This is a genomic window from Streptomyces sp. NEAU-174 (assembly GCF_052665095.1).
The window spans coordinates 57,672-115,342 of the sequence record NZ_JBQTCE010000005.1 but is presented as its reverse complement, the minus strand read 5'-3'; the positions used below and the strand labels follow the sequence as shown (position 1 = coordinate 115,342).

Annotated in this window: 47 protein-coding genes, 1 tRNA gene and 1 pseudogene (2 of these 49 cut by a window edge); 31 read left to right on the top strand and 18 right to left on the bottom strand. The window is 71.0% G+C overall.

Going from position 1 to position 57,671, the window contains the following annotated elements; genetic code table 11:
• From ACT2CW_RS16180 to ACT2CW_RS16105, 16 genes are all read left to right on the top strand, one after another.
• Positions 1 to 319: the end of a TIGR02234 family membrane protein gene (locus ACT2CW_RS16180; RefSeq protein ID WP_445517075.1), read on the top strand. Its footprint begins 371 nt before the window's first position; the window shows 319 of its 690 coding nt (coding positions 372-690); its start codon lies beyond the left edge, outside the window; it ends in the stop codon at positions 317 to 319.
• Positions 320 to 1,226: 907 nt separating this feature from the next.
• The gene (locus tag ACT2CW_RS16175) at positions 1,227 to 1,502 is read left to right on the top strand and encodes an HGxxPAAW family protein (RefSeq protein WP_445517074.1); all 276 of its coding nucleotides are present in this window, start codon (positions 1,227 to 1,229) and stop codon (positions 1,500 to 1,502) included.
• 176 nt (positions 1,503 to 1,678) lie between these two features.
• Positions 1,679 to 2,089, top strand: a complete 411-nt coding sequence (locus ACT2CW_RS16170; protein WP_445517073.1) for a DUF2752 domain-containing protein — start codon at positions 1,679 to 1,681, stop codon at positions 2,087 to 2,089.
• 157 nt (positions 2,090 to 2,246) lie between these two features.
• Positions 2,247 to 3,056: an indole-3-glycerol phosphate synthase TrpC gene (trpC, locus tag ACT2CW_RS16165; RefSeq protein WP_164434232.1), complete on the top strand. Its 810-nt coding sequence runs from the start codon at positions 2,247 to 2,249 to the stop codon at positions 3,054 to 3,056.
• 23 nt (positions 3,057 to 3,079) lie between these two features.
• On the top strand, positions 3,080 to 3,232 hold the full coding sequence (gene trpM, locus ACT2CW_RS16160; protein WP_369075658.1) for a tryptophan biosynthesis modulator TrpM: 153 nt from the start codon (positions 3,080 to 3,082) through the stop codon (positions 3,230 to 3,232).
• Positions 3,233 to 3,348: 116 nt separating this feature from the next.
• Positions 3,349 to 4,596 carry a tryptophan synthase subunit beta gene (gene trpB / locus ACT2CW_RS16155; protein WP_037948879.1) on the top strand — a complete coding sequence of 416 codons (1,248 nt, stop codon included), beginning with the start codon at positions 3,349 to 3,351 and terminating at the stop codon, positions 4,594 to 4,596.
• A complete protein-coding gene (trpA, locus tag ACT2CW_RS16150) occupies positions 4,596 to 5,414 on the top strand; it encodes a tryptophan synthase subunit alpha (protein WP_445517072.1) in 819 nt (272 codons plus the stop codon). The genes trpB and trpA overlap by 1 nt, the downstream gene beginning before the upstream one ends.
• Positions 5,415 to 5,847: 433 nt before the next feature.
• Positions 5,848 to 6,675, top strand: a complete 828-nt coding sequence (locus ACT2CW_RS16145; RefSeq protein ID WP_445517071.1) for a DsbA family protein — start codon at positions 5,848 to 5,850, stop codon at positions 6,673 to 6,675.
• 82 nt (positions 6,676 to 6,757) lie between these two features.
• Positions 6,758 to 7,750, top strand: a complete 993-nt coding sequence (lgt, locus tag ACT2CW_RS16140) for a prolipoprotein diacylglyceryl transferase (RefSeq protein ID WP_445517070.1) — start codon at positions 6,758 to 6,760, stop codon at positions 7,748 to 7,750.
• Between the two features lie 189 nt (positions 7,751 to 7,939).
• A complete protein-coding gene (locus ACT2CW_RS16135) occupies positions 7,940 to 8,671 on the top strand; it encodes a VIT1/CCC1 transporter family protein (protein WP_164434226.1) in 732 nt (243 codons plus the stop codon).
• Positions 8,672 to 8,972: 301 nt separating this feature from the next.
• Positions 8,973 to 13,523, top strand: a complete 4,551-nt coding sequence (gene gltB / locus ACT2CW_RS16130; protein ID WP_445517069.1) for a glutamate synthase large subunit — start codon at positions 8,973 to 8,975, stop codon at positions 13,521 to 13,523.
• Complete coding sequence (locus tag ACT2CW_RS16125; protein ID WP_445517068.1) at positions 13,516 to 14,976, top strand: glutamate synthase subunit beta; 1,461 nt, start codon at positions 13,516 to 13,518, stop codon at positions 14,974 to 14,976. The genes gltB and ACT2CW_RS16125 overlap by 8 nt, the downstream gene beginning before the upstream one ends.
• A gap of 227 nt (positions 14,977 to 15,203) precedes the next feature.
• Positions 15,204 to 15,626 carry a GntR family transcriptional regulator gene (locus ACT2CW_RS16120; RefSeq protein ID WP_164434220.1) on the top strand — a complete coding sequence of 141 codons (423 nt, stop codon included), beginning with the start codon at positions 15,204 to 15,206 and terminating at the stop codon, positions 15,624 to 15,626.
• Positions 15,623 to 16,555, top strand: coding sequence for an ABC transporter ATP-binding protein (locus tag ACT2CW_RS16115; protein WP_445517067.1), 933 nt, complete (start codon positions 15,623 to 15,625; stop codon positions 16,553 to 16,555). Before ACT2CW_RS16120 ends, ACT2CW_RS16115 begins: the two co-directional genes overlap by 4 nt.
• Positions 16,552 to 17,505, top strand: coding sequence for a translation initiation factor IF-2 (locus ACT2CW_RS16110; protein WP_445517066.1), 954 nt, complete (start codon positions 16,552 to 16,554; stop codon positions 17,503 to 17,505). The genes ACT2CW_RS16115 and ACT2CW_RS16110 overlap by 4 nt, the downstream gene beginning before the upstream one ends.
• Positions 17,506 to 17,582: 77 nt before the next feature.
• Positions 17,583 to 19,079, top strand: coding sequence for a glycosyltransferase family 39 protein (locus ACT2CW_RS16105; RefSeq protein ID WP_445517065.1), 1,497 nt, complete (start codon positions 17,583 to 17,585; stop codon positions 19,077 to 19,079).
• A gap of 16 nt (positions 19,080 to 19,095) precedes the next feature.
• Here the strand turns inward: ACT2CW_RS16105 and ACT2CW_RS16100 are convergent, their stop codons facing one another.
• Together ACT2CW_RS16100 and ACT2CW_RS16095 are read right to left on the bottom strand one after the other, a co-directional pair.
• Complete coding sequence (locus ACT2CW_RS16100; RefSeq protein WP_086883360.1) at positions 19,096 to 19,569, bottom strand: PPOX class F420-dependent oxidoreductase; 474 nt, start codon at positions 19,567 to 19,569, stop codon at positions 19,096 to 19,098.
• A gap of 61 nt (positions 19,570 to 19,630) precedes the next feature.
• The gene (locus ACT2CW_RS16095; RefSeq protein WP_414082552.1) at positions 19,631 to 20,518 is read right to left on the bottom strand and encodes a hypothetical protein; all 888 of its coding nucleotides are present in this window, start codon (positions 20,516 to 20,518) and stop codon (positions 19,631 to 19,633) included.
• A 242-nt stretch (positions 20,519 to 20,760) separates the two neighbouring features.
• Here ACT2CW_RS16095 and ACT2CW_RS16090 point away from each other — a divergent pair, with 242 nt between their 5' ends.
• Positions 20,761 to 21,558 carry a S1 family peptidase gene (locus tag ACT2CW_RS16090; RefSeq protein WP_138911147.1) on the top strand — a complete coding sequence of 266 codons (798 nt, stop codon included), beginning with the start codon at positions 20,761 to 20,763 and terminating at the stop codon, positions 21,556 to 21,558.
• Between the two features lie 62 nt (positions 21,559 to 21,620).
• Here ACT2CW_RS16090 and ACT2CW_RS16085 read toward each other — a convergent pair whose 3' ends face one another.
• Positions 21,621 to 22,007 carry a VOC family protein gene (locus ACT2CW_RS16085; RefSeq protein ID WP_445517064.1) on the bottom strand — a complete coding sequence of 129 codons (387 nt, stop codon included), beginning with the start codon at positions 22,005 to 22,007 and terminating at the stop codon, positions 21,621 to 21,623.
• Positions 22,008 to 22,794: 787 nt separating this feature from the next.
• Between ACT2CW_RS16085 and ACT2CW_RS16080 the strand changes: the two genes are divergently transcribed.
• The 5 genes from ACT2CW_RS16080 (at position 22,795) to ACT2CW_RS16060 (ending at position 29,357) form a co-directional block, all read left to right on the top strand.
• Positions 22,795 to 23,211: a chorismate mutase gene (locus tag ACT2CW_RS16080; RefSeq protein WP_445517063.1), complete on the top strand. Its 417-nt coding sequence runs from the start codon at positions 22,795 to 22,797 to the stop codon at positions 23,209 to 23,211.
• Positions 23,212 to 23,290: 79 nt separating this feature from the next.
• On the top strand, positions 23,291 to 25,912 hold the full coding sequence (pepN, locus tag ACT2CW_RS16075) for an aminopeptidase N (protein WP_445517062.1): 2,622 nt from the start codon (positions 23,291 to 23,293) through the stop codon (positions 25,910 to 25,912).
• A gap of 150 nt (positions 25,913 to 26,062) precedes the next feature.
• On the top strand, positions 26,063 to 26,296 hold the full coding sequence (locus tag ACT2CW_RS16070) for a hypothetical protein (RefSeq protein WP_445517061.1): 234 nt from the start codon (positions 26,063 to 26,065) through the stop codon (positions 26,294 to 26,296).
• A 176-nt stretch (positions 26,297 to 26,472) separates the two neighbouring features.
• Entirely contained in the window at positions 26,473 to 27,873 is a 1,401-nt protein-coding gene (locus ACT2CW_RS16065) for a pyridoxal phosphate-dependent decarboxylase family protein (RefSeq protein ID WP_445517060.1), read from the top strand.
• Positions 27,870 to 29,357 (top strand): lysine N(6)-hydroxylase/L-ornithine N(5)-oxygenase family protein, encoded by a 1,488-nt coding sequence (locus tag ACT2CW_RS16060; protein WP_445517059.1) that lies wholly within the window; start codon positions 27,870 to 27,872, stop codon positions 29,355 to 29,357. Before ACT2CW_RS16065 ends, ACT2CW_RS16060 begins: the two co-directional genes overlap by 4 nt.
• A 42-nt stretch (positions 29,358 to 29,399) precedes the next feature.
• On the opposite strand, the gene ACT2CW_RS16055 is transcribed toward ACT2CW_RS16060, so the two are convergent.
• Positions 29,400 to 29,966: a TetR family transcriptional regulator gene (locus tag ACT2CW_RS16055; protein ID WP_445517058.1), complete on the bottom strand. Its 567-nt coding sequence runs from the start codon at positions 29,964 to 29,966 to the stop codon at positions 29,400 to 29,402.
• Positions 29,967 to 30,085: 119 nt separating this feature from the next.
• Between ACT2CW_RS16055 and ACT2CW_RS16050 the strand changes: the two genes are divergently transcribed.
• The gene (locus ACT2CW_RS16050; protein ID WP_445517057.1) at positions 30,086 to 31,024 is read left to right on the top strand and encodes an NADP-dependent oxidoreductase; all 939 of its coding nucleotides are present in this window, start codon (positions 30,086 to 30,088) and stop codon (positions 31,022 to 31,024) included.
• Between the two features lie 131 nt (positions 31,025 to 31,155).
• Here ACT2CW_RS16050 and ACT2CW_RS16045 read toward each other — a convergent pair whose 3' ends face one another.
• The gene (locus ACT2CW_RS16045) at positions 31,156 to 32,955 is read right to left on the bottom strand and encodes a bifunctional metallophosphatase/5'-nucleotidase (RefSeq protein WP_445517056.1); all 1,800 of its coding nucleotides are present in this window, start codon (positions 32,953 to 32,955) and stop codon (positions 31,156 to 31,158) included.
• Positions 32,956 to 33,059: 104 nt separating this feature from the next.
• Between ACT2CW_RS16045 and ACT2CW_RS16040 the strand changes: the two genes are divergently transcribed.
• The gene (locus ACT2CW_RS16040) at positions 33,060 to 33,851 is read left to right on the top strand and encodes an SIMPL domain-containing protein (RefSeq protein WP_445517055.1); all 792 of its coding nucleotides are present in this window, start codon (positions 33,060 to 33,062) and stop codon (positions 33,849 to 33,851) included.
• Positions 33,852 to 34,008: 157 nt separating this feature from the next.
• Positions 34,009 to 35,439 (top strand): pyruvate kinase, encoded by a 1,431-nt coding sequence (gene pyk, locus ACT2CW_RS16035; protein ID WP_044577084.1) that lies wholly within the window; start codon positions 34,009 to 34,011, stop codon positions 35,437 to 35,439.
• 34 nt (positions 35,440 to 35,473) lie between these two features.
• Here the strand turns inward: pyk and ACT2CW_RS16030 are convergent, their stop codons facing one another.
• Entirely contained in the window at positions 35,474 to 36,253 is a 780-nt protein-coding gene (locus ACT2CW_RS16030; protein ID WP_445517054.1) for a helix-turn-helix domain-containing protein, read from the bottom strand.
• Between the two features lie 87 nt (positions 36,254 to 36,340).
• Positions 36,341 to 36,423: transfer RNA gene (locus tag ACT2CW_RS16025), tRNA-Leu, on the bottom strand.
• Positions 36,424 to 36,517: 94 nt separating this feature from the next.
• Between ACT2CW_RS16025 and ACT2CW_RS16020 the strand changes: the two genes are divergently transcribed.
• Positions 36,518 to 37,156: an ANTAR domain-containing response regulator gene (locus tag ACT2CW_RS16020; protein WP_198279539.1), complete on the top strand. Its 639-nt coding sequence runs from the start codon at positions 36,518 to 36,520 to the stop codon at positions 37,154 to 37,156.
• Here ACT2CW_RS16020 and ACT2CW_RS16015 read toward each other — a convergent pair.
• The 3 genes and pseudogenes from ACT2CW_RS16015 to ACT2CW_RS16005 all read right to left on the bottom strand — a co-directional run bounded on the left by ACT2CW_RS16015 (position 37,113) and on the right by ACT2CW_RS16005 (position 41,677).
• Positions 37,113 to 40,043: an AfsR/SARP family transcriptional regulator gene (locus tag ACT2CW_RS16015; RefSeq protein WP_445517363.1), complete on the bottom strand. Its 2,931-nt coding sequence runs from the start codon at positions 40,041 to 40,043 to the stop codon at positions 37,113 to 37,115. The genes ACT2CW_RS16020 and ACT2CW_RS16015 overlap by 44 nt on opposite strands.
• 171 nt (positions 40,044 to 40,214) lie before the next feature.
• Positions 40,215 to 40,877: pseudogene (locus ACT2CW_RS16010) on the bottom strand (AfsR/SARP family transcriptional regulator); the annotation flags it as partial.
• Positions 40,874 to 41,677, bottom strand: coding sequence for an AfsR/SARP family transcriptional regulator (locus ACT2CW_RS16005; RefSeq protein ID WP_445517053.1), 804 nt, complete (start codon positions 41,675 to 41,677; stop codon positions 40,874 to 40,876). The pseudogene ACT2CW_RS16010 and the gene ACT2CW_RS16005, both read right to left, overlap by 4 nt.
• A 428-nt stretch (positions 41,678 to 42,105) precedes the next feature.
• Here ACT2CW_RS16005 and ACT2CW_RS16000 point away from each other — a divergent pair, with 428 nt between their 5' ends.
• Complete coding sequence (locus ACT2CW_RS16000; RefSeq protein WP_191067824.1) at positions 42,106 to 42,300, top strand: hypothetical protein; 195 nt, start codon at positions 42,106 to 42,108, stop codon at positions 42,298 to 42,300.
• A gap of 59 nt (positions 42,301 to 42,359) precedes the next feature.
• Here the strand turns inward: ACT2CW_RS16000 and ACT2CW_RS15995 are convergent, their stop codons facing one another.
• From ACT2CW_RS15995 to ACT2CW_RS15960, 8 genes are all read right to left on the bottom strand, one after another.
• A complete protein-coding gene (locus tag ACT2CW_RS15995) occupies positions 42,360 to 43,076 on the bottom strand; it encodes an ABC transporter ATP-binding protein (protein ID WP_164434191.1) in 717 nt (238 codons plus the stop codon).
• Entirely contained in the window at positions 43,073 to 43,990 is a 918-nt protein-coding gene (locus ACT2CW_RS15990; RefSeq protein WP_164434190.1) for an ABC transporter ATP-binding protein, read from the bottom strand. Before ACT2CW_RS15990 ends, ACT2CW_RS15995 begins: the two co-directional genes overlap by 4 nt.
• A complete protein-coding gene (locus ACT2CW_RS15985) occupies positions 43,987 to 45,741 on the bottom strand; it encodes a branched-chain amino acid ABC transporter permease (RefSeq protein WP_182468983.1) in 1,755 nt (584 codons plus the stop codon). The genes ACT2CW_RS15990 and ACT2CW_RS15985 overlap by 4 nt, the downstream gene beginning before the upstream one ends.
• Positions 45,742 to 45,753: 12 nt before the next feature.
• The gene (locus ACT2CW_RS15980) at positions 45,754 to 46,686 is read right to left on the bottom strand and encodes a branched-chain amino acid ABC transporter permease (protein WP_164434188.1); all 933 of its coding nucleotides are present in this window, start codon (positions 46,684 to 46,686) and stop codon (positions 45,754 to 45,756) included.
• A 101-nt stretch (positions 46,687 to 46,787) separates the two neighbouring features.
• Positions 46,788 to 48,020, bottom strand: a complete 1,233-nt coding sequence (locus ACT2CW_RS15975; RefSeq protein WP_164434187.1) for a branched-chain amino acid ABC transporter substrate-binding protein — start codon at positions 48,018 to 48,020, stop codon at positions 46,788 to 46,790.
• Between the two features lie 522 nt (positions 48,021 to 48,542).
• A complete protein-coding gene (locus tag ACT2CW_RS15970) occupies positions 48,543 to 49,001 on the bottom strand; it encodes a hypothetical protein (protein WP_445517052.1) in 459 nt (152 codons plus the stop codon).
• Positions 49,002 to 49,056: 55 nt separating this feature from the next.
• Positions 49,057 to 49,572, bottom strand: a complete 516-nt coding sequence (locus ACT2CW_RS15965; RefSeq protein ID WP_445517051.1) for a hotdog fold thioesterase — start codon at positions 49,570 to 49,572, stop codon at positions 49,057 to 49,059.
• 81 nt (positions 49,573 to 49,653) lie between these two features.
• On the bottom strand, positions 49,654 to 51,960 hold the full coding sequence (locus ACT2CW_RS15960; protein ID WP_445517050.1) for an FdhF/YdeP family oxidoreductase: 2,307 nt from the start codon (positions 51,958 to 51,960) through the stop codon (positions 49,654 to 49,656).
• A gap of 251 nt (positions 51,961 to 52,211) precedes the next feature.
• On the opposite strand from ACT2CW_RS15960, the gene polA reads away from it, so the two are divergent.
• The 4 genes from polA to ACT2CW_RS15940 all read left to right on the top strand — a co-directional run.
• Complete coding sequence (polA, locus tag ACT2CW_RS15955) at positions 52,212 to 54,950, top strand: DNA polymerase I (protein ID WP_445517049.1); 2,739 nt, start codon at positions 52,212 to 52,214, stop codon at positions 54,948 to 54,950.
• Positions 54,951 to 55,063: 113 nt separating this feature from the next.
• Entirely contained in the window at positions 55,064 to 56,851 is a 1,788-nt protein-coding gene (locus tag ACT2CW_RS15950; RefSeq protein ID WP_445517048.1) for a lytic transglycosylase domain-containing protein, read from the top strand.
• Positions 56,852 to 57,021: 170 nt separating this feature from the next.
• The gene (locus ACT2CW_RS15945; protein WP_107417375.1) at positions 57,022 to 57,156 is read left to right on the top strand and encodes an SPW_0924 family protein; all 135 of its coding nucleotides are present in this window, start codon (positions 57,022 to 57,024) and stop codon (positions 57,154 to 57,156) included.
• Positions 57,157 to 57,172: 16 nt separating this feature from the next.
• A protein-coding gene (locus ACT2CW_RS15940; RefSeq protein WP_445517047.1) for a DUF3068 domain-containing protein crosses the window boundary here: on the top strand, positions 57,173 to 57,671 show its 5' portion. Its footprint extends 503 nt past the window's final position; 499 of the gene's 1,002 nt are visible here — the first part of the coding sequence; the start codon lies at positions 57,173 to 57,175; its stop codon lies beyond the right edge, outside the window.

The following is a 57,671-nucleotide window of genomic DNA, read 5'->3' as shown; positions in this document are numbered from 1 at the left end:
GGAGGAGAAGGCGTCCAAGGTGAGCGGGCTGACCCACAGCCCGATCCACGACGTGGCGTACACCCCCTGGCCGTGGGTCGCCGCGGCGGGCGGGGTGCTGCTGCTGCTCGCGGGCGTGCTCGCCCTGGGCTACGGCCGCCACTGGCCCGCCATGTCCGGCCGGTACGAGCGCGCGGGCACCCCGGCCCGGAGCCGTGCCCGGCGCGGCGCCGCCACCACGCCCGACCCGGACCGCCCCGAGGAGCTGTGGAAGGCCCTGGACCGCGGCGAGGACCCGACGGAGGCTCCGGCCCGGCGGGAGGCCGAGCGCGGCGCCTAGGGATGTCGGGCGGATCTTGCCGCCTGCGGCGGGCTGTTCCCCTCCCCGCCCCTTCCCGAAACTGGGGCTCCGCCCCAGACCCCGGACCTGGGCTGCGCCCAGGCCCCGAAACCGGGGCTGCGCTCCAGACCGCGGACCGGGGCTCCGTCCAGGGTCCGGGTGGGGCTGCGCCCAGGCCCCGAACCGGGGCTCTGCCCCAGACCGCGGACCGGGGCTCCGTCCAGGGCCCGGGTGGGGCTGCGCCCAGGCCCCGAACCGGGGCTCTGCCCCAGACCGCGGACCGGGGCTCCGTCTCAGATCCCGGACCGGGGCTTCGCTCCAGACCCCGGATCGGGGCTCCGTCCCAGGGCCCGGGTGGGGCTGCGCCCAGGCCCCGGAACCGGGGCTCTGCCCCAGACCGCGGACCGGGGCTCCGTCTCAGATCCCGGACCGGGGCTTCGCTCCAGACCCCGGATCGGGGCTGCGCGCCAGGGCCCGGGTGGGGCTGCGCCCAGACCTCGAAACCGGGGCTCTGCCCCAGACCCTCGACTGGGGCTTCGCCTTAGACCCCGGACCGGGGCTTCGCTCCAGGCTCCGAAACTGGGGGTCCGCCCGAGACCCCGGACCGGGGCTCCGCCCCTCCCTGCGGTGTCGATACGGCGCTCCGCCGCGTGGTAGGGCTCCGCCCGGACTCAGACCCCCGGGGTCCAGGGGCGGAGCCCCTGGTAGCGGGAAGGGGCGGGGAGGGGAAAGCTCCGCCGCGGTGGCCCGCCGGACCCCCGTAGGCCCCGCCCTCGCGCCCGCCCTCCCGCCTCGCACCGTAAGGTCCCACCCCCGCTCAAGGGCGTTTCGCGCATCGGGGACAATGGCCTGGGAGCGTTCGCCCCCGAGCGCCCGGACCAGGCGCGTACAGATACGAGGAGAATTCATGGCGGGTCACGACCACGGACACACCCCGGCCGCCTGGACCGGTGTCACCATCGCCTTCATCGGCTTCTGCGTCGCCGGCGCGTTCACCGTGGCGGCCAACCCGCTCGGCTTCTGGGCGGGCATGGTGATCATCGCCCTCGGCGGTGTCGTCGGCGCGGCGATGCGCGCGGCCGGGCTGGGCATGCCCAAGACGCAGCACCCGCCGCAGCCGCAGCCCGCGGCGCAGTCGCAGGCGCAGACCCAGACCCAGACCCAGGCCCAGACCCAGAGCTGAGCCCCGGCGCGGCAGGCGCGGCCCGGGGCCGCGCCCGCCTCCACCGCATCCGGCGCTGAGCCGTATCCGGCACCGAGTCGTATTCGGCACCGAGCCGCATCGGCACTGCGCCGTACGGAGGCCCGCGCACCGGCCCTGAGCTGCGCCTTCGTCGATGCCGGGGCAGACTCGGCGGTGTGACCGAACCACCGCCGACCGCCCTCGCCCCCCGAACGCGGCGTCTGGCCGCCCCGTTCGGCGTGCTCGCGGGCGTCCTCGCCGCCTTCGGCTACGTCGGCGTCGTGGACCCCCGCGAGCCGGGCCACTACCCCGTCTGCCCGCTGCTACGGCTCACCGGGCTGTACTGCCCCGGCTGCGGCGGGCTGCGCGGCGCCCATGCCCTGGCCCATGGCGATCTGGCGGCCGCGCTGCGGGACAACGCCCTCGCCGTCGGCTGTTACGCGGCCTTCGCCGTCTGCTGGGTGGTGTGGTGCGTACGCGGACGCTTCCCCGCGCCGCGGCTGTGGCACGCAGGGGCGCTCGGCGTGGTGGCCCTGGTCTTCACAATCGTCCGGAATTTCCCGTTCGGGGGACTACTGGTGCCGTGACCGTTGTTGTGTAAGTGCATGTGGCGGGCGCCCGCGTCAACCGGATGCGAGACCTCGGCCTACCGGCGGCTACCATCGCAGTGCCAGGTGACGCGGTGGACCGCCCCACCCGGTACAGATCAGAAGCTTCATCCCCGTCACGGAAGGGGGCCGCTCGGTGAGTGTGCTCGACGAGATCATCGACGGAGTCCGTGCCGACCTCGCGGAGCGGCAGGCGCGCGTCGCCCTCGACGAGCTCAAGGAGCTGGCGGCCAAGGCCCAGCCGGCGAAGGACGGTGTCGCGGCGCTCAAGGGCGACAGCGTCAAGGTGATCTGCGAGGTCAAGCGGTCCAGCCCCTCCAAGGGCGCGCTCGCCGCGATCGCCGACCCCGCCGGGCTCGCCGCGGACTACGAGGCGGGCGGCGCGGCCATGATCAGCGTGCTGACCGAGCAGCGGCGCTTCGGCGGATCGCTGGCCGACCTGGAAGCCGTAAGGGCGAAGGTCGACATTCCGGTGCTCCGTAAGGACTTCATCGTCACCTCGTACCAACTGTGGGAGGCGCGGGCGCACGGCGCCGACGTCATCCTGCTGATCGTCGCCGCGCTGGAGCAGCAGGCGCTGGTCTCGCTCATCGAGCGGGCCGAGTCGATCGGGCTGACGCCCCTGGTCGAGGTGCACGACGAGGAGGAGACCGCCCGGGCGGTCGACGCCGGGGCCCGGGTGATCGGCGTCAATGCGCGTGACCTCAAGACCCTCCAGGTGGACCGCTCGAACTTCGCCCGGATCGCACCGGAGATCCCGGACCATATCGTCAAGATCGCGGAGTCCGGGGTGCGCGGCCCGCACGACCTGATCGCCTACGCCAACGACGGCGCGGACGCGGTGCTGGTCGGCGAGTCCCTGGTGACCGGGCGCGACCCCAAGGCCGCGGTGGCCGATCTGGTGGCGGCGGGCGCCCATCCGGCGCTGCGCCACGGCCGGGACTGACGACGGGGCGGGATCGGCGGACCATGGAGACGTACGCGCGCCTGGCACGGGGCTGTCGGCCCCGGGGCTGCCGCGCGCCCGCGAGGCGGGTGCGGGGGCGGCGCGTGCGCTACCACATCGGATGCGAGCCGGGGCAGATCAACGGGCGGCGATGGCGCCGGGCGGCGGCGCGCTGAGCGCACGCCGCACGCTTTCCCATCCATCCCACCTGTCACGGGGCGCAGCCCCGATCTGTCGCGGGGCGCTGCCCCGACCTGCCACGGGGCGCTGCCCCGATCGAGGAGTACGTCGCATGTCCTCTGATTTCTTCATCCCTGACCCCGAGGGCCAGGTGCCCAGCGCCGAGGGGTATTTCGGTGCCTTCGGCGGCAAGTTCATCCCCGAGGCGCTCGTCGCCGCGGTCGACGAGGTCGCCGCCGAGTACGAGAAGGCCAAGGCGGACCCCGCCTTCGCGGCCGAGCTCGAGGATCTGCTGGTCAACTACACCGGCCGGCCCAGCGCGCTGACCGAGGTGGGGCGGTTCGCCGAGCACGCCGGGGGCGCCCGGGTCTTCCTCAAGCGGGAGGACCTCAACCACACCGGCTCCCACAAGATCAACAACGTGCTGGGCCAGGCCCTGCTCACCCGGCGGATGGGCAAGTCCCGCGTCATCGCCGAGACCGGCGCCGGTCAGCACGGGGTGGCCACGGCCACCGCGTGCGCGCTGTTCGGGCTCGAGTGCACCATCTACATGGGCGAGATCGACACCCAGCGACAGGCGCTCAACGTGGCGCGGATGCGGATGCTGGGCGCCGAGGTCATCGCCGTGAAGTCCGGCAGCCGCACCCTCAAGGACGCCATCAACGAGGCGTTCCGGGACTGGGTCGCCAATGTGGACCGCACCCACTACCTCTTCGGCACCGTGGCCGGACCCCACCCCTTCCCGGCGCTGGTGCGCGACTTCCACCGGGTGATCGGCGTGGAGGCGCGGCGGCAGATCCTGGAGCGGACCGGGCGGCTGCCGGACGCGGTCGCGGCCTGTGTGGGCGGCGGTTCCAACGCGATCGGGCTGTTCCACGCCTTCCTGCCGGACGAGAGCGTACGGATCGTCGGCTTCGAGCCCGCCGGGCACGGCGTGGCCACCGGGGAGCACGCGGCCACGCTGAGCCAGGGCGAGCCCGGGATCCTGCACGGCTCCCGGTCCTATGTCCTCCAGGACGAGGACGGCCAGATCACCGAGCCGTACTCGATCTCGGCCGGTCTCGACTACCCCGGCGTCGGCCCTGAGCACGCGTATCTGAAGGACATCGGCCGCGCCGAGTACCGGGCGGTCACCGACGACGAGGCCATGCGGGCCCTGCGGCTGCTCTCGGAGACCGAGGGCATCATCCCGGCGATCGAGAGCGCCCACGCGCTCGCGGGCGCCCTGGACCTCGGCCGGGAGCTGGGGAGCGACGGCCTGGTGCTGGTCAATCTCTCCGGGCGCGGTGACAAGGACATGGACACGGCGGCTCGGTACTTCGGGCTCTACGAGCAGCAGGGCGACGAGGGGGCGAAGTGATGGCCGGGAACCTGGAGCTGCTGGGGTCCGTCCTGGCGGGCGCCAAGGACGAGGGGCGCGCCGCGCTCGTCGGCTATCTGCCCGCCGGTTTCCCCACCGTGGACGGCGCGGTGGACGCGATGACCGCCATGATCGAGGGCGGCTGCGACATCGTCGAGGTCGGGCTGCCGCACAGCGATCCGGTGCTCGACGGGCCGGTGATCCAGACCGCGGACGACATCGCGCTGCGCAACGGGGTCCGGATCCGCGATGTGATCCGCACGGTGGGGGAGGTGCACGCCCGCACCGGCGCCCCGATCCTGTGCATGACGTACTGGAACCCCGTGGACCGGTACGGCGTCGAGCGGTTCGCCGCCGATCTCGCCGAGGTGGGCGGTGCGGGGTGCATCCTGCCCGATCTGCCGGTCGAGGAGTCGGAGATCTGGCGGAAGGCCGCCGAGCAGCACGGTCTGGCGACCGTGTTCGTGGTCGCGCCCAGCAGCCGGGATGAGCGGCTGGCGAAGATCACGGCGGCGGGCAGTGGTTTCGTCTACGCGGCGTCCCTGATGGGTGTCACCGGAACGAGGGAATCGGTGGGCCAGGAGGCGCGCGCGCTGGTGGAGCGCACGCGCTCCACCACCTCGCTGCCGGTCTGCGTGGGCCTTGGCGTCTCCAACGCCACCCAGGCGGCGGAGGTTGCGGCGTTCGCCGACGGGGTGATCGTGGGCTCGGCCTTTGTCAAGGGGCTGCTGGATGCGGAGGGGGACACCGAGGCTGGGCTGGCGGGGCTGCGGGAGCTCGCGGGTGAGCTGGCGGAGGGGGTGCGCACCGCGCGTTAGGGGGTGTTCGGCGGGTCTTGACGCCTGCGGCGGGCTGTTCCCCTCCCCGCCCCTTCCCGAAACTAGGGCTCCGCCCCAGACCCCGCTCCTCAAACTCCCCCAGCTACCGCTGGGAGGTGCCCCCTGGAGGGGCTGGGTGGCGGGGCTCCGCCCCGGACCTCGCTCCTCAAGCTCCCCCAGCTACCGCTGGATGGTGCCCCCCTGGAGGGGCTGGAAAGCGGGGCTCCCGCCCCAGACTCCGGGGTCCAGGGGCGGAGCCCCTGCCACGCGGCGGAGCCGCATATCGGTGCTGTGGGAAGGGGAGGGGAGGGGGAAGTATCGATATGCGGCTCCGCCGCGTGGTCCCCCGGTCACCCCTCAGAGAGTCGCTCGTTCGAGGGAACAACGGGGTGGAGGAGCTCAGCGGGGCTCCTCCGCCTCGTTAGGCGAGGGCGTGAGCCAGAGAAACCGTGAGGGAAAGCGCGGCGCCCGAGAGCGCCTGCGGGAACAGCGCGAGCGGGACCGGGCGCGCGCCAAGCGTAAGCGGACGCTGGGCGTCCTGGGGGCCGTGGTGGCCGTCCTCGGCGCGGCGGTGGGCGTGGGCATGATCGCGTCCAGGACCGGCGACGACTCGGGCAAGTCGAGCAGCGCCCTGGTGCCGCCGCGCGGAGCCATCGGCAAGGGACGGCTGGTGATCCCCTCGGGGAAGTCGGAGAAGTCCGCGCAGGAGGGCAAGGCGGGCAAGGCGGGCAAGGTGAGCCCGGTGACCCTGACGGTCTACGAGGACTTCCGCTGCCCGGGCTGCAAGCAGTTCGAGGACGTCTTCCGCAAGACCGTGCACGAGCTCCAGGACAGCGGCCGGATGCGGGTCGAGTACCACCTGGTGACGATCATCGACGGAAACCTCGGCGGCACCGGTTCGCTCCGCGCCGCCAACGCGGCGGCCTGCGCCCAGGACAAGGACCCCGCGAAGTTCCGGGCGTACCACGATGTGCTCTACCGCCACCAGTCCCAGGAGACCCGGGACACCTACGCCGACAACGGCAGGCTGATCAAGCTCGCGGACCAGGTTCCCGGGCTGGTCACGCCCGCCTTCCGGCGCTGCGTCGAGGACGGCCGGCACGACGCCTGGGTGCGCAAGTCCAACGACGTCTTCGCCCACTCCGGCTACGCCTCCACGCCGACCGTGCTGCTGGACGGAAAGTCGATCTACGGCGACCCCAAGAAGCCGCTGAGCCCCAACAAGCTCAAGCGCATGGTCCTCGCGGCGGCCCGCGACTGATCCTCGTACAGATCCTTGTTACGCAGCCGTTGCCGGGTGGGTTGCCGCATCTCCCGCCCGGCACGGTAGCGTCGGTCCTGTCATGGACCTCCTCGCTTACATTCCCAGCCCGTCGTCCGGCGTGATCTATCTCGGTCCGGTCCCGCTGCGCGGCTATGCGTTCTGCATCATCATCGGCGTCTTCGTCGCGGTCTGGTACGGCGGGCGGCGCTGGGTCGCCCGTGGCGGCCGGGTCGGCACCGTCGCCGACATCGCCGTCTGGGCGGTGCCCTTCGGCCTGGTCGGCGGCCGCCTCTACCACGTCATAACCGACTACGAGCTGTACTTCACCGACGGCCGTGACTGGGTGGACGCCTTCAAGATCTGGCAGGGCGGCCTGGGGATCTGGGGGGCCATCGCGCTGGGCGCGCTCGGCGCCTGGATCGGCTGCCGCCGCCGGGGGATCCCGCTCCCGGCGTACGCGGACGCCATCGCCCCCGGAATCGCCTTCGCCCAGGCCATCGGGCGCTGGGGGAACTGGTTCAACCAGGAGCTGTACGGCAAGGCCACCACGCTGCCCTGGGCGCTGAAGATCGACGGCGACGCCGACGCGGGCCGGGTGGCCGGCACGTACCACCCGACCTTCCTGTACGAGTCGCTGTGGTGCGTCGGTGTGGCCGTGCTGGTGATCTGGGCGGACCGCCGCTTCACGCTGGGGCATGGCCGGGCGTTCGCCCTCTACGTCGCGGCGTACACCGTGGGCCGCTTCTGGATCGAGTACCTCCGGGTGGACGACGCCCACCATGTGCTGGGTCTGAGGCTCAACAACTGGACGTCCGTCGTGGTCTTCCTGGCCGCGGTGGCCTATCTGGTGATCTCCGCGAAGCGGGCCCCGGGCCGCGAGGAGGTCGTGGAGCCGGCCGCGGTCGAGGACGGCGCGGCCCCGGCCACCGGGACGAGCGGCGACGCCCCGGCCAAGAGCGGCGGCGCGGACGAGAGCGATGGCGCGGCCAAGAGCGGCGGCGCGGCCAAGCGCGGCGGCGCGGACGAGGCCGGTGCGGTGGCCGCCGAGGCGGAGCCCACCAAGAATCCCTGACGCGCGCCCGCGCTGCGCCCATCGGGCCGCCGGACCCCCCGGGGTTTGGCGGCCCTTCTGCGTTTGCGCAGGTCAGCGAGGTAAGTTCGGCCTTCCTTGCTGGCGGAGCGGGGGAATTCGTGCGTACCTTCGAACCGTTGGGGTGAGGGCCGCATCGCCACACCCTTCTCGAAGGGAGCACATCTTCATATGTCCGTCATTGACAGCGCCGAGTCACCGCACATCGCCCACCGCGACAACCACACCCACCGTGATGTGAACGGCGGCTGGCTGCGCCCCGCCGTCTTCGGGGCCATGGACGGACTGGTCTCCAACCTGGCGCTGATGACCGGTGTGGCCGGTGGCGCGGTGGACCGGCAGACGATCGTGATCACCGGTCTCGCGGGCCTCGCGGCCGGTGCCTTCTCGATGGCCGCCGGTGAGTACACCTCCGTGGCCTCCCAGCGCGATCTGGTCCAGGCCGAGCTCGAGGTGGAGCGGCGCGAGCTGCGCAAGCACCCGGTGGACGAGCTGGAGGAGCTGGCCGCGCTCTACGAGTCGCGCGGGGTGGAGCCGGCCCTGGCCCGTGAGGTGGCCGAGCAGCTCTCCCGCGACCCCGAGCAGGCGCTGGAGATACACGCCCGCGAGGAGCTGGGCGTGGACCCGGACGATCTGCCGTCGCCGCTGGTCGCGGCGGTCTCCTCGTTCGGCTCCTTCGCGCTGGGCGCGCTGCTGCCGGTGCTGCCGTATCTGCTGGGCGCCTCGGCGCTGTGGCCGGCCCTGGTGCTGGCGCTGATCGGGCTCTTCGGATGCGGTGCGGTGGTGGCGCGGGTGACCGCCCGGAGCTGGTGGTACAGCGGGCTGCGGCAGCTGGCGCTGGGTGGCGCGGCGGCGGGTGTGACCTATGCCCTGGGCGCTTTCTTCGGAACGGCCGTAGGATGACAGTCGTACGGCGAGCCGCGATCATCACGCCGTTACTCCTCGGTTTCGATCCTTTTACGGGCGGGCATAAGCCCGAAGCGCTTGGGCAGTGTCGCCCGATCCGCGCCATGGCGACGCCGGTCGCCCCATCCCCAATGCCCGTACTGCCCCACCCTCACCCCATCCTGGGGTGTCCGCATGATGGAACGGAATTTCCGCTTCCCGGGATTCGCCCCATCATGTAACCTGCACGAAATTCTCGCGGAGGGCCAACGTCGTCCCTCGGCACACGCAAAATGCCATGACGACGACGGGAGAGCCGATGCGTTCCGCATCCCACCCTGCCCGCCAAGGGATGTACGACCCGCGCAATGAGCACGACGCCTGTGGCGTCGGCTTCGTGGCGACCCTCACCGGCGAGGCCAGCCATGAGCTCGTGGAGCAGGCTCTCACCGTGCTGAGGAACCTCGAGCACCGCGGCGCCACCGGTTCCGAGCCCGACTCCGGCGATGGCGCGGGCATCCTGGTCCAGGTTCCGGACGCCTTCCTGCGGGCCAGTGTGACCGGCTTCGAGCTGCCCGAGGCCGGTGCCTACGCGGTGGGTATCGCGTTCCTCCCGGAGGGTGAGACCGAGGGTGCGGCCGCAGCGGAGCACATCGAGCGGCTCGCCGCCGAGGAGGGCCTGACCGTCCTCGGCTGGCGCGAGGTGCCCGTCGCCCCCGAGCTGCTGGGCAACGGCGCCCGGGCCACCATGCCCGCCTTCCGTCAGCTCTTCGTCGCCGACGGCACCAGCACCGGCGTGGCCCTGGACCGCAAGGCGTTCATGCTGCGCAAGCGCGCCGAGCGCGAGGCGGGGGTCTACTTCCCCTCGCTGTCCGCGCGCACCCTGGTCTACAAGGGCATGCTGACCACCGGTCAGCTGGAGCCGTTCTTCCCGGACCTCTCCGACCGCCGCTTCGCCACGGCCGTCGCGCTGGTCCACTCCCGGTTCTCCACCAACACCTTCCCGAGCTGGCAGCTGGCCCACCCGTACCGCTTCGTCGCCCACAACGGTGAGATCAACACCGTCCAGGGCAACCGCAACTGGATGCGGGCCCGGGAGTCCCAGCTGGTCAGCGACCTCTTCGGGGAGCAGGGCCTGGAGCGGATCTTCCCCGTCTGCACCCCGGACGCCTCCGACTCGGCGACCTTCGACGAGGTCCTGGAGCTGCTCCACCTCGGCGGCCGCTCGCTGCCGCACTCGGTGCTGATGATGGTCCCCGAGGCGTGGGAGAACCACCCCTCCATGGACCCGGCCCGGCGCGCCTTCTACCAGTACCACTCCACGATGATGGAGCCCTGGGACGGCCCGGCCTGTGTCACCTTCACCGACGGCGTCCAGGTCGGCGCCGTGCTGGACCGCAACGGTCTGCGGCCCGGGCGCTACTGGGTCACCGACGACGGCCTCGTCGTGCTCTCCTCCGAGGTCGGCGTCCTGGACATCGACCCGGCCAAGGTGGTCCGCAAGGGCCGGCTCCAGCCGGGCCGGATGTTCCTGGTGGACACCGCCGAGCACCGCATCATCGAGGACGACGAGATCAAGGCCGAGCTGGCCGCCGAGGAGCCGTACGGCGAGTGGCTGGAGGCCGGTCTGATCGACCTGGCCGACCTTCCCGAGCGCGAGCACATCGTGCACACCCACGCCTCGGTCACCCGCCGTCAGCAGACCTTCGGATACACCGAGGAGGAGCTGCGCGTCCTGCTCGCGCCGATGGCCAAGGCCGGCGCCGAGCCGATCGGCTCGATGGGCACCGACTCGCCGATCGCCGCGCTCTCCGAGCGGCCGCGGCTGCTGTTCGACTACTTCACCCAGCTGTTCGCGCAGGTCACCAACCCGCCGCTGGACGCGATCCGCGAGGAGCTGGTCACCTCGCTGATCTCCTCGCTGGGCCCGCAGGGCAATCTGCTGGAGCCGACCGCGGCCTCCTGCCGCAGCGTCGCCCTGCCCTTCCCGGTGATCGACAACGATGAGCTGGCCAAGCTCATCCACATCAACGCCGACGGTGACATGCCGGGCCTCAAGGCGGCGAACCTCTCGGGCCTGTACCGGGTCGGTGGCGGCGGTCAGGCGCTCGCCGCCCGGCTGGACGAGATCTGCGCCGAGGCCGACCGCGCCATCGAGGACGGCGCCCGGCTGATCGTGCTCTCCGACCGCCACTCGGACGCCGAGCACGCCCCGATCCCCTCGCTGCTGCTCACCTCCGCGGTCCACCACCACCTCATCGGCACCAAGCAGCGCACCCAGGTGGGGCTGCTGGTCGAGGCGGGCGACGTCCGCGAGGTGCACCATGTCGCGCTGCTGATCGGCTACGGCGCCGCGGCCGTCAACCCGTACCTGGCGATGGAGTCGGTCGAGGACCTGGTCCGGGCCGGCACCTTCCTGCCCGGTATCGAGGCCGAGACCGCGATCAAGAACCTCATCAAGGCGCTCGGCAAGGGCGTCCTGAAGGTCATGTCCAAGATGGGCATCTCGACCGTGGCCTCCTACCGGGGCGCGCAGGTCTTCGAGGCCGTCGGCCTGGACGAGTCCTTCGTGGACACCTACTTCCACGGCACCGCCACCAAGATCGGCGGCGCGGGCCTGGACGTCGTCGCCAAGGAGGTGGCCGCCCGCCACGCCAAGGCGTACCCCGCCTCCGGCGTCCCCTCCGCCCACCGCGCGCTGGACATCGGCGGCGAGTACCAGTGGCGCCGCGAGGGCGAGCCGCACCTCTTCGACCCCGAGACGGTCTTCCGGCTCCAGCACTCCACCCGGTCGCGCCGCTACGACATCTTCAAGAAGTACACCGAGCGGGTGAACGAGCAGTCCGAGCGGCTGATGACGCTGCGCGGTCTGTTCTCCTTCAAGGGCGAGCGCCCCTCGATCCCGATCGACGAGGTCGAGCCGGTCAGCGAGATCGTCAAGCGGTTCTCCACCGGCGCCATGAGTTACGGCTCCATCTCCCAGGAGGCGCACGAGACCCTCGCCATCGCCATGAACCAGCTCGGCGGCAAGTCGAACACCGGTGAGGGCGGCGAGGACTCCGACCGGCTGCACGACCCCGCCCGGCGCTCCTCGATCAAGCAGGTGGCCTCCGGCCGCTTCGGCGTGACCAGCGAATACCTGGTCAACTCCGATGACATCCAGATCAAGATGGCGCAGGGTGCCAAGCCCGGTGAGGGCGGCCAGCTGCCCGGCCACAAGGTCTACCCGTGGGTGGCCAAGACCCGGCACTCCACCCCCGGCGTCGGCCTGATCTCCCCGCCGCCGCACCACGACATCTACTCGATCGAGGATCTCGCCCAGCTGATCCACGACCTGAAGAACGCCAACCCGCGGGCCCGGATCCACGTCAAGCTGGTCTCCGAGGTCGGCGTCGGCACCGTGGCCGCGGGCGTCTCCAAGGCCCACGCCGATGTGGTGCTGATCTCCGGCCACGACGGCGGCACCGGCGCCTCGCCGCTCACCTCGCTCAAGCACGCGGGCGGCCCCTGGGAGCTCGGCCTCGCCGAGACCCAGCAGACGCTGCTGCTCAACGGGTTGCGCGACCGCATCGTGGTGCAGACCGACGGCCAGCTGAAGACCGGCCGTGACGTGATGATCGCCGCGCTGCTCGGCGCCGAGGAGTTCGGCTTCGCCACCGCGCCGCTGGTGGTCTCCGGCTGCGTGATGATGCGCGTCTGCCACCTGGACACCTGCCCGGTCGGCATCGCCACCCAGAACCCGGTGCTGCGCGAGCGCTACAGCGGCAAGGCCGAGTTCGTGGTGAACTTCTTCGAGTTCATCGCCGAGGAGGTCCGCGAGCTCCTCGCCGAGCTGGGCTTCCGCTCCCTGGACGAGGCCATCGGCCACGCCGAGCTGCTGGACACCACCCGCGCCGTCCAGCACTGGAAGGCGCAGGGCCTGGACCTCGCCCCGCTGCTGTACGTGCCCGAGCTGCCCGAGGGCGCCGTCCGCCACCAGGCGATCGAGCAGGACCACGGCCTGGCCAAGGCGCTCGACAACCAGCTGATCAAGCTGGCGGCCGACGCGCTGAACGCCGAGAGCGCCGAGGCCGCCGAGCCGGTCCGGGCCCAGGTCGCGATCCGCAACATCAACCGGACCGTCGGCACCATGCTCGGCCACGAGGTGACCCGTACGTTCGGTGGCGAGGGCCTGCCCGAGGACACCATCGACATCACCTTCACCGGCTCGGCCGGTCAGTCCTTCGGCGCGTTCCTGCCCCGCGGTGTCACGCTGCGGCTCGAGGGCGACGCCAACGACTACGTGGGCAAGGGCCTGTCCGGCGGCCGCGTGATCGTCCGCCCGGACCGGGGCGCGGACCACCTCGCCGAGTACTCGACGATCGCGGGCAACACCCTCGCGTACGGCGCGACCGGCGGCGAGATGTTCCTGCGCGGCCGGGTCGGCGAGCGGTTCTGCGTCCGCAACTCCGGCGCCACGGTCGTCTCCGAGGGCGTGGGCGACCACGGCTGTGAGTACATGACCGGCGGTCACGCGGTCGTCCTCGGCCCCACCGGCCGTAACTTCGCGGCCGGGATGTCCGGCGGTATCGCGTATGTGATCGACCTCGACCCGGACAACGTCAACGTCGATCTGCGGGATGCCCTCGGCGCGCTGGACGACACCGACCAGCGGTGGCTGCACGACGCGGTGCGCCGCCACCACGAGGAGACCGGCTCCACCGTCGCGGGCGCGCTGCTCGACGACTGGGAGACCGCCGTCACCCGCTTCAGCAAGATCATCCCCGCTACGTACCAGGCCGTGCTCGCCGCCAAGGACGCCGCCGAGCGTGCCGGGCTCTCCGAGTCCGAGACCCACGAGAAGATGATGGAGGCGGCGATCAATGGCTGACCCCAAGGGCTTCCTGAGCACTGACCGCGAGGTCGCCGAGACCCGTCCGGTGGAGGAGCGCGTCAAGGACTGGAACGAGGTCTACGTCCCCGGCTCGCTGCTGCCGATCATCAGCAAGCAGGCCGGCCGGTGCATGGACTGCGGCATCCCGTTCTGCCACAACGGCTGTCCGCTCGGAAACCTCATCCCCGAGTGGAACGACTACGCCTACCGGGAGGACTGGCGCGAGGCCAGCGAGCGGCTGCATGCGACCAACAACTTCCCGGAGTTCACCGGGCGGCTGTGCCCCGCCCCGTGCGAGTCGGCCTGTGTGCTCGGCATCAACCAGCCGGCGGTGACCATCAAGAACGTCGAGGTCACCATCATCGACAAGGCGTGGGACTCCGGTGACGTCACCCCGCAGCCGCCCGAGCGGCTCAGCGGCAAGACCGTCGCCGTCATCGGCTCGGGCCCGGCCGGTCTGGCCGCCGCCCAGCAGCTGACCCGGGCCGGTCACACGGTCGCCGTCTATGAGCGGGCCGACCGCATCGGCGGGCTGCTGCGCTACGGCATCCCCGAGTTCAAGATGGAGAAGCGGCACATCAACCGCCGTATCGAGCAGATGCGCGCGGAGGGCACCAAGTTCCGCACCGAGACCGAGATCGGCCGTGACATCGACGCCGCCAAGCTGCGCAAGCGGTACGACGCCGTGGTCATCGCGGCCGGCGCCACCACCTCGCGCGATCTGCCGGTCCCGGGCCGGGAGCTGAACGGCATCCACTTCGCGATGGAGTACCTGCCGCTCGCCAACAAGGTGCAGGAGGGCGACCTCACCACGTCCCCCATCACCGCCGAGGGCAAGCACGTCGTGGTCATCGGCGGTGGCGACACCGGCGCGGACTGCGTCGGCACCGCCCACCGGCAGGGCGCCGCCTCCGTCACCCAGCTCGAGATCATGCCCAAGCCGGGCGAGGAGCGGAGCCCCAACCAGCCCTGGCCGACCTTCCCCATGCTCTACAAGGTCACCTCGGCCCACGAGGAGGGCGGCGAGCGGATCTACTCCGTCTCCACCACCCACTTCGAGGGCGACGAGGACGGCAACGTCCAGTGGCTGCACCTGATCGAGGTGGAGTTCAAGGACGGCAAGCTGGAGCAGAAGCCGGGCACCGAGCGGAGGATCCCGGCCCAGCTGGTCACCCTCGCCATGGGCTTCACCGGCACCGACCAGCAGAACGGCCTGGTCGAGCAGTTCGGCCTGGAGCTGGACGAGCGCGGCAACATCGCGCGCGATGCCGACTTCGCCACCAATGTGCCGGGTGTCTTCGTGGCCGGTGACGCGGGCCGCGGCCAGTCGCTGATCGTCTGGGCCATCGCCGAGGGCCGCTCAGCGGCGCGCGGGGTGGACCGCTATCTGGCCGGGGCCAGCGAGCTGCCCGCCCCGATCCGCCCCACCGACCGGGCCCTCATGGTCTGACCCGGCCTTCCCGGATCTCCGCCCGTACAACGGCGTACGGGACCGGCCGCGCGGCGCCTTCCCCCTCCCGACCGGGGGAAGGCGCCGCGTGGCGTTTCGGCCGGTGTTCTCCCGGGCCGGCTGACCGGGTCGGCTGACCGGACCGGCTGACCAGGCAGGTTGACATTCCCTCGGGCGCACTCCACCATCATTCCACTAACTGATTAGTGAAAGGGTGGTGGAGGCGGATGGTCGAGTACCGCATCGACCGGCGCAGTGGCATCGCCACCTATCTACAGATCGTCCAGCAGACCAAACAGGCGCTCCGCCTCGGACTGCTGGCGCCCGGGGACCGGCTGCCCACGGCCAAGGAGGTCGTCGCGGCCACCGCCATCAACCCCAACACCGTCCTGAAGGCGTACCGCGAGCTGGAGCGCGAAGGGCTGGTCGAGCCCCGGCCGGGGCTTGGCACCTTCGTCCGCCGGTCACTGGCCCGGCCCGGCGCCGCTGCGGACTCCCCGCTGCGCGCGGAGCTCGCCGACTGGGCCGACCGGGCCCGCGCCGCCGGGCTCGGCCGCGAGGACGTGACGGCGCTGGTGGCCTCGGTCCTCGACGAGCGCTTCGGCGAGACCGCCGCCCCCGGCGAGCGTGGACACGAGGAGAACGAGTGACCGACGAGATCGAGGCGTCCGGTGCCCTGGAGGCGTCCGGGCTGGGCAAGAAGTACCGAAGCGGCTGGGCCCTCAGAGACGTCGCCTTCCGGCTGCCCGCCGGACGGATCTGCGCCCTGGTGGGCCCCAACGGCTCCGGCAAGAGCACCCTGCTGTCCCTCGCCGCCGGGCTGCTGACCCCGGCCACCGGCACCCTGCGGGTCTTCGGACGGCCCGCCGCCGACCCCGGCACCCGCGAGCGCATCGCCTTCGTCGCCCAGGACAAGCCGCTCTACCCGCGCTTCTCCGTGGCCGACACCCTGCGCCTGGGCCGGGAGCTCAACCCCCGCTGGGACCAGAAGACCGCCGAACGGGTGGTGGCCGAGGCCGAGGTGCCGCTGTCCGCCCGCGTCGGCTCGCTCTCCGGCGGCCAGCGCACCTGTGTGGCCCTCGCCCTCGCCCTCGGCAAGCGCGCCGATCTGCTGCTCCTGGACGAGCCGATGGCCGATCAGGACCCGCTGCGCCGCCGCCGGATGATGGGCGCCCTGATGGCCGAGGCCGCCGAGCGCGGCACCGGCGTGGTCATCTCCACCCATGTGCTCGCCGAACTCGACGGCGTCTGCGACTACCTGCTGCTGATGGGCGGCGGCCGGATTCGCCTGGCGGGCGAGGCGGACGCCATCCAAGCCGCTCACCGCCTGGTCACCGGCCCGAGCGCGACCGGCGGCGGAACACCGGGGGCGCTCGCCCGCCACACCGTGGTCGAGACCCGTACGACGGGCCGTCAGCTCACCGCGCTGATACGCCCGGAGGGCACCCCGGCCGGGGACGGCTGGATCGTCACCGAACCCTCCCTCGAAGACGTCCTGCTCGGCTATCTGGGCGCCCCCGACGCCCCGCCGATGTTCACGGCCGAGGCGCGCGCGACCGTTACGGAGGTGGGGGCATGAGCTCGATCGGCATCCGGCTCCGGGCACCCGGCGCACGGCTCCGCCCCCGAGGACTGGTGTGGCTGGTGGCGCGCCAGCACCGGGCCGCCCTGTGGGCGGGCCTGGCGGTGGTCGTGGCGATCGCCGCGTACATCGTCTGGCAGCGCCTCGAGATGGTCGGCTACGGGCGGGCGCACAACATCGACGCCTACCGCACACCGCTGCTCAACACCGGACGGCTGCTCATCGCGCTGCCCGTGGTGATCGGCGTCTTCATCGGCGCGCCGCTGTTCGCCCGGGAGCTGGAGACGGGCACCCACCAGCTGGCGTGGACCCAGTCCGTCGGCAGGACCCGCTGGCTCATCGCCAAACTCGCGGTTCCGCTCGTCGCCGTCACGGCCGGCACCGCGGTCCTCGCGGCCCTCTACACCTGGTGGTGGCGCGCGGCCCGGGGCTCGTTCCAGGACATCGCCTGGGGCACCGCCGTACCGTTCGACGCGACCGGCCCGGCGGCGGTCGCGCTCGCCCCGCTGTCCTTCCTCCTCGGCGCGGCGGCCGGGCTGCTGCTGCGGCGCACCCTGCCCGCCATGGCGGTCACCCTGGGGGCCACCGCCGGTGTCCAGTACGGGCTGGACGCCCTGCGCCCCCATCTGATGACACCGCGGACGATCGCCTCCAAGCTCTCCGCGGAGGTTCCCCCCGAGGTCTACTTCGGCGCGTGGCGTGGCATGGGCAACGGCTATCTGACCCGGGCCGGGGAGAAGATCTCCTGGGAGCGCTGCTCGTCCGCCGGCAGTTCGGACGCCTGGGACCGCTGCTTCGCCCGGCTCGGCGCCAACAGGTGGTACGAGGAGCTGCACCCGGCGAGCCACTACTGGCCCATGCAGTGGATGCAGACCGGGATCTGCCTGGCCGCGGCCGTCGTGCCCGCCGTCCTCTGCGTGTGGTGGATCGGCCGCAGACGGGCCTGACCCGCGTCCCTGACCCCGCCACGGCATCCATGGCATCCACGGCATCACCTTCCGCTCCGATCGGAGTTCCCCCTCCCATGGCCGTCTCGCCTGCCCTCGACACCGCCCGGGCCGCCCCGCGCGCCCGCCCGGCGCCCCCGGCCCCGGCGATCCGTCGCACCGGGCGCGCCGCCGGGCTCGTTCCGGCGCTCGTCCCGGCCGGGCTGGCGCTGGCGCTCGGGCTGTGGGGGATCCGCCGCGAGAACAGCATGTGGCGGGACGAGTCGACGACGTATCAGGTCGCCCACCGGAGCGTCGGTGAGATCCTGCGCCTGCTCGGCGACGCCGATGTGGTGCACGGCCTGTACTACCTGTTCATGCACGGTGTGTTCGCCCTCTGGGACGGCGGTCTCGTCGCCCTCCGGCTCCCCTCGGTGCTGGCCATGGCCGCCGCGGCGGCCGGTGTCGGACTGCTCGGGCGGCGGCTCGCGGGGCCCCGCGCCGGACTCGCCGCCGGGCTGGTCTTCCCGCTGGCTCCGGCGGTGCAGCGGTACGCACAGGAGGGGCGGTCGTACGCCCTGGTCTGCGCCGCCGTCGTCGCGGCCACCCATCTGCTGCTGAGCGCGGTGGCCCGGCCCCGCAGGCGCACCTGGGCCGGATACGCCGCGGTCGCCTCGCTGGCCTGTCTGCTGCACGAGTTCGCCATCCTGGCCGTCGCCGCGCACGGCGTCGCGCTGTACCGGGCGCGGGTGGGCGGGCGCTCCGGCTGGGCGTGGGGGCGGGCGGCCTCCGTGGTGGCGGTGGTGCTGGCGCCGCTGGTGATCGTCAGTCAGCAGCAGGCCGCGCTGGTCGGCTGGATCTCCCCGCCGGGCATGCCCGAGCTGCTCGGCTTCGGCGCGCTCGCCCTGGTGGGTCTCGGCTGCGCCCGGGGACCGCTGCCCGCGCACGGGCCCGTGCCGCTGCGCGACCTCGCGCTCGCGCTGCTGATCCTGCCACCGGCCGCGCTGCTGGCGGTGTCGTATCTCCATCCGCTCTACGTCGACCGGTATGTGCTCTACGCCTACGTCGGTCTCGCGCTGCTGATCGGGGCCCGGCTGGAGGCGCTGTCGCGCACCGTCGCCGCCCCACGGGCGCTGGCCGGAGGGCTGGCGGTGGCCGCCGTGGCGGCCCTGCTGCCGTACTCCCTCCAGCTGCGCACCCCGCAGAGCCGGCTCGACGACCCCCTCGCGGCCGCGCGCGCCGTACGGGAGCTGGGCCGGCCCGGCGACGGGGTGCTCTTCCTGCCCGCCCGGCGCCGGGAGCCGATCATGTCAAGACCGGAGGACTTCCGGGGCCTGCGGGAGCTGGCGCTGGCCCGGCACGCGATCCCCTCGGGCACCCTGCACGGCATCGAGCTGCCGGCACCGCTGATCAGGGCCCGGATGCTGACGGCCGGGCGGATCGTCACGGTGAACGACCCGCCCGGCCAGCCGCTGGACGGCACTCCTCAGGAGCGGGTGAAACGGGAGGTGCTCGCGGAACACTTCCACCGGTGCGCCATCAGGGACGTCACCGGGATGCGGATCGCCCTCTACGGGCGCGCCGGGAAGTGCTGAACGCCGCCGGGCGCCGTCAGCCCTCGTTCTCCACCAGCCTGGCCGGGAAGCCGCCCGTGGCCACCGGGCCCCAGCGCTCGGGGGTGACCCGGATCAGCGACTTGCCCTGCTTGCGCATGGCCTCGCGGTACTCGTCCCAGTCCGGGTGCTCGCCCGCGATATTGCGGTAGTACTCGACCAGCGGCTCGACGGACTCCGGGGTGTCGATCACCTCGGCGGTGCCGTCGATCTGCACCCACGGGCCGTTCCACTCGTCGGACAGCACGACGAGGCTCACGGCGGGGTCGCGCTTGGCGTTGCGCACCTTGGCGCGCTCGGGGTAGGTGGACATGACGATCCGGCCGGAGTCATCGACTCCGCAGGTCAGCGGGGATGCCTGGGGCGAGCCATCCGTCCGGCGGGTCATCAGCAGCGCACGGTGGCGCGGGCGTACGAACTCCAGCAGCTCGTCGAGGCCGACTTGGGTGTTGGTGGCGATGGAGGGGCTCATGCAGGCGAGCGTACGACGTCGAGCGCACTCCAAGGCCGAACGGCCACGGCCCGGCCCGGTGTCATGTGTCGCACTCCAGCACCGTCCGGCACAGCCCGCAGCGGGCCCGCAGCCGGCCGCGCACCGGGACCCGGATGCGCTGACGGCAGGTCGGGCAGGGGAAGGAGACGCTCAGCGGAGGGCCGGCGTCGAAGCCGTAGTCCCCTCCGGTGGGGGAGGGGTGGCCGGACTGGGCCGCCCGGCGGTCCTTGGCGTAGCGGCGGCGGCCGGTCCAGCCGGCGGCGGTGAGCGGCGGCCGCGCCTGCTCGCGGCGGGCCAGCTCCAGCCCCTTGGTGTACGCCTCGTACGCCTGCGGAGAGGTGAACCAGGGGGAGGGGTCCTCGCCGAACAGCAGCGCCCGCATGGCCAGGACGTAGCCGAACTCCTCCGGTGTCAGATAGCCCAGTTTCTGGCTGGAAACCGAGTCCTGGCGGTAGGCGTCGAGCAGCAACCAGCCCGTGCCGAGATAGGCGGCGGTGGTGTCGGTGAGGATTTCGTTGTCGCGTGTGCCGGGGAACGACAGGTCCAGGCGGTGCAGATACACATGGGTGACCTCATGGGCCAGCGCCGCGCCGATGTCCCGACGGTGGGTCTTGAAGCGGGAGTTGAGCTCGATGAAGTACTCCGGACCCGCGGCCAGCTCCACGTTTCCGGCGTGCCGCATCTCCCGGAAGCTCACGATCATCCGGGCGTCCGGCAGCCGCAGATGCTGCACCATGACCCGGGCCACCCGCTGTACGCCCAGGTAGAGGTCGTCCTGGTCGGCGAAGGCCACATCGCCGGGGAGCACGCTGACCCCGAAGGTGTCCACCGTGTCGCGGGACAGGCGGTGGTAGAGCGCGGTGATCGCGGCCCGGACGGTGTCCAGGTGGGGAAAGCCGTGCTCGATGTCGCTGCCCGGTGCCGCCACGCCGTCACCCCGTGCCCGTCGCCAGCCGTGCGCCCTGTCTCACGTCAACCTTACGGTCGTCCGGCGGGGCTGTGGGTAGGCCGCGCTGGCTGGAAACCGACCCTTGTCACCCCGTTGGCCCGGTCCACATAATCACAGGGCGTTTTACCGGCTCATCCACGGGATTTCGGAGAGGTTTCCGGATTTTTGTGGTTGGCATGAGCCTGACATGCGCCCCGAACCCCCCACGAAAGGACAGTCCGTTGCGGAACACGCTGAAGCACATCAAGAGAGCCTCGGCCCTCGGCGCGGTCGCCCTCGCCGCCTTCAGCCTCACCCCGGGCAGCGCCAGCGCCCAGCCCACCGGCCCCGAGCCGAGCCCCTCCGTGGTCGGCGGCACCCGCGCCGCGCAGGGCGAATTCCCCTTCATGGTCCGGCTGTCCATGGGCTGTGGCGGCGCCCTCTACACCCAGGACATCGTGCTCACCGCCGCCCACTGCGTGGACGGCTCCGGCGCCAACACCTCCATCACGGCCACCGCGGGCGTCGTGGACCTCCAGAGCTCGAGCGCCATCAAGGTCAAGTCCACCCGGGTGCTCCAGGCCCCGGGCTACAACGGCACCGGCAAGGACTGGGCGCTCATCAAGCTCGCCAAGCCGATCAACCAGCCCACCCTGAAGATCGCCGAGACCACGGCGTACAACAAGGGCGACTTCACCGTGGCCGGCTGGGGCGCCGCCCGTGAGGGCGGCGGCCAGCAGCGCTACCTGCTGAAGGCCAGCGTGCCGTTCGTCGACGACGCCACCTGCAAGTCCGCCTACGACGAGCTCGTCACCGGCGAGGAGATCTGCGCCGGGAAGATGGCCGAGGGCGGCGTGGACACCTGCCAGGGCGACTCCGGCGGCCCGATGTTCCGCAAGGACGACAGCGGCCAGTGGATCCAGGTCGGCATCGTCAGCTGGGGCGAGGGCTGCGCACGGCCCGGTAAGCCCGGCGTCTACACCGAGGTGAGCACCTTCGCCAAGGACATCAAGGCGGGCGCGACCCAGCTCGGCGGCTGACCCCTCCTCAGCATCGCCTTCGACGGGAACTGACCGGGGCGCGGCCATCTGGCCGGCCCCGGTCAGCTCGGTTCCATCTGTCCGTAGCAGATGCAGAACGGGTGCCCGGCCGGATCGTTGAAGACCCGGAACCCCGCACGCTCCCCGCCGCTGTCGTGCAGAAACGTCGCCCCGAGCCCGATCAGCTCCCGCTGCGCCCGCTCCGCGTCCGCGAGCGTCGCCACGTCGAAGTCCAGATGGACCTGCTGCGGGTGGGCCGGATCCGGCCAGCGCGGCGGCCGGTGGTCCGGCGCCAGCTGGAAGGCCAGCTGACGGCCGTCCGCGGCCGTCAGCGTCGCCCACTCGGGATCGCTGTCGTCCACCCGCCAGCCCAGGATCTCGCCGTAGAAGGCGGCCAGCGCGGCGGGGTCGGGACAGTCGATGACGGTGCACTGAAGTGTCGCGATCATGTGGGGACCCTACGGGGTGCCGGAGCCGTACAGCGGTGCTTTCCCCTCCCCGCCCCTTCCCGCAGCATGCATGTGCGGCTCCGCCGCGTGGCAGGGGCTCCGCCCCTGGACCCCGGAGCCCGACGCCGAGCCCCGCCATGCGCCTGAGCCGCATATCGCTGCCGCGGGAAGGGGCGAAGCCCCGGTGCGGGGTCTGGCTTCGGAGCCCCGGTTCGGGTCTGGGGTTGGGGTTTGGGGCGGAGTCCTGGTTCGGGGTTTTGGGTGGAGCCCGCTCGGGGGTTTGGGGTGGAGCCCCGGTCCGGGGTCTGGGGTGGAGCCCGGTCGGGGGTTTGGGCGGAGCCCTGGCTTGGGGCCTGGGGCGGAGTCCCGGCTCGGGGTTGGGGGTGGAGCCCCGGTTCGGGGTTTGGGGTGGAGCCCCGGTTCGGGGCCCGGGGGCAGAGCCCCAACGCGGGCCCGGGGCGGAGCCCCGGATTGGGGTCTGGGGCGGAGCCCCAGTTTCGGGAAGGGGCGGGGAGGGGAGCAGCCCGCCGCAGGCGGGGCACCGCGAAAGTCGGGCCGGGAGTGGAACCTCTCCCCGCCCAGGCGCCTCCTCCACGGTGGAGACGCCGTATCCGGGAGCGGCGCCCCACCACGACCGCCCCGCCCCCTTCCGCGCCCCCCGTGGGCCGGACCCGAACCCCCCACAGGGGTCGGGGCGGTCCGGGGACCCGCGGCCGACGCGGGCCGAAGCGCCCCCCGAGCGCCCCCGAGCGGAACCGGACCCCGGGGAAAAGTACTCTCGGGAAGCATGACGCACAGCATGAGCGACCACACCGCCGAGCAGCCGGCGACGCCGGGCGACCCCGAGGGGATCGACCCGTCCGTCCTCGACGAGCTGACCCGGTTGCGCGACAGCATCGACAACATCGACGCGGCCGTGGTCCATATGCTCGCCGAGCGCTTCAAATGCACCCAGCAGGTCGGCCACCTCAAGGCCGCCCACCGGCTCCCCCCGGCCGACCCGGCCCGCGAGGCGCGCCAGATCACCCGGCTGCGGCAGCTCGCCGAGAGCGCCAAGCTCGACCCCGGCTTCGCCGAGAAGCTGCTCAACTTCGTCATCGCCGAGGTCATCCGGCACCACGAGACCATCGCGCGCTCCGACAACGGCCCCAACGGCCCCAACGGCCCCAACGGCCCCAAGGGGCCCGAGGGCGCACCCCGGTAGTGCGCGCGGGCGGCCGTCCGCCCCGGGCAACCACTTCCCACCCGTGTGCGGCCCGCCGCACGTAGGGCAGCATGTCCCCATGTCCGTACTGACGCGCGAGGAAGCGCAGCACCGAGCCCGCCTGATCGAGGTCCACCGCTACACCATCGACCTCGACCTCACCCGCGGGGAGGAGCTCTTCGGCTCCACCACGACCATCCGCTTCAGCGCGCGCCAGGCGGGCGCGGACACCTTCGCCGAGCTCCAGCCGGCCGCCCTGCACCGCGCCGTGCTTGACGGCCGGGAGCTGGACCTCACCGGCGAGACCGCCGAGGCGCTCGCGGGCGGCCGGCTCCCGCTCACCGGGCTCGGCGAGGGCGAGCACGAGCTGCGCGTCGAGACCGACATGCGCTACTCCCACACCGGCGAGGGCATGCACCGCTTCACCGACCCGGCCGACGGTGAGACGTACCTCTACACCATGTGCTGCATGTCGGACGCGAACGACGTCTTCACCGCGTTCGACCAGCCCGACCTCAAGGCCGTCTTCGACGTCCGCGTCACCGCCCCGCCCGAGTGGACCGTCCTCGGCAACGGCATCGCGACCCGCGTCGGCGCCCCCGAGGAGGGCCGCTGGCAGCTCGCGCCCACCCCGCCCATCAGCACCTATCTGATGGCCCTGGCCGCCGGCCCGTACCACTCGGTGCGCACCGAGCACGCCGGACTCCCCTTCGGGCTGCATGTCCGCCGCTCCCTCGCGCCCTACCTCGAGGCCGACGCCGACGAGCTCTTCGACATCACCCGGCGCTGCTTCGACCGCTACCACGAGATCTTCGAGGAGCCGTACCCCTTCGACTCCTACGACCAGGCGTTCGTCCCCGAGTTCAACTCGGGCGCCATGGAGAACCCGGGCCTGGTCACCTTCCGCGACGAATTCGTCTTCCGCTCCGCCGTCACCGACGCCGAGCGCCAGACCCGCGCCATGGTCATCGCCCATGAGATGGCCCATATGTGGTTCGGCGACCTCGTCACCATGAAGTGGTGGGACGACATCTGGCTGAACGAGTCCTTCGCCGAGTACATGGGCTACCAGATCCTCACCGAGACCACCCGTTACACCGACACCTGGGCCGACTTCGGGGTCCGCCGCAAGAACTGGGGCTACGACGCCGACCAGCGCCCCTCCACCCACCCGGTCGCGCCCGCGCCCGAGCTGGTCCCCGACACCTCCGCCGCGCGCCTCAACTTCGACGGCATCTCCTACGCCAAGGGCGCCTCCGCGCTGCGCCAGCTCGTCACCTGGCTCGGCGAGAAGACCTTCCTCGACGGCATCAACGACCACTTCACCCGGCACCGCTTCGGCAACGCCACCCTCGCCGACTTCATCGACTCCCTCGCCCGCTCCTCCGGCCGCGACGTCCACGCCTGGGCCGACCGCTGGCTGCGCACCACCGGCGTCGACACCCTCGCCCCCGTCGTCACCGCCAACGGGGACCGCTGGAGCGCCGAGATCCGCCACGAGGGCGGCGGCCCGGACGGGGACGCCCCCACCCGGCGCCCGCACCGCATCGCCATCGGCCTGTACGACCACGCGCCCGCCGCCCCGCACCAGCTGGTCCTGCGCGAGCGCGTCGAGGCCGAGCTGGACGGCGCGGAGTCCGGCCTCAGCCTCTCCTTCACCGGGCCCCGCCCCGATCTGCTGCTGCTGAACGACGGCGACCTCACCTACACCAAGATCCGGCTCGACCCCGCATCCTGGAAGGCCGTCCACCGCTCGCTGTCCGGCCTCCCCGACGCCGTCAGCCGCGCTGTGATCTGGAACGCCGCCCGCGACATGGTGCGCGACGGCGACCTCCCGGCCACCGACTACCTCGAGGCGGCCCGCGCCCATCTGCCGCACGAGACCGACATAGCGATCGTCCAGGGCGTCCTCGCCTTCGCCCGCACCCAGATCGCCGACCACTACCTCCCCGCGGACCGGCGCTCCGCCGCGCTGGCCACCATCAGCGCCACCTGCCGCGATCTGCTCCGCCGCACCGAGGACGGCTCCGGGGACGGGCTGCGGCTCGCCGCCGTCCGTACGTTCATCGGCAGCGCCACCGCCCCCGCCGAGCTCAGCGACTGGCTCGACGGCGACACCGTCCCCGGCGGCCCCGCCCTCGACCCCGAGCTGCGCTGGCAGATCCTCGGCCGCCTCGCCGTCCTCGGCGCCGTCGGCCCCGCCGACATCGACGCCGAACGCGCCCGCGACTCCAGCGCCACCGGCCAGGAGGGCGCCGCCCGCTGCCGGGCCGCCCTGCCGGACGCCGCCGCGAAGGAGGCCGCCTGGCAGGCGATCTTCGGCGGCGGGGAGGACGGCCGGGACGCCGACGGCCGGAGCGCCGACGCCCAGGGGTCCGACGGCCAGGGGGACGAGCTCTCCAACTACCTGGTCACCGCGACCGTCGCGGGCTTCTGGCAGCCCGAGCACCACGACGTCCTCGCCGACTATGTGCCGCGCTACTTCCCGGCCGCCGTCGCGCTCGGCGCCCGCCGCGGCGCCGCCATCGCCGACACCGTCGCCCGCTTCGGCTTCCCGAGCACCGTGGACGCCGAAACCCTGCGCCTGGGCGAGGAGTGCCTCGCCTCCCCCGACGCCGTACCCGCCCTCCGCCGCCGCCTCGCCGACCAGATCGACGACCTGCGGCGCGCCCTGCGGGTACGGGAGAAGCAGGGCGGGTGACCCCGCGTTCGACGGGGGACGGCGGGGCGCCCGACCGCCCCGCCGCCCCTGCCGCGCGGTGCCCCCCTTCGGTCCGATTCTCGTGAAACAGACGCAGCATGACGCGCTGCCGATCTCATCCCGGCCCCGGAACGGGGCAGACTGGCGGGCATGGATCGAGGAACGCGCCGGCGGACACTGACGGTCGACGGGGAGGGGTTCGACGTCGCCGAGCGCCCCGGCGAGCCCGGGACGTACGACGTCACCTGGCTGACCGGGCCGAACCCGGGATACGGCTTCACCACCCACGTGCACGGAGCCGACTCCCTGAGCGAGCGGGAACTGGAGGAGTCCGCACGGGACTTCCTCGGCGAGGTGGACCCCGGGACGGGGCACATCGAGTAGCCAACCGGGCCGGACGAGGCGGCGAGCCCGGGTGGCCCGGCCCGCCGATCAATCCGCGGGGCCGGGCCGTTACCACGTACGGGTGCACTTGGGCCCGACCCCGGATCGGACCCCTGGTGCGCGAAGTAATTTAGGCAGCCCTGACCGCCGCCCAGACACCCCCTAGGGGCACACCCATGCCCGTGCCCGCATCCGGAACCGCCCGCCTCCTCGCCGGGGGCCAGAGCGGACCGGGCGTGCTCCGCCCGATGGTGGACACCGTCCTCGACGCCCTCGCCCACGGCGCCGCCGACCGCGGTGGGCCCCTCCCGGCCGGGGGACCGGCCGCGGTGGCCCGGCGGATACGCGATGCGGCCCGGCCGCTCATCCCCGACGAGGGGGAGGGGCCCCACCACGCGCTGCGCGGCCTCGTCCGCGCCCTCGCCCATGGCGCCGCCGAACCCGCGGACCCGCGCTGCACCGCCCATCTGCACTGTCCGCCGCTGGCCGTCGCCACCGCCGCCGACCTCGCCGTCTCCGCGCTCAACCCCTCCCTCGACTCCTGGGACCAGGCCCCCGCCGCCTGTGCGCTGGAGGCGCTGACCTGCCGCGCCCTGGCCGAACTCGTCCACCCCCACGGCACCGACCCCGACGCCCTCGTCACCACCGGCGGCACCGAGTCCAACCAGCTCGGCCTGCTCCTGGCCCGCGAGGCCGCCCAGGGCGCCCCGCTCCGTATCGTCCGCGGCGCCAACGGCCACCACAGCGTCCGGCGCGCCGCCTGGCTCCTCGGGCTGCCCGAGCCCCTCACCCTCCCCACCCCCGGCGGCGTCCTCGACCCGGTCGCGCTCCACACCGCCCTCGACCGGCCGTCCGACGCCCCCACCCTCGTCGTCGCCACCGCCGGCACCACCGACACCGGGGCCATCGACCCGCTCCCCGAGATCGCCGACGTCTGCGACCACCACGCCGCCACCCTCCACATCGACGCCGCCTATGGCGCGCCCCTCCTTTTCAGCGACACCCTCCACAAGCGGCTCCACGGCCTTGACCGCGCCCGTACCGTCGCCCTCGACCTGCACAAACTCGGCTGGCAGCCGGTGGCCGCCGGTCTCCTCGCCGTGCCCGACGGCAGCGCGCTCGCCGCGCTGGCCCACCACGCCGACTACCTCAACGCCGACGACGACACCGAGGCGGGCCTGCCCGATCTGCTCGGCCGCTCGCTCCGCACCACCCGCCGCCCCGACATCTTCAAGATCGCCGTCACGCTGCGGGCGCTGGGCCGGCGCGGCCTCGGCGAGCTCGTGGACCACGTCTGCGCGGCCGCCCAGCACCTCGCGGACCTCATCGAGGCCCGCCCGGGGCTCGAGCTCTACGCCCGCCCCACCATCAGCACCGTCCTCTTCCGCCCCGCCGGGGCACCGCCCGCCACCGTGGCCGCGCTGCGCCGCCGCCTGCTCCACCACGGGGCGGCCGTCCTCGGCCGCGCCGCCACGCCCGAGGGGCTGTGGCTCAAGGCCACCGTTCTCAACCCGCACCTCCAGCCCGGCGATCTGCGCGGGCTGCTCGCACTCGTGGAAGGCAACACCACCCCATGAGCACCGCACAACCCCCCAACCCCGCCGCCGAGCCCGCTTCCGCCGCCGACCGGCCCGTGGACCTGGCCGGTATCGGCATCGGCCCGTTCAACCTCTCGCTCGCCGCCCTCGCCCATGGCGTCCCCGCCCTGCGCACCGCCTTCTACGAGCAGCGGCCCGCCTTCCACTGGCACCCCGGCCTCCTCATCGACGGCGCGACCATCCAAGTCCCCTTCCTCGCCGACCTGGTGACCCTCGCCGACCCCGGCAGCCCCTGGACCTTCCTCCAGTACCTCAAGGCCCATGAGCGGCTGTTCCCCTTCTACGTCGCCGAGCGCTTCCACATCGAGCGCGCCGAGTACGACGCCTACTGCCGCTGGGTCAGCGAACGGCTCCCCGGACTCCACTTCGACCACCGCGTCGACGCCGTCCGCTGGGACCACGAGTACGAGCTGTTCGAAATCGACCTCACCCGGCTCGGCCCAGCCGCCGACGCCCCCGCGTCCAGTGCGGCCGGAACCGATGCGGAGGGCAGGGCCCTCGGCCGCGTATACGCCCGCAACCTCGTCCTCGGCGTCGGCACCGAGCCGTACGTCCCCGAACCCCTGCGCCCGCTCGCCGACGCCCCCAACGTCCCCGTCCTCCACTCCTCGGACTACCTCGAACACCGCGAGCGGCTCCTGGCCACCGGCCACGTCACCATCATCGGCTCCGGCCAGTCCGGCGCCGAGGTCTTCCTCGACCTGCTGCGCAACCGTCCGCTCGGCGCCGAAGGGCTCCACTGGATGGCCCGTACCCCCGCCTTCGCGCCCATGGAGTACGGCAAGCTCGGCCTGGAGCAGTTCAGCCCCGACTACACCCGCTACTTCCACACCCTGCCCGAGCCGGTACGCGACCAGCTGCTGCCCCGTCAGTGGCAGCTCTACAAGGGCATCGCGCACGAGACGCTCGACGCGATCCACCATGAGCTCTACCGCCGGGCCCTGCACTCCGACGGCTGGCCCGGCGCCGTCCTCACCCCCGGTGTCACCGTCCGCACCGCCGGCCGTATCGCCGCCGCCCAGCTCGAACTCCACCTGGAACACGCCGAACAGGGCACCCGGGCCCGCCACACCACCGAGGCCGTCGTGCTCGCCACCGGCTACCGCGAGCGCCGCGTCGACACCCTGCTCGCCGCCCTCGACCCCTACGTCCGCCGGGACGCCTCCGAGCGCCCCCGGGTCGACGCCGACCACCGTCTGGTCCTCGACCCCATGATCAAGGGCTCGGTGTACGTCCAGAACGCCGAGCGCCACACCCATGGCGTCGGCGCCCCCGACCTCGGCCTCGCCGCCTGGCGCTCCGCCGTCATCCTCAACTCGCTGCTCGCGGAACCCGCTTACCGGCTGCCGTCCCGCACCGCGTTCACCGCGTTCGGCCTTCAGCCGTCGGGGCGGTGCGGCACGGTGGCCGGCCACCCGCACCTCCCCGACCAGCGCACCGCCCTCACCCCGACGCGCACCTGACCGCGCCCGGGCCGGGCGCGCCCGGACTGGGGGAAGCGAACCTCAGCCGACGGCGGTCAGTGCCCGCAGTTGGTCCAGCGTCTCGCGGATGACGTCGCGCAAGTCGTGGTCCTCGGTGGTGTTGATCCATCGTTCATAGGCGACGCGGAACACGGCGATGCCGGTCTCGGTGGCCAGACTGGCCTCGGTGTCGCCGATACCCCGCCGTCGCAGCCGGTCGGCCAGGACGGCCGACATGGACGCGAGCTTGATCAATTCACGTTCGCGGAGCTCGGCGTTGGCCATGATCACCGTCTGCCGCGTCCGCGCGAACTCACGGTCGCCGCCGATCACCCCGGCCACCGCGTCGAGCGCGGCCGCGACGGCATCCAGCGCCGACGCCGTGGCCGGCGCCGCCTCCAGGGCGGCCACCGACCTCTCCTCCAGTTCGGACGACCCGTCGAAGAGAACCTCGCGCTTGTCGGCGAAGTGCCGGAAGAAGGTGCGGGCGGTGACACCGGCGCGTTCGGCGATATCGGCCACCATGGTCTGCTCGAAGCCACGCTCCAGATACAGCGCCAGCGCGGCATCGCGCAGCCGGTTACCGGCTCCAGGTTCCCACCGTCCCATGCGGCGAGTTTACGTGATGTCACCTGATGACACCGTGTTGCCGTCGGTGATGTCATCAGGTGACATCGGCGTGCTAGGGTGATGTCACCTAATGACATCACCGGCGGTGGAGGCCCCGAATGACAACGGCGAAGCGCATCCAGTACCACCAGTACGGCGGGCCCGAGGTCTTGCGGCTCGAGGACTTCGAGCCGGCACCGCCCGGCCCCGGCGAGGTGCTGGTCCGGGTGCGGGCGGCGGCGGCCAACCCGATGGACTGGAAGATCCGCAGCGGCGCCATGAAGATGCTGACCGGCCGGCGCTTCCCGCGCGGGCTGGGCCACGACTTCGCGGGCGTCGTCGAAGCGGTCGGCGACGGCGTCACCCGGCTCGGCGTCGGCGACGAAGTGCTCGGCGGGGCGCCGCTCAAGACGGCGGGAGCCTTCGCCGAGCTGGTCGTCGTCGAGGCGAAGGGGGTCGTGAAGAAGCCGGCGGAGCTCTCCTTCGAGGACGCCGCCGCGATCCCGACGGTCGGGATCACCGCCTTTCAGGCCCTGGCCGACCTGGGGAAGCCGCAGCCCGGGCAAGCCGTCTTCGTCCACGGCTGCCTCGGCGGAGTGGGACGGGCCGCCGTCCAGATGGCCTCGGCGCACGGCGCCTCGGTGGGAGGCAGCTGCCGCGCCACCGCCACGCATGACGCGCGCGACCTCGGCGTCGCCCCGATCGTCGAGTTCGACTTCGACCCGACGGCGCTCAGCGGGCGATTCGACATCGTCCTCGACACGGCGGGCACGCTCCCGGTCAAGGCGGCGCAGACGTTGCTGAAGCCCGGCGGCCGCATCATCGACATCACCCCCACCCCCGCGAAGTTCGCGAGAAGTGCCCTGCCGGGGCCCTTCAAGGTGTTGATCGCCCAGGCCGTCACGGAGGACCTCGAGGAGGTCGCGCGAGCCGCCGGGCAGGGAACACTGCGGCTGCCGATCGCCCGCACGGTGCCGCTCACCCAGGCGATCGCGGCGCTCACGGAGTTCGAACGCGGCATGACCAAGGGCGGCAAGCTCGTCATCACGGCTGGGTGACCGCCGTGTCGCCGACCGGGTGACCGCCGCGTCCCCGACCGGGTGGCCGCCGTACCGCCGTCGGCTCACGCCGTTCCGGTGCGGCGGCCCGCCGGAACGGCGTGCGCGCGGCGGCACCCCCCGAACCCGCCCTAGAACACCGGAACGCCGTCGCGGGTCAGCTTCCAGTCCACCGACCCGAACCGCGACACATCGATCGTCCCCTTCGCCTGCACCCAGGCGATGATCGTGTTCCGGATCTCCTCCGAATTGGCCCACACCTGCTTCGCGGCGGCCACATGCGGGAAGTTGCCGCCCCCGCTCGCCCGGTAGTTGTTGACCGCCAGCACGAACCGCGCCTCCTCGTCCACCGGCTTGCCGTCGAAGCCGAGCTTCGCGATCCGCGAGCCCGGCGCCTTCGCGATGTCGATCTCGTAGGTGAGGCCGCCGACCGCGTCGTAGTTGTAGTCCGGGATGTCCGAGGCGTTCGTCAGCTTCGCGGGATCCACATCGCCGCCCGCCGGAGTCTGTACGTAGTAGCGCGCCGAGAACTCCAGATAGTCCTTGAGCTGGGCGCCCGTCAGCACCCGCGCCTCCAGGGTGTTCTCGAACGGATACAGCCCCGCCACCTGCCGGATCGTGACCTCCCCGGCCGGGATCGCCGCCGTACGGGAGAAGCAGGACGCCTGCGAGAGCACCGGCAGGTCCGCGTACTCCGTCCCCGCCAGCGCCGCCTTCACCGTCTCCGCCTGCACATGGTTGATGAAGTCGACGATCGGCGCGTCCTTGTAGGGCGCCTCGGTGGCCGTCATCGCCGCCGAGCAGGTGCCGATGACCTGGTTCACATAGCCGACGACCTTCTTGTGCTCGGCGTCGAGCAGCCGCACGATCCGCGGGTCCTCCCCGGCCGTGTTGGAGTTCAGCACCTTCGCCGACACCGACGCCACCTGCCAGCGGCCCCGCTCCCACTCCAGCTCGAAGTCGAAGAGGGTGAGCCGCTGACCCCACTTGAGCGGTTCCGACAGCACGACCTCGCGCCCGGTCTCCTTGTTGACCACCCGTGACTCGGGGATCTCCACATGCGCGTGGCCCACCAGGATCGCGTCGATCCCCGCCACCTTCTCGGCCACCAGCGCCGCCGCGTTCTCCACATACGGCACCTGGTCGCCATAGCTGGAGGTGCCACTGGTCCCCGAATGCGCCGAGACGATCACCACGTCCGCGCCCATCGACCGCAGCCGCGGCACCCACTTCGCGGCCTGCTCCTCCAAGCCCGGGAAGGTCATCTTCCCCTGCACATTGACCTTGTCCCAGATCGCGATGCCCGGGTTGGTCAGCCCCAGCACCGCCACCTTCACATCCCGTCCGCACGGGGTGCGCAGCCGCGTCATCCAGTACGGCGGGAAGGCGGGCCGCAGCGTCTTCGCGTCCAGCGCGTTCGCCCCGAGCAGCGGGAAGTCGCACTGCTCCTCGAACTTCCGCAGCACCGGGATGCCGTAGTTGAACTCATGGTTGCCCAGCGCCGCCGCGTCATAGCCGATCGCGTTCATCGCCTGCGCCATGGGATGCACCGGGCCGCCCTCCCCGGTGATCGGGTCCACCCTGGCGTAGTAGTACGACAGCTGGGTGCCCTGGATGGTGTCGCCCGCGTCGATCAGCAGCGTATTGCGGCGCCCCTTCTCCGCACGGACCTGGTCGACCAGCGTGGAGATCTTCGCCAGGCCCACATCGTTGTGCGCCGCGTCGTCGAACTCGGCGTCGGTGAAGTAGTCCCAGTTGAAGACGTTGCCGTGCAGATCCGTCGTGCCCATCACGGTGAAGGCGTACCGCCGCCGGGGCCGCCGCCCGTGGCCCCGCGCCTCCGCCGGGACGGCGGCCGCGGCGGAGGCGAGGGCGGCCCCCGCACTGGTCGCCGCGGTGCGGCCGAGGAACTTCCGACGGTTGAGCGGCATGCTGATCTCCCCTGAGATACCTGCGAATTGGGCACAACGCGCGTAGATTCTGGCCCAACCGCACCGCTTCGCACCAGCCCTCGCACACCTGACCGGGAGCCGCCATGAACCAGTCGCCCCAGCCCGACCGGCCCGGCCCGCCGCCCCAGCCTGCCCAGCCCGGGCCGCCGCCCCAGTCCGCCGAGCCCGGCCCGCCGCCGCCCGTCGCCCATGTGCCGTACGGCACCCCCGAGACCCCGCGCGTCGCCGTCCGCGGCGAGGCGACCCTGGAGGTCGACCCCGAGATCGCCCGGCTCACCATCACCGTCAGCGCCCGCGGCGCCGACCGGCGCGCCGCGCTGGAGGACCTCACCCGCCGCAACAACCAGGTCCTGGAGCTGGTGAAGTCCTACGGCGAGGCGGTCGAGAAGCTGGAGACCGGCGCCTTCTCGGTCACCCCCGAGATCAACCCCAAGAGCCGCCATGAGCGCGTACGGGCCTATCACGGCCGGGTGCACCTGACCGCGGCCCTGACCGACTTCACCGCCCTGGGCGAGCTCACCACCCGCCTCGCCGACCTCGAGCTCACCCGCGTCGACGGCCCCTGGTGGGGGCTGCGCCCCGACTCGCCTGCGTACGGCCGGGCCCGGCAGCAGGCGGTGCGCGAGGCGGTGCAGCGGGCCCGGGAGTACGCCGGGGCGCTCGGCGCCCGGCTGGTGGCGCTCATCGAGCTCGCCGACCTGGAGGCGGAGGAGGGCCCGTTCCAGCCCGTGGCGGTCGCCGCCCCGCGCGCCCGATCCGGCTACGGCGGCCCCGCCGACCGGGACGCCGTGGCCGCGCTCGACCTGGAACCGCAGCGCCAGACGGTGTACGCGCACGTCAACGCGCGCTTCACCATGACCCCGCCCGAGCTCTGAAACCCCTCCTCCGGAGCCCCGTAACCACCCTCCGAAACGCTCATCGGAGCGGCCCACTGCACGTTTCATTAGTTGTCAATAACCTGCCATCCAAAGGCCATGGAGGAGTGTGAGGTTCCCGGTTCTTTACTCGCGAGTAAGTCATAGGCTCGGCATCATGCGCCGAGCAAAAATCGTCTGTACTTTGGGACCCGCCACCGACTCGTACGAGCAGATCAAGGCACTCATCGAGGCCGGAATGGACGTGGCCCGCTTCAACCTCAGCCACGGCACCTATGCCGAGCACGAGGAGCGTTATCGGCGAGTGCGCAAAGCCTCGCTGGAAACCGGCCGCAGCGTCGGCATCCTCGCCGACCTTCAAGGTCCGAAGATTCGGCTCGGCCGTTTCCGTGAAGGGCCGGTACTCCTTGAACGCGGGGATGAGTTCATCATCACCGTCGAGCCCATCGAGGGCGACCGGTTCCGCTGCGGTACCACCTACGAGGGGCTGGCCGGCGACGTCAGCAAGGGTGAGCGCATCCTCGTGGACGACGGCCGGGTCACCCTCGAGGTCGTCGACATCGACGGCCCCCGGGTGCACACCATCGCCATCGAGGGCGGCATGATCTCCGACCACAAGGGGCTCAACCTCCCCGGAGTGGCCGTCTCCGTCCCCGCGCTGTCCAAGAAGGACATCGAGGACCTGCGCTGGGCCCTGCGCATCGGCGCCGATGTCATCGCCCTCTCCTTCGTCCGCAACGGCAACGACGTCGTGGACGTCCACCGGGTGATGGACGAGGAGGACCGCCGGCTTCCGGTCATCGCCAAGATCGAGAAGCCGCAGGCGGTGGAGAACCTCGAGGGGATCGTCGACGCCTTCGACGGCATCATGGTCGCCCGTGGCGACCTCGGCGTGGAGATGCCGCTGGAGCAGGTGCCGATCGTCCAGAAGCGCGCGATCAAGCTGGCCAGGCGGAACGCCAAGCCGGTGATCGTCGCCACCCAGATGCTCGACTCGATGATCGAGAACTCCCGCCCCACCCGGGCCGAGGCGTCCGACGTCGCCAACGCGGTCATCGACGGCACGGACGCGGTGATGCTCTCGGGCGAGACCAGCGTCGGCAAGTACCCGATCGTCACGGTCAAGACGATGGGCCGCATCGTCGCCGCCGCCGAGGAGGACATCCTCGCCAAGGGCCTGCCCCCGCTCACCGAGCGCAGCAAGCCCCGCACCCAGGGCGGCGCGGTGGCCCGCGCGGCGGCCGAGATGGGCGACTTCCTCGGCGCGAAGTTCCTCGTCGCCTTCACCCAGTCCGGCGACACCGTGCGCCGCCTCTCCCGCTACCGCTCCCCGATTCCGCTGCTGGCCTTCACCCCGGAGCCGGGCACCCGCTCCCAGCTCAATCTGACCTGGGGCGTGGAGACCTTCCTGGGCCCGATGGTCGATTCCACGGACGAGATGGTGGCCCAGGTGGACGAGGAATTGCTGCGCCTCGGCCGCTGCAAGAAGGGCGACCTGGTCATCATCACCGCAGGTTCCCCGCCCGGTGTCTCCGGCTCCACCAATCTGGTCCGCGTCCACCACATCGGCGCGGACGACCTGAGGTAACCGAGCCTCGCTACCTTGGGGCCGAAGTACTGGTTCAGTACTTCGGCCCGACGTGCTTGTCCATGAGGGCGACGGAAGCCCGGCGGGCGACGGAGATGTTGAACGGATCGCTGCCGCGCGCGAGTGTCGTCCACTCAACGCCGACCTTGGTGAGGGTGTCGGAGCAGAGCTTGCGGATGTCGTCGGACTTGTTGGTGAAGAGGTAGCGAGGGTATTCGTAGCGTTTCCGCTCCCCGGCGACGATGCGCGTGGTCCAGTTGGTGATGCGGCAGCCGTCGGAGTGGAATAGTCCGCGGACGAACTCCCATGGGTGAGCGTCCACGATCGACTGCTGCCACAGCTCCAGCGCTATGACGCGGTCATGCTTCTTCCCCGGCCCATGTTGCGGGAACATACACGTCCAGTGCTTGGTGTACGACTTCACCTCGGCGCAGCCGTTCTTCTGCCGCCGCTGCACGCTGGGCAGGGGCATCACCTTGCGCATGGCGGTCTCGGCCTCGTCGATCAGACCGGGCCAGGCGTCGGCACAGAAGATGGACAGATGGTGCTGCTTGGGCTTGGAGACGATATGGCCATCGCCGAGGTAGAGGCCCAGCAGGTACGCATACGCTGGCTGGTCGAATGCCCTGTTGGTGCATTTAGGGCAGTCCGTCGGCTGTACAAAGGGCTCGCCCCGTCGTTTTCGGTCCTGATGCCGCCACCAGCCAACGGTGCCTCGTGGGACTCCGAGAAGCTCGGCCACGTCACGATTGGCAAAGCCTTGTCGCATCAACATCACAGCGTCGTATCGAATCGACGGACTGTAATCGCTCATGATCTGAGCGTCGCATTCGTGGGTGCGGCCTTGTGGTGAATTCGGGCCGTGCCACGCGAACGTGAGCTTCCGCTTCACGATTGTGAGTACCGGGTGCGGGATTCGAACCCGCAAGCCCTCTCGGGCAGAGGTGTTTGAGACCTCCGTGTATACCGTTCCACCAACCCGGCGAGGAGTTTCAGCGCGGACAGCTTACCGTGTGCGAGCCGATCTCGTCTCGCAGGTAGGCTCAAGGTGCAGCACCTGCCAGGAACGAGGAGCCCCGTGAGCGCCACCGAGCCCGTCGACGAGCAGTCGCACATTCCGCCGCACACCACCCGCGTCGTCATCGCCGAGGACGAGGCCCTCATCCGCCTCGACCTGAAGGAGATGCTCGAGGAGGAGGGGTACTCCGTCGTCGGCGAGGCGGGCGACGGGGAGACGGCTGTCGCGCTCGCCCAGGAGCACCACCCCGACCTCGTCATCCTCGATGTGAAGATGCCGGTGCTCGACGGCATCTCCGCCGCCGAGCGCATCGCGGCCGACCGCATCGCCCCCGTGCTGATGCTGACCGCCTTCTCCCAGCGCGAACTGGTCGAACGGGCCCGGGACGCCGGGGCGATGGCGTATCTCGTGAAGCCGTTCAGCAAGAGCGATGTGGTCCCGGCCATCGAGATGGCCGTCTCCCGCTTCACCGAGCTGAAAACCCTGGAGCAGGAGGTCGCCGACCTCTCCCAGCGGCTGGAGACCCGCAAGCTGGTCGACCGGGCCAAGAGCGTCCTCCAGACCCAGTACGGGCTGACCGAGCCCGCCGCCTTCCGCTGGATCCAGAAGACCTCGATGGACCGCCGGCTGTCGATGCAGCAGGTGGCGGAGGCCGTCATCGAGGACGCGGCGGAGAAGAAGGCCGCCAAGGAGGAGTAGCGCGGACCGGTTGGGAAGCCTGGGCGAGGAGTACGCGTACGTCGTCGCCTTCGGCTTCTCCCAGTCGTTCGTGGATGGAGAGCGCCTTGCGCCAGCAGGCATCGGCGCGATCGCGTTCTCCGAGTTCCATCAGTGCCTTGCCCAGCAAGGTGAGGATGATGGCACGGCGCCATTCGCCGCCGATTGCGCCCAGGGCGAGGGCCTGCTCGGCATGTGCGGCGGCCTCTGCCGGATGGTGAAGTGCGAGCTGCACCTCCGCCAGCCGGTAGTGGGTCATTCCCTCCCACAGACGCTGACGGCTCTCGTGGAAGAGGCTGCCCGCGTCGGTGAGGGCTTCCAACGCTTCCGGACCCCGCCCGGCCGAGATCAGTGCCTGGCCGAGCGCGTACTTTCCGTTTGCGAGGCGCAAGCCGAGCCCCAGGCTCTCGTAGATCCTGACGCCTTGCTGGGCTACGTCGATCGCATTCATGGTGCGACCCAGCTCGATGTGTACCCGGGACAGGTTGCACAGTGCCGCAGCCTCACCGGGTCGGTCCTGGTCGGCGCGGAAGGCGTCTATGGCCTCGAGGAGGTGGGCCTCCGCCTCGTCGAACCGTTTCAGAAGGATCGCGGTCACACCGCGCAGATTCGGGAGGCGGCCGATAACGGCCGGGTCCTCCACCGCGCGGCCGATGTCCATGGCCTGCCGCGCCTGTTCGTCGGCCTCCTGGTGCTGTCCGCGCAGGCTGAGGGCGCGGGCCAGGGCGCTCCGTGCGCGGCTTTCGGCCTGCGGGTCTCCGCTGGTCCGGGCGGTCGCGCTGAGTCTTGCGGCCAGGGCCGCGTACCGGTGGGTGTGGGATCCGGACTCGGCGAGGTCGGACGCGATCAGAAGCAGGTCGGTCGCGCGGCGCAGCGTCGCGCCGGAGCCGGCCTGAGCGGCGCATGCCAACAAGCAGTCGCCCTCGCTGAAGAGCCAGTCGAGTGCGGCGTCGTCGTCCGAGAAGGCGAGGCCTGGGTGGCTGGTGGGCGCGAGGTGCTTGATCAGCCGGTCGCCGGGTCGTTCCCGTGCGTACACACCTGCCGTCGTGGCGAGATAGAAGTCGAGTAGGCGGCTCACGGCCGCGTCCCGGTCCGCTGGTCGCTCATCACGCTCGGCGCAGGCTCGGGCGAAGAGGCGTACGAGGTCCTGGTAGCGGTAGCGACCGGGTACTACGGAATCCAGCAGCGAGGTATCGACGAGGGATTCGAGTTGGTCCTCGGCGTCAGAAACATCCATGTCGAGGACGGCAGCGGCCGCCGTGAGCGAGATGTCCGGGCCGTCCGCCAGCCCCAGCAGCCGGAACGCCCGGGCCTGCTGCGCTTCGAGCTGACCGTAGCCCATCTCGAAGGTGGCCTTGACCGCCAGGTCGCCCGCCCGTAGTTCGTCCAGCCGCCGTCGTTCGTCGCCGAGCCGGCGCGCCAGGGTGGATACGGTCCAGGTGCGGCGTGCCACGAGCCGGGAGGCGGCGATACGGACGGCGAGGGGGAGGAAGCCGCAGGCCGCCACCACGTCCATGGCGGCGTCGCGCTCCGCCTCGACCCGCTCGACGCCTACGATGCGAGTGAAGAGTGCCAGCGCTTCCTCGGGGCTCATCACATCGAGGTCGACGAGATGGGCGCCCGCTAGGTCGATCATGCGGGTGCGGCTGGTGACCAGAGTGACGCAACCCTCGATCCCGGGCAGCAGCGGCCGTACCTGGGCAGCGTCGCGGGCATTGTCCAGGAGGGTGAGCACGCGGCGGCCGCCGAGTTTGGAGCGATAGAGGGCGGCGCGTTCCTCGACGCCGTCGGGGATGCTGTGGTCCGGGGTGCCGAGGGCGCGGAGGAAGGAGCCCAGGACGGCTCCTGGGGCGGCGGCGGTCGGCGTCGAGCCCTGAAGGTCGACATAGAGCTGTCCGTCGGGGAAGAGGTGACGCGCGGCGTGCGCTACGTGGACGGCCAGTGCCGTTTTGCCGATTCCGGCGATCCCGTGGATGGCCCATACGGCGGTGGCGCGTCCGTTGGGGGTGGCCAGTTGCTCGCTCAGCTCATGGACGAATGTGGTGCTGCCGGTGAAGTCCGGTGTGTCGGCCGGGAGTTGGAGGGGGACCGGTGGCGGGGGTGCCGGGTCGGCTCGGTCGCTTTCCGGCGTGCCGGAGGGAAGTAACGTCTTGTCCGCCTCAAGGATGCGCTGCTGCAAATCGCTGAGTTCCGGCAACGGGTCCACGCCGAGTTCCTCGGCCAGCAGCCTCCGGGTGTCGGCGTAGACGGCCAATGCCTCGGCCTGTCGGCCGCTGCGGTAGAGCGCCAGCATGAGTAGTTCACGCAAACGCTCGCGCAGCGGGTGTGCGGCGGTCAGCGCCGTGAGCTCGGAGACCGCCTCGGTGTGGAGGCCGAGCTCCAGGTCATGGTCGAGGCGCGTTTCGATCAGTGAGAGCTGCCATTCCGCGAGACGCGAGCGCTGTGTCTCCGCGTACGGACCGGGCAGTCCGGCCAGCGCCTCGCCGTTCCACAGGCTGAGCGCCTTGTTGATCAGCTCTCGTGCCCGGACTCGGTCGCCGGACTGCCCCGCCTTCTCTGCCTGGGCGGCCAGCTGTTCGGCTACATCGACATCGAGTGCGCCTGGTGCGGTGCGGATCGCGTATCCGCCGGATTCGCTGACCAGTACATCCGAGTCGGCTCCCAGAGCCTTTCGTAGCCGCGAGGCGTACGTTCTCAGCGCGGCGATGGCTACCTCGGGCGGGTCATCGCCCCACACGGCGTCGATCAGTTCCGGCGCGGTCACCGTCTGTCCGCCGCGTAGCAGCAGCGTGGCGAGCATTGCCCGCTGCTGCGGTGAGCCGGTGTTGAGCTGCTCCTCGCCTCGAATGGCCCGGACCGGCCCGAGCACGGTGAAGCGAAGGGGTCCCGGTTCGTGAGGCGTTTCCTGGCCGGTGGCCGGGTGAGCGAGGGGGCGCGGCGATGGGCTCGTCGGAGTTCGCTGCGTCTCTGTGGGGGGCGGCGCCGGCGGGTAGGGCGTGTCCCGTGGGTTGCCCGCGGGAGAGCGAAACACCTGCCGGAAGGTGTCCGGGGCTTCAGCGGCGCGGCTGCGCTCGTGCAGCGCTCGGGCGAGCTGGGCGCGGAACGGCTCGTAATCCGGATGTTCTTCGGCGAGTGCGCGCAGCTCGGCGATCGCCCGGGTGTGACGACCGAGACGCAACTCGGTGTCGATGCGCAGAGACAGCGCCTCCAGGCGCAGATTTTCGAAGCGTCGTGCCTGGGCCGCGAGTCGGGGGGTGGCGGCGATGCCCGTGAGGGCGGGGCCACGCCACAATTCGTTCGCTGCGCTCAGCAGTTCGTGTGCGCGTTCGTCAAGGCCCTCGTCGAACCGGCTTCTGGCGTCGTCGAGAAGTCGGGTGAACCGGGTCAGGTCCAGGTGCTGTGGGTTCGCCAACAAGGTGTAGCCGACGGAGTGTGTCGCCACCAGACGGCGCCCGGCGCCCGGCCCGCCCGCCTGGTCGATTCGACTCCGTAGTCGGCTGGCGTAGGTGTGCACTTGAGCCCGCGCCGTGGCAGGCGGGGAACCGCCCCAGAGCTCTTCGCTGAGCGTTTCGATGGGGACGGTCTGCCCGCACCGCAGCAGGAGCGATGTGAGGAAGGTGCGGGCGCGCACTGATGGCGGGGTGACGTCGATACCATCCACGACGAGTTGGACGGGGCCGAGCAGGTGTGCCTCTGTCCTCATGAGGTCCCCTTGGAACGGCTGCCGTGGACGATGCTGTCCCGCTGATCCAGGAGAGAGAGGGGCCGTAGACCGTATTCGCGGTCCCAGCGGTCGAGTTCATCGGTCACGAGCCGGAGGGCGCGGGATTCCGACCCGGTCGCGCACAGGGCGCGGGCCAGTAGGACGACGATGCTCTCGTCACCTGGGTGCTGGGTACGCAGGTTTTGGAGATCGGCTGTGGCCCGGGCGGTGGCACCCAGCTCCAACAGGGCGGCCGCTCGCCGCTTGCTGAGATCCAGGTGGATGTCCGCGAGGCCCTGCCGGGTGCTCAGAACATAGGCGGAGGGTTGGAGCTCGGCCAACGGCTGGCCTCGCCACAGCCTCAGTGCGGTGTCGTAGTGGGTGAGAGCGGTGTGGGTGTCGCCCTCGGTGTGGGCCGTCTCGCCGTCCTCCAGCAGACGTTGGAAGCCGGTGACGTCGACGGAGTCCGGGGCGGTGTGCAGAACGTAGCTCACCTGTTCCGGGATGTGGCCCGGATGGGTCGCCAGGCGAGGTGCGGCGCCGTTCGTTCCGTCGGTGAACTGACCCAGCAGCTGCCGCAGATGGTGGATGTGCACATGCAGGGCCTGCGTGGCGGATGCCGGAGGCGGGCCTGGCCAGATGCGCTCCCGCAAAGCGGCGATCGTGACGGCTTGTCGTGCTGAGAGAAGCAGGATGGCGAGAACCGCTCGCCGTTGGGGAGGACCCAAGGTGACGTGCTCGCCGTTACGACTCGCCTCAACGGGGCCCAGGAGTCCGAACTGGAGGGAAATCGCCTTCACCCCTCCCACGATCGGCGATTGATGAAAGCCAGCCTAGCAGTACACTTAGTAGGCGTTAAGTGACTGTAGAGCGAGAGCAGAGCGGAATCAGAGGGAGATCAAGGGAGAGCGCGGAGGGTGCTGCCGTATCAAGACGTTCATCAATCGTCCACATGATGCGGGCACTCTGGTAGACCAGCGCGCTTGCGGCATGCCTAGTCCAGCGTGCAATCAGGCAGGGCCTTCCGGGGGTGGTAGCCCGGGAGCCCTGCCTTGCTGTGTTTTCCTGGTAACTCTGGCCCAACTCAGGCTACTTCGGCTACCTTCATTTCTGACTCGCCGTGCGTTCGTGAAGTGATCCGGGCCTCCTACCAAGGCCCGCATGGGGTCTTTCTTGTCGTGCGCGGGGAGTTGACCTGGACTAGGCACAGTCGAAGGAGAGTGCAGCGGTGTATCCGGATTCCTTAGCGTGGCTGTTGGCCGGGGTCGTAGTGATCCTGGCCTTCTTTGCCCTCGTCGGCTACGTGGCCAGGGTGCTGCGGGCGACGCGACGTCTCCCCGCGGTGATCATCGCCCTCGGGACGCTGATCGGCGTTTTGCCGACCATTCTCTACGCGATGTACCACGTGGCCGGAACGGCCTGAGCCGCAGACGGACAAAGGGCTTGGCCGCACCGCTTCCGGTGCGGCCAAGCCCCTGGCCCTCAGTCCTCGCCGAGGTACGCCTTCCGCACCGACTCGTCATGCAGCAGCGTCTCGCCCGTCCCCGACAGCACGATCTTGCCGATCTCCATCACATGGCCCTGGTCGGCCAGTGACAGCGCCGCCTGGGCGTTCTGCTCGACCAGCAGTATCGTCGTGCCCTGGGATTTGAGCTCGGCGATGGTCTGCATGATCTTCTGCATCATGATCGGCGAGAGGCCCATCGAGGGCTCGTCGAGCATCAGCAGCTTGGGGCGGGACATCAGGGCGCGGCCCATCGCGAGCATCTGCTGCTCACCGCCGGAGAGGGTGCCCGCCGCCTGGTTGCGGCGCTCGCCGAGGATGGGGAAGAGGTCGTACGCCTTTTGGATGTCGGCGGCTATGCCGTCCGCGTCCTTCCGGAGAAACGCTCCGAGCTGGAGGTTCTCGGCGATCGACAGCCTCGGGAAGATATGCCGCCCCTCGGGCGAGTGGGCCAGCCCCAGGGCGACGATCTTGTGCGCGGGGACGCCCCGCAGCGGCTTGCCGTCGAAGCGGATCTCCCCGCCGAGCGGCTCGAGCAGGCCGGACAGGGTGCGCAGCGTGGTCGTCTTGCCCGCGCCGTTGGTACCGATGAGGGTGACGACCTGTCCGGCCTCGACGCTGAACGAGATGCCCTTGACAGCCTCGATCTTGCCGTAGGCGACCCGTAGGTCCTCGACCTCGAGCAGTGCGGTCACTGTCCGTCCTCCGTACGTGCTGTGGTGCCCCGCTGGGCCTCGTCCTGCGTGGCCCCGCCCGTGGCTCCGGTCGTGGCCCCGGCCTCCGCGGCCTCGACCTCGGCGGCCTCCTCCGCGCCGGGCGCGCCCTCGAAGGGGGTGCCGAGGTAGGCGGCGACGACGCGCTCATCGCTCTGGACGACCTCCGAGGTGCCCTCGACGAGCTTCTGGCCCTGGACGAGCACGGCGACCCGGTCGCAGAGGTTGAAGATGAAGCGCATGTCGTGCTCGATGACGAGCACGGCGGTGCCCAGGTCCCGGATGGCGAAGACCAGTTCCTCGGTGGCGCGGGTCTCCTGGGGGTTCATTCCGGCGGTGGGTTCGTCGAGCAGCAGCAGCCCGGGGTCGCTGGCGAGGGCGCGGGCGATCTCCAGCTTGCGCTGCTCGCCGTAGGGGAGGTTGCGGGAGAGGTGGTCGGCCTTGTCGGCGAGGCCGGTGAACTCCAGGAGTTCCATGGCACGGTCCTTGGAGGCGGCCTCGGCGCGCTTGAAGCCGGGGCCGCGCAGCAGGGCCGACCACAGGCCCTCCTTGGTGCGGGTGTGGCGGCCGACGAGCACGTTCTCCAGGACGGTCATATTGGCGAAGAGCCGGATGTTCTGGAAGGTGCGCGCGATGCCCGCCTGGGTGACGAGGTGGGGCTTGGGCGGCAGTACGGTGCCCCGGTAGGCGACGCTGCCCTCGGTGGGGACGTAGAGACCGGTGAGGCAGTTGAAGAAGGTGGTCTTGCCCGCGCCGTTGGGCCCGATGAGGCCGACGATCTCGCCGGGGTGGACGTCGAGGTCGACCGCTTGGACGGCCGTGAGCCCGCCGAAGCGCATGGTGACGCCGGTGGCGGTGAGCACGGGGGAGGTCGTGGTGGTGGTCATCGCTGTCATGCCTCCGCCTTGGTGACGCCGACGGCACTGTCCTTGAGTCCGGTGGCGCCGGGGACGTCGAGCTGGCCGGTCTCGTGGTACTCGAGCTGCTGCCGCCGGTTGGGGACGATCCCCTCGGGGCGGAAGCGCATCAGCAGGATGAGCGCGATACCGAAGGCGAGGAGCTGGTAGTCCTGGAGGAACTCCAGCTTCTTGGGGATCAGATAGAGCAGGGTGGCGCCGAGCAGCGGGCCGCCGATGGTGCCCATGCCGCCGAGGATGACGGCGGCCACCAGGAAGGTGGAGTTGGGCGGGACGGGTCCGGCGAAGACGTACTGCTCGGGCACGACCGTGGACTGGAAGTGGGCCCATACGGCACCGGCGACCCCGGCCAGGGTGGCGCCGAGCGCGAAGGCGATGAGCTTGACCCGGAATCCGTTGATGCCCATGGCGGTGGCGGCGGTCTCGTCCTCGCGGATGGCGACCCAGGCGCGGCCGATACGGGAGTTGCCCGCCCGGCTGAAGATCAGCACGACGACCACGGTGACCAGCAGCATCAGCAGGTAGTAGTTGCCGTTGGAGTCGAGGGTGACTCCGCCGACGCTGTGGTCGTCGTTGAAGTTGAACCCGAAGATCTCCAGCGGGGGGATGTTGGGGATGCCGTCGGGGCCGTTGGTGACGGAGGGGCCGGAGGTGCCGTCGAGGTTCAGCATGGCGAGACGGAAGATCTCTCCGAAGCCGAGGGTCACGATGGCGAGGTAGTCGCCGCGCAGCCGCAGGGTCGGGGCGCCGATGACCACGCCGAAGATCAGGGAGACCACACCGCCGGTGATCACGGCGGCCCAGAACGGGAACCTGACGTCGATGGTCGAGGCGGTGGAGCCGGAGACCAGGGCGGCGGTGTAGGCGCCGACGCCGAGGAAGGCGACGTATCCGAGGTCCAGCAGGCCCGCGAGGCCGACGACGATGTTCAGGCCGAGGGCGACGGTCGCGAAGATGGCGATGTTGACGCCCAGTTCGGTGAAGCTGGACTTGTCCTGGAAGAACGGGAAGACGATCGCGGTGATCAGCGCCGCCACCAGGGTGACGGATCGGTAGGAGCTGGTGAGCTCGCTGATCCGGCTGATGAGCCCGGCCTTGACCAGGGCGACGGCGGCGAATCCGACGGCGATGAGGTAGCCGAGGAACGGCTCGGGGTGGTCGTTGTCGGTCTGGATGCCGTAGTTGACCACGTAGAGGCCGACGGCGAAGACCGCCGCGATGATCAGGATCTCGGCCCAGGAGGGCAGCTTCTCGGGGCGGCACAGCGGGCGGCTGTCGTCCGGGAGCAGGAAGGTGGTGGCCACGGGCACGGCCGTCACCACGGCGGCTATCCAGCCGCCGGGCTCCAGGTTGACCAGGCCGTCCAGATCCACCGCGATGGCGATGACGGTGAACCAGGTGACGGCGAAGGTGCCGAGGGCCAGCATCCGCAGGGCCTGGGTGGAGCCGCTGGGGGTGAGCCAGCGCAGGCCCTTGAGGTCGAGGGCGGCCAGTGCGAAGACGCCCGTGGCGATGCCGAGGACGAGGGTGAGGAGCTGGAGTCCGCCGGGGTAGCCGTAGACGGTCAGATCGCCGGGGAATTCGGCGGTCCAGGTCCAGGCCAGGAAGGTGGAGACGACGGCGGCGGCGCCGCCGGCCGCGGTGAGGGCCCGGAGCAGGGTGGTGCGCGGGGCGGGTGCGCCGGTCTCGGCCTTGCGCACGGCGGTGGGCTGGGTCTTGTCGGTGGTCATCGGTTCACTCCCTCACGCCCGGTCCGCTACGCGTTCGCCGAGCAGACCCTGTGGCCTGACCAGCAGGACGACGATGAGCAGGGTGAAGGCCCATACGTCCTTCCAGGCACCGCCGCCGAGCTGGTCCATCCCGGGGATGTCCTGGATGTACTTGATGGCCAGGGCCTCGACGACGCCCAGGACGACGCCGCCGAGCATGGCGCCGTAGATGTTGCCGATGCCGCCGAGCACGGCGGCGGTGAACGCCTTGAGACCGGCGATGAAGCCCATCTCGAAGTTGATCTGGCCGTACTTGAGCCCGTGGGAGAGGGCGGCGACGGCGGCGAACGCACCGCCGATGGCGAAGGCCATCACGATGATGCGGTCGGTGTTGATGCCCATGAGTTTGGCGGTGTCGGGGTCCTGCGCGGTGGCCTGCATGGCGCGGCCGGCCCGGCTCTTGGAGACGAACAGCCCGAGGGCGAGCATGCACAGCGGGGCGGCGATGAGGAGGAAGGCGTCGCCGCGCTGGATGTGCAGATTGTCGAGGATCTCGAACGACGATCCCTCGAACTGCGGGAAGCTGCGGGGCTTCTTGGCGTCGGGGTAGAAGGCCCAGACGGCCTGTTGCAGTGCGATGGACAGACCGATCGCGGTGATCAGGGGGGCGAGCCGGGGCCCGCCGCGCAGGGGCCGGTAGGCGAAGCGTTCCGCCGCGGTGGCGATGGCGACCGAGGCGACGATGCCGCCGATCAGCATCAGGGGCAGAGCGAGGGAGAGCGCGGTGCCGCTGGGCAGCCAGATGTAGATGGTGAGGGCCCCGAAGCCCCCGATCATGAAGATCTCGCCGTGGGCGAAGTTGATGAGCTGGACGATGCCGTAGACCATGGTGTACCCGATGGCGATCAAGCCGTAGAGGGCGCCAAGGGTCAGGCCGTTGACCAGCGTTTGCGGCAGTTCGTGCACCGCAGGGCCTCCGATGAGCGTGTCGGATATGACGCCGCGCGAGGGCGATGGGTACGCCCTCGCGCGGATTCGTTTCGTGGGTGTGCGATCGCTGCCGGGGGTCAGTCCTTGAAGGTCTCGCTCTTCACGGACTTCCAGGCGCCCTTGGTGACCTTGTAGACGGTCAGCTGCTTGTTGGTGGTGTCGCCGTACTGGTCGAAGGAGACCTTGCCGGTGACACCGTCGAAGGAGACCTTGCCGAGCGCCTCGGTGATCTTGGCGCGGGCGTCGTCCGGGAGCTTGCCGTCGTTGTCCTCGACCACGGCCTTGACGGCCTGGATGATGGCCCAGCCGGCGTCGTAGGAGTAGCCGCCGTAGGCCGCGTACGGGTCCTTGTAGTGCTGGTCCGCGTAGTTCTTCACGAACGTCTTGGCGGAGTCGAGCTGCTCGACCGGGTAGCCGACGGAGGTGGCGAGGTCACCGTCGTTGTTGGTGCCCGAGGCCTTGATGAAGGCGGGGTCGTAGATGCCGTCGCCGCCCATGATCGGGACCTGCGCGCCGGCCTGCTTGACCTGGTCGGACAGCAGACCGCCCTCGGGGTACTGCCCGCCGAAGTAGACCGAGTCGGCGCCGGAGGACTTCACCTTGTTGGCGATGCCGGAGAAGTCGGTCTCCTTGACGGTCAGGTGGTCCCGGCCGACGATCTTGCCGCCGAGGCGCTTGAACTCCTCGGCGAAGATGGTGGCGAGGCCGTTGCCGTACGCCTGCTTGTCGTCGATGACGAAGACCTTCCGCTTCTTCGCGTCCTTGTAGTAGTACTGCGCGGCGAAGCGGCCCTGGATGATGTCGGTGGTCGCGGTGCGGAAGTAGGTCTTGAAGGGGCGCGACTTCTTGCCCGAGGCCCAGTCGTCGCCCTGGCTCAGGGCCGGGTTGGTGTTGGCGGGGGAGACCTGGGCGAGGTCGCCTCTGTCGAAGACGCCCTGCATGGACTGGGCGACGCCCGAGTTGAGCGGCCCCACCGCGCCGAGTATGTCCTCGTCGTCGACCATCGAGGTCGCGTTCGCCTTGCCCGAGGAGGGCACGGCCTGGTCGTCGAAGGACTTGACCTTGAAGGTGACCCCGTCCACCTCGTTGTTCTTGTTGGCCACCTTCGCCGCGAGGTCGACGGAGTTCTTGATGCCCTGGCCGAGAGCGGACAGCGAGCCGGTGAGCGGGGCGTCGACACCGATGACCACGGTCGTCTTGCTGTCCTTGCCGCCACTGTCGTTTTTGTCGTCCCGCGACCCGCAGGCGCTGAGAGTGAGGGCGCCCGCGGTGATGGCGGTCGTCATGATGAGCAAGGAACGGTGTCGCACGAGGAATCCTTTCCATGGCCCCGGCACCCCGGGTTCAGGGGGTGCCGTGTCCTCGCCGGATGAACCTGGAATGGCCGTGTGGGTGCGGCGTACATCCCACGGGGCCGTGACTGGCTGTGACTCTAAGGGCGGGGCGCGACGGGTGGCAGAGGTCCAGGCGATGATGTGACTGTCTTGTTATGACGCGCGTCACCCCGGGATGTCCGTGTAGCGGAACGTAAGGGACGAATGGGGCGCATTTGGACCAATCATTAGGTCCGGATCCTGAGAAGGTGCAGTTCCGCTAAGGAGTGCGGTGCGCTTGTGAACGAAGCGCGGAGGCGCGTGCGCGGATGGGCGCGGGAAGATCGATTTCGGAGTCGCCGAGGGTGCCGAAAATGCGATCTTATATTGCGTCAGTGTTACGCAGTGTTACGGCCGAGGGTGCGAGTCCGGGGCCTGTTCGGGGGCGTGGGCGGGGTTCCGGAACGGGTGTCGGGCCGCTGTTGGGCCGGTGTCGGGCCGGTGTCGGGCCGGTGCGGCTCAGGTCGGCGGGCGCCAGTTCTCGGAGCTGTGGGTGGCGCCGTTCGCGGCCGCGCAGCGGCGCTCGGCCAGCCGCTTGATCAGCGCCTTGGCCGCCGGGGTGCCATGCCGCTTCCGCTCGGCGCGCGCGGCCTGGACGATGTCGTCGTAGATCTCGTACTGCTGGTTGGAGAGCCCCTTCTGCTCCCAGTCGAGCCCGGCCCACTGGCTGCCCGCGAGGTCCTGTTCGGCCCAGTAGGAGATGAGGTCGGCGCACAGCCGTACGGGGGAGGTGGCCCGGGGCGTGGGGTCGTGAGGGGCGGGTGTGGACGCTGGGGCGTTACGGGAGTGACCGGAGTCGCGGGAGTCGCCCGAGGGGCCGGAACCGGAGCTGCCGCATCCGGTCATCGTCACGGCGAGTACGAGAGCGCAGCCACAGACGGCGGCGGGCCGGAAGCCCGCCCGGGTCGTTGCCCCCATGGAGGGTCACGGTAGACCCGGCCGCCCAGGGGGACAACGGCGCTGGCGCCGGGCGTCACGCCCCGGCGCGGTCCTTCGCCTCGGCGATGTCGGCGACCGTCTTGGCCCGCCCGGCGTCGTCGACCTCGCGCAGCAGGCAGGTGAGGCGGGCGGTGCACACCCGCCGGTCCTGCTCATCGCTGATGATGATCTCGTAGGTGGCGGTGGAGCGGCCCCGGTGGACGGGGGTGGCCACACCGGTGACCAGGCCCGAGCGGGCGCCCCGGTGGTGGGTGCAGTTGAGGTCCACGCCGACCGCGATCCGCCCGCTGCCGCCGTGCAGCATCGAGCCGACCGAGCCGAGGGTCTCGGCCAGCACGGCGGAGGCGCCGCCGTGCAGCAGCCCGTACGGCTGGGTGTTGCCCTCCACCGGCATGGTGCCCACGACCCGCTCGGCCGAGGCCTCGAGGATCTGCACGCCCATGCGGGTGCCCAGGTGTCCGGCGGAGAACAGCGCGGGAAGATCCACGCCGAGCGCCGCGTACTCGTCGAGTACCTCTTGCGGGAACTTCACGCTGGTCTGCTCGCCCATCGGGACAGGCTCCGTTCGGTTGCTGTGGTGGCCACCTTTGCTTGTGGTGGCCACCTTCTTACCAGGCAACTGAGCAAACGCTTAGGCCGGGGTTGTCTGTTCCAGGCGGACCACCACGGACTTGCTCGCCGGGGTGTTGCTGGTGTCGGCGGTGGCGTCCAGCGGGACCAGGACGTTGGTCTCCGGGTAGTACGAGGCGGCGCAGCCGCGCGCGGTCGGGTAGTGGATCACGCGGAAGCCGGTGGCGCGCCGCTCGGTGCCGTCCTTCCACTCGCCGACCAGGTCGACGTAGGCGCCGTCGGCCAGCCCGAGCTCCCGGGCGTCCTCGGGGTGCACCAGCACCACCCGGCGGCCGTTCTTGATGCCGCGGTAGCGGTCGTCCAGGCCGTAGATGGTGGTGTTGTACTGGTCGTGGGAGCGCAGGGTCTGGAGCAGCAGCCGGCCCTCGGGCGCCTCGGGGTATTCGATGGGGGCCGCCGTGAAGTTGGCCTTACCGGTGGCGGTGGGGAAGCTGCGGCTGTCGCGCGGGGCGTGCGGCAGGGCGAATCCGGAGGGGTCGTTCACCCGGTCGTTGAAGTCCTCGAAGCCGGGGATGACGGCGGCGATGCGGTCGCGGACGCGCGCGTAGTCCTTCTCGAACTCCTCCCAGGGGGTCTGGCTCCCGGGGCCCAGCACCCGGCGGGCCATCCGGCAGACGATGGCCGGCTCGGAGAGCAGATGGGGGCTCGCGGGCTCCAGGCGCCCGCGGGAGGCGTGCACCATGCCCATGGAGTCCTCGACGGTGACGAACTGCGGGCCGCCGCCCTGGACATCGCGCTCGGTGCGGCCGAGGGTGGGCAGGATCAGCGCCCGCGCGCCGGTGACCACATGGGAGCGATTGAGCTTGGTGGAGACATGGACGGTCAGCCGGGCGGCGCGCATCGCGGCCTCGGTGACCTCGGTGTCGGGGGAGGCCGCCACGAAGTTGCCGCCCATGGCGAAGAAGACCTTGGCCTGGCCGTCGCGCAGGGCGCGGATGGCCCGGACGACGTCGAAGCCGTGCTCGCGGGGCGGGGCGAAGCCGAACTCGCGCTCCAGGGCGTCCAGGAAGGCCGGGGCGGGGCGCTCGAAGATGCCCATGGTGCGGTCGCCCTGCACATTGCTGTGGCCGCGCACCGGGCAGACCCCGGCGCCGGGGCGGCCGATGTTGCCGCGCAGCAGCAGGAAGTTGACGACCTCACGGATGGTGGGCACCGAGTGCTTGTGCTGGGTCAGGCCCATCGCCCAGCACACGATGGTGCGCTTCGATTCGAGGACCATGCGCAGGGCGCGGTCGATGTCGGCGCGGTCCAGACCGGTGGCGCGCAGCGTCTCGTCCCAGTCGGCGGCGCGGGCCGCGGCGGCGAACTCCTCGAAGCCGTGGGTGTGTTCGCGGATGAACTCCTCGTCGACAGCTCCCTCCCCCGCTCCGGAGGCGCTGTCGGACGCTTCCAGGATGAGCTTGTTGAGGAGGCGGAAGAGGGCCTGGTCGCCGCCGATCCGGATCTGGAGGAAGAGATCGGTGAGCGCGGTGCCGCCACCGGCGATACCGCGGGCGTTCTGCGGGTTCTTGAACCGCTCGAGACCGGCCTCGGGCAGCGGGTTGATCGAGATGATCTTCGCGCCGTTGGCCTTCGCCTTCTCCAGGGCGGAGAGCATGCGCGGGTGGTTGGTGCCCGGGTTCTGCCCGGCCACGACGATCAGGTCGGCCTTGTAGAGGTCTTCGAGCAGCACGCTGCCCTTGCCGACGCCGAGGGTCTCGGTGAGCGCCGAGCCGGACGACTCATGGCACATGTTGGAGCAGTCGGGCAGGTTGTTGGTGCCGAACTCGCGGGCGAAGAGCTGGTAGAGGAAGGCCGCCTCGTTGCTGGTGCGGCCCGAGGTGTAGAAGACCGCCTCGTCGGGGGAGTCGAGCGCGGTCAGCTCGTCGCCGATGATGTCGAAGGCCCGGTCCCAGGAGACCGGCTCGTACCGCTCGGCGCCCTCGGGCAGATACATGGGCTGGGTCAGCCGGCCCTGCTGGCCGAGCCAGTAGCCGCTGCGGTTGGCGAGGTCAGCCACCGGGTGGGCGGCGAAGAAGTCGGGGGTCACCCGGCGGAGGGTGGCCTCCTCGGCGACGGCCTTCGCGCCGTTCTCACAGAACTCGGCCGCATGGCGCTTGTCCGGCTCGGGCCAGGCGCAGCCGGGGCAGTCGAAGCCGTTCTTCTGGTTGACGCGCAGCAGGGTGAGCGCGGTGCGGCGCACGCCCATCTGCTGGTGCGCGATGCGCAGCGAATGCCCCACGGCCGGCAGCCCGGCGGCGGCATGTTGTGGGGGTGTGACCTCGGGCGCGTCCTGGATCGGATCGCCTGCGGGCGGCTTGGCTGCCATGTCGCTCCCCTTGGCTCGAGCGTTGCGGGACCTGTGTGTGGACCTATGGGTCCGATCCTGTCACGGGCCACCGACAGCCGGGGCGGCGGCCCGGTCCGGCTGTCGGTGGCCCGGCCCGGTGCGGCGGTACGGCCGTTCCGGCCGCGCGGCCCGGTCCGATCTTGCGCTCGGTCCGGTGCGATCTTGTGTCCTGTCCCGTCCGGTCGCCGGGGCGGGAGGCATTGTCGGTGGGGCGTGGCAGGATCGGGGGCGTGGCAGAGAAAGCATCGAAGAAGACCGCAGCGCCCGCGACCGACCGCACCGGGACAGACCGTCCCCGCCTGCTCCTGCTGGACGGGCATTCCCTGGCATACCGGGCGTTCTTCGCGCTGCCGGCGGAGAACTTCAACACGACCACCGGCCAGACCACCAACGCGATCTACGGCTTCACCTCGATGCTGGCGAACACGCTCCGTGATGAGCAGCCCACGCACCTCGCCGTGGCGTTCGACGTCTCGCGCAAGACCTGGCGCTCCGAGCAGTTCACCGAGTACAAGGCGAACCGCTCCAAGTCCCCCGACGAGTTCAAGGGCCAGGTCGAGCTGATCGGCGAGCTGCTCGACGCCATGAAGATCACGCGCTTCGCGGTGGATGGCTTCGAGGCCGACGATGTGATCGCCACGCTCGCCACCCAGGCCGAGGAGCAGGGCTTCGACGTCCTGATTGTCACCGGCGACCGGGACTCCTTCCAGCTGGTCACCGACCATGTCACGGTGCTCTATCCCACCAAGGGCGTCTCCGAGCTGACCCGGTTCACCCCCGAGAAGGTGCAGGAGAAGTACGGCCTCACCCCGAGCCAGTACCCCGACTTCGCGGCGCTGCGCGGCGACCCGTCGGACAACCTCCCCGGCATCCCGGGCGTCGGCGAGAAGACCGCGGCGAAGTGGATCAATCAGTTCGGCTCCTTCAAGGAGCTGGTGGAGCGGGTCGAGGAGGTCAAGGGGAAGGTCGGCGAGAAGCTCCGCGACCACCTGGAGTCCGTGAAGCTCAACCGCCAGCTGACCGAGCTGGTGCGGGACGTGGAGCTGACCGTCGGCCCCGAGGGGCTCGAGCGCGCCCCGTACGACCGGGAGGCGCTCGGCGTGATCCTGGACGCGCTGGAGTTCCGCCACCAGAACTTCCGCGACCGGATCATGGCCGTCGACCCGGGCGCGGCGGCGGACGAGCCCGCGGCCACCGAGCCGGGTGTCGCGGTCGACGGTGTGGCGCTGGGCGCGGGCGAGCTCGCCCCCTGGCTGGAGAGCCACCGTGACGCCCCGCTGGGCCTGGCCACCGTCGACACCTGGGCGCTGGGCAGCGGCAGTGTCAGCGAGGTCGCGCTGGCCACCGGCTCCGGCCCCGCCGCCTTCTTCGACCCCTCGCAGCTGGACGAGGCCGACGAGCGGGCGTTCGCCGAGTGGATCGCGGACCCGGACCGCCCCAAGGTGCTGCACAACGCCAAGGGGATCATGCGGGTCTTCGCCGAGCACGGCTGGTCCGTCGCGGGCGTCTCCATGGACACCGCTCTCGCCGCCTATCTGGTCAAGCCCGGCCGCCGCTCCTTCGAGCTGGACAGCCTGTCGGTGGAGTACCTGGGCCGTGAGCTGTCCCCGGCGGCGGCCGCGGACGGCGGACAGCTGGCCTTCGGCGCCGATGAGGAGGCCGAGCGGGACGCCCTGATGATCAAGGCGCGGACCATCCTGGACCTGGGCGAGGCCTTCGACGGCCGGCTGAAGGACGTGGGCGCGGCCGGGCTGCTGCACGACATGGAGCTGCCCGTCTCCGAGCTGCTGGCCCGGATGGAGCGGTCGGGCATCGCCGCCGACCGCGGCTGGCTGGAGCGCATGGAGCAGCAGTTCGCGGCCGCCGTGCAGCACGCCGTGAAGGAGGCCCACGACGCGGTGGGCCATGAGTTCAACCTCGGCTCGCCCAAGCAGCTCCAGGAGGTGCTCTTCGGCGAGCTGGGCCTGCCCAAGACCAAGAAGACCAAGACCGGGTACACCACGGACGCCGACGCGCTGGCCTGGCTGGCCGCGCAGACCGACCACGAGCTCCCGGTGATCATGCTGCGCCACCGTGAGCAGGCGCGGCTGCGCTCCACCGTCGAGGGCCTGATCAAGACCATCGCCCCCGGCGGCCGTATCCACACCTCCTTCAACCAGACCGTGGCGGCCACCGGCCGGCTCTCCTCCACCGACCCCAATCTCCAGAACATCCCGGTGCGCACCGACGAGGGCCGGGCGATCCGGCGCGGCTTCGTCGTCGGCGACGGCTTCGAGTCGCTGATGACCGCCGACTACAGCCAGATCGAGCTGCGCGTCATGGCCCATCTCTCCGAGGACGAGGGCCTGATCGAGGCGTTCACCTCCGGTGAGGACCTGCACACCACGGTCGCCTCCCAGGTCTTCTCCGTCGACAAGTCGGCGGTCGACCCGGAGATGCGCCGCAAGATCAAGGCCATGTCCTACGGGCTGGCGTACGGCCTGTCCGCGTTCGGCCTCTCCCAGCAGCTGGGCATTACCCCCGACGAGGCCCGCAAGCTGATGGAGAACTTCTTCGAGCGGTTCGGCGGGGTGCGCGACTATCTCCAGCGGGTCGTCGAGGAGGCGCGCGCCACCGGCTATACGGAGACCATGCTCGGCCGCCGCCGCTATCTGCCGGACCTCACCAGCGACAACCGCCAGCGCCGCGAGATGGCCGAGCGGATGGCGCTCAACGCCCCGATCCAGGGCACCGCGGCCGACATCGTGAAGATCGCGATGCTCAAGGTGGACGCGGCGTTGACGAAGGAGAAACTCTCGTCGCGGATGCTGTTGCAGGTCCACGACGAAATCGTGCTGGAGATCGCCCCCGGTGAGCGGGAGCGGGTGGAGGAGCTGGTGCGCCGGGAGATGACGGGCGCCTTCCAGCTCAGCGCTCCGCTGGACGTATCGGTAGGATCCGGTGCGGACTGGGAGTCCGCGGCTCACTGAGAGTTCGCCCGATGCGGTGTTTGCACCGGTAGCTGCGGGCCATAAGTTGTCGTAGTGTCACCAGAGTTGACGCGCCGGGGGAGCGCATGGTGTTCGACGGGAGGGACACACGGATGGCACCGCTAATCGGCCGACGACTGCGCAAAGGGGCGGCCACGACAGCGGTGGCGGCGGCCGCGATGGCCGCCCTCACCGCGTCCCAGGCGCCGGGATTCGCCAATTCCGACCATGGCGACCGGAACCGGGAGCAGCGGGCGGGGGAGTCACCGGCGCCGGACGACAACACCCCCATAGACGGTGGTTCCTCTTACCACACCGATCTGCCACCCCTGGTCACCCCCGACAAGCCGGGCTCCTCGATCGATCTGCCCGGGCTCCCCGGGGGCAGCAGCACCAAGCCCGAGGCGGGCATCCCCGCGAGCGTCCTCGCCGCCTACAAGAAGGCGGAAGCGGCCCTGAGGGAGTCCAACCCCGGCTGCAATCTGCCCTGGGAGCTGCTCGCCGCGATCGGCAAGGTCGAGTCCGGCCAGGCCGGCGGCGGCAATGTGGGCGCCGACGGCACCACCGTCTCGCCCATCCTCGGCCCGGTTCTGAACGGCGACGGCTTCGCCCTGATCAAGGACACCGACGGCGGTGCCTACGACGGCGACAGTCAGCATGACCGTGCGGTCGGGCCCATGCAGTTCATCCCGTCCACCTGGGCCAGCTGGGGCCGGGACGGCAATGGTGACGGCGAGAAGGACCCCAACAACGTCTATGACGCCGCCCTCGCCGCGGGCAGCTACCTCTGCGCGGACGGCCGCGATCTGTCCGTCAAGGCCGATCTGGACCGCGCGATCCTCGGCTACAACCACTCGCGGGAGTACCTGAACACCGTCCTGTCGTGGTTCGAGTACTACAAGCGCGGCACCCATGAGGTCCCCGACGGCACCGGTGTGATCCCCTCGGGGAACGACTCCGGCTCGGGCTCGGGCGACAAGGGCAAGGACTCGGGCAAGAATCCGGGCAAGAACCCGGGGAAGGACGGCGGCAAGGGCGAGGAGAACAACGCCCACACCCTGCCCAAGCCCGAGGACAAGCCCGACACCAGCACTCCGACCCCGCCGACCGGTGACAACTCCGGCACCCCGGGCAACCCCGGCACCCCCGGCACCGGGTCCCCGACCCCGAAGCCCCCCACCACTCCGCCGTCCACCCCGAGCGGCACCAGCAAGCTCACCACCGTCGGCGCGAAGGAGCTGTCCGCCACCGCGGGCACCGGGTTCGACCGGTCGCCGCGCGTCAAGGCCGTGGACACCGCGGGCAAGCCGGTGGCCGGCGCCAAGGTGCGGTACGAGATCCTCGGTGACACCGACACGCGCTTCCTCGGCCTGGTCAAGTCCGCCACCGTGCTGACCGCCGCCGATGGCACCGCCACCGCGCCGAAGCTGCTCGCGGGCGAGAAGGCCGGCACCTTCACCGTGCGCGCCACCGCCGTGGGGCGGGAGGCCGCCCCGGTCGAGTTCACCGCCACCGTCAAGGCCCGGCCGGTGCCGCAGGCCGACGCGCTGGCCCGGATCGGTGACAAGAAGCTCACGGCCCGGACCGGCGCCTCCTTCGCCGACCTGCTCACCGTCAAGGCCACCAACAAGGGCAAGAGCATGGCGGATGTCCCGGTGACCGCCACCATGATCACGTCGGCGAAGGACCCGAAACCCAGCGACAAGGGGCCCTACTTCCTGGACGACAAGGGCAAGCCGGTGCGCACCCTGGCCGCCCTGAAGACCGATGACCTCGGCCGGCTCACGCTGCCGAAGATCCTCACCGATGACCAGGCGGGCACCTTCCTGCTCCGCCTCACCGCCGAGGGCGGCGCCGTCCTGGACATCGAGCTGACGGTCACCAAGGCCCCCGCCTCGTAGCCAAGAGCCCCTCACACAGCCCGCCGCACCGCCCCTGAGCCCCCACCGGGCCCAGGGGCGGTGTGACGCATTCACGCCTTCGTGTTCTCATCTGCGGCCCCCGTTGCTACGGTGCCCCATCCCTGACGAAGCGTCAGGCAGCGCCTCGTACGGACCACGGGAGGCCCCGTATGCGTGCCCTCGCCGCCGCCGCGATCGGACTCGCCGCCGCCCTCGCCATCGTTCTCACGATGACGGCCATCGGCGCCCCCAGCGGTGAGACCTCCCCGGAACCCCTGCTCACCACCGTCCCCAAGCACCCCTGAGGGAGGGACATCCGCCATGCGCCGCAGAGCAAGCCTGGTGCTGCTGGCCTTCGCCGTCTTCTTCGCCGCACTCGCGCCGCTGCTGCGCTGGTACGCCTATCCCCGGCTGGCCAAGATCCCGCCCAGTGAGTACCAGACGGCCGTGATGGAGGCCCGCCCGGCCACACTGCTCGACTACGGCACCATGAAGCCCCGCACCGTCCCCAAGGTCAGCATCGTGCAGACCCTGCGCGGCAATGTGCCCGCCGCGAAGAAGGTCGGGAAGGCGACCGGGCGCGATGTCGTCGTCTGGGACACCCTGTCGTATGTGGCCGGGCCCGACGGCAAGATGGTCTCCAAGATCCCCGAGCGCTATGTCTTCGACGCCCACTCCCAGGACCCGGTGCACGCGGGCGGCGAACACGTCGACGGGGACGCGGTGCGCCGCGACGGCATCGAGTACAAGTGGCCGTTCCTCACCGAGAAGCGCGACTACCGCTACTTCGACGCCCAGACCCGCACCTCCGCCCCCATCC

Coding starts and splice junctions, on each gene's coding strand:
- ACT2CW_RS16175 (WP_445517074.1), top strand. CDS start 1,227: ATGGCGGGTCACGACCACGGACACACCCCGGCCGCCTGGACCGGTGTC.
- trpM (WP_369075658.1), top strand. CDS start 3,080: ATGGAGACGTACGCGCGCCTGGCACGGGGCTGTCGGCCCCGGGGCTGC.
- trpB (WP_037948879.1), top strand. CDS start 3,349: ATGTCCTCTGATTTCTTCATCCCTGACCCCGAGGGCCAGGTGCCCAGC.
- trpA (WP_445517072.1), top strand. CDS start 4,596: ATGGCCGGGAACCTGGAGCTGCTGGGGTCCGTCCTGGCGGGCGCCAAG.
- lgt (WP_445517070.1), top strand. CDS start 6,758: ATGGACCTCCTCGCTTACATTCCCAGCCCGTCGTCCGGCGTGATCTAT.
- ACT2CW_RS16135 (WP_164434226.1), top strand. CDS start 7,940: ATGTCCGTCATTGACAGCGCCGAGTCACCGCACATCGCCCACCGCGAC.
- gltB (WP_445517069.1), top strand. CDS start 8,973: ATGCGTTCCGCATCCCACCCTGCCCGCCAAGGGATGTACGACCCGCGC.
- ACT2CW_RS16125 (WP_445517068.1), top strand. CDS start 13,516: ATGGCTGACCCCAAGGGCTTCCTGAGCACTGACCGCGAGGTCGCCGAG.
- ACT2CW_RS16120 (WP_164434220.1), top strand. CDS start 15,204: ATGGTCGAGTACCGCATCGACCGGCGCAGTGGCATCGCCACCTATCTA.
- ACT2CW_RS16110 (WP_445517066.1), top strand. CDS start 16,552: ATGAGCTCGATCGGCATCCGGCTCCGGGCACCCGGCGCACGGCTCCGC.
- ACT2CW_RS16105 (WP_445517065.1), top strand. CDS start 17,583: ATGGCCGTCTCGCCTGCCCTCGACACCGCCCGGGCCGCCCCGCGCGCC.
- ACT2CW_RS16100 (WP_086883360.1), bottom strand. CDS start 19,569: ATGAGCCCCTCCATCGCCACCAACACCCAAGTCGGCCTCGACGAGCTG.
- ACT2CW_RS16085 (WP_445517064.1), bottom strand. CDS start 22,007: ATGATCGCGACACTTCAGTGCACCGTCATCGACTGTCCCGACCCCGCC.
- ACT2CW_RS16080 (WP_445517063.1), top strand. CDS start 22,795: ATGACGCACAGCATGAGCGACCACACCGCCGAGCAGCCGGCGACGCCG.
- pepN (WP_445517062.1), top strand. CDS start 23,291: ATGTCCGTACTGACGCGCGAGGAAGCGCAGCACCGAGCCCGCCTGATC.
- ACT2CW_RS16070 (WP_445517061.1), top strand. CDS start 26,063: ATGGATCGAGGAACGCGCCGGCGGACACTGACGGTCGACGGGGAGGGG.
- ACT2CW_RS16065 (WP_445517060.1), top strand. CDS start 26,473: ATGCCCGTGCCCGCATCCGGAACCGCCCGCCTCCTCGCCGGGGGCCAG.
- ACT2CW_RS16060 (WP_445517059.1), top strand. CDS start 27,870: ATGAGCACCGCACAACCCCCCAACCCCGCCGCCGAGCCCGCTTCCGCC.
- ACT2CW_RS16055 (WP_445517058.1), bottom strand. CDS start 29,966: ATGGGACGGTGGGAACCTGGAGCCGGTAACCGGCTGCGCGATGCCGCG.
- ACT2CW_RS16050 (WP_445517057.1), top strand. CDS start 30,086: ATGACAACGGCGAAGCGCATCCAGTACCACCAGTACGGCGGGCCCGAG.
- ACT2CW_RS16045 (WP_445517056.1), bottom strand. CDS start 32,955: ATGCCGCTCAACCGTCGGAAGTTCCTCGGCCGCACCGCGGCGACCAGT.
- ACT2CW_RS16040 (WP_445517055.1), top strand. CDS start 33,060: ATGAACCAGTCGCCCCAGCCCGACCGGCCCGGCCCGCCGCCCCAGCCT.
- pyk (WP_044577084.1), top strand. CDS start 34,009: ATGCGCCGAGCAAAAATCGTCTGTACTTTGGGACCCGCCACCGACTCG.
- ACT2CW_RS16030 (WP_445517054.1), bottom strand. CDS start 36,253: ATGAGCGATTACAGTCCGTCGATTCGATACGACGCTGTGATGTTGATG.
- ACT2CW_RS15990 (WP_164434190.1), bottom strand. CDS start 43,990: ATGACAGCGATGACCACCACCACGACCTCCCCCGTGCTCACCGCCACC.
- ACT2CW_RS15985 (WP_182468983.1), bottom strand. CDS start 45,741: ATGACCACCGACAAGACCCAGCCCACCGCCGTGCGCAAGGCCGAGACC.
- ACT2CW_RS15970 (WP_445517052.1), bottom strand. CDS start 49,001: ATGGGGGCAACGACCCGGGCGGGCTTCCGGCCCGCCGCCGTCTGTGGC.
- ACT2CW_RS15965 (WP_445517051.1), bottom strand. CDS start 49,572: ATGGGCGAGCAGACCAGCGTGAAGTTCCCGCAAGAGGTACTCGACGAG.
- ACT2CW_RS15960 (WP_445517050.1), bottom strand. CDS start 51,960: ATGGCAGCCAAGCCGCCCGCAGGCGATCCGATCCAGGACGCGCCCGAG.
- ACT2CW_RS15950 (WP_445517048.1), top strand. CDS start 55,064: ATGGCACCGCTAATCGGCCGACGACTGCGCAAAGGGGCGGCCACGACA.
- ACT2CW_RS15945 (WP_107417375.1), top strand. CDS start 57,022: ATGCGTGCCCTCGCCGCCGCCGCGATCGGACTCGCCGCCGCCCTCGCC.